This is a genomic window from Gilliamella sp. X-57 (assembly GCF_057063565.1).
Genome location: NZ_JBXSQI010000008.1, coordinates 1 through 57,671, shown reverse-complemented (window position 1 = coordinate 57,671; position 57,671 = coordinate 1). Strand labels below are relative to the sequence as shown.

The 57,671-nt window shown below is 34.4% G+C and carries 52 protein-coding genes, 1 tRNA gene and 2 pseudogenes (1 of these 55 running past the window's edge); 23 read left to right on the top strand and 32 right to left on the bottom strand.

Features of this window, described 5'->3' with window-relative positions:
- On the bottom strand, positions 1-132 hold the 5' portion of the coding sequence (locus ACYIAL_RS05300; protein WP_483751148.1) for a co-chaperone YbbN. Its footprint begins 738 nt before the window's first position; only the first 132 of its 870 coding nucleotides appear in the window; its start codon is at positions 130-132; its stop codon lies beyond the left edge, outside the window.
- Positions 133-158: 26 nt separating this feature from the next.
- A complete protein-coding gene (locus tag ACYIAL_RS05295) occupies positions 159-950 on the bottom strand; it encodes an SDR family oxidoreductase (protein ID WP_483751147.1) in 792 nt (263 codons plus the stop codon).
- Between the two features lie 77 nt (positions 951-1,027).
- On the opposite strand from ACYIAL_RS05295, the gene mtnN reads away from it, so the two are divergent.
- Both mtnN and ACYIAL_RS05285 read left to right on the top strand, forming a co-directional pair.
- Complete coding sequence (gene mtnN / locus ACYIAL_RS05290; protein ID WP_483751146.1) at positions 1,028-1,720, top strand: 5'-methylthioadenosine/S-adenosylhomocysteine nucleosidase; 693 nt, start codon at positions 1,028-1,030, stop codon at positions 1,718-1,720.
- Entirely contained in the window at positions 1,717-2,343 is a 627-nt protein-coding gene (locus tag ACYIAL_RS05285) for a TRIC cation channel family protein (RefSeq protein WP_483558276.1), read from the top strand. Before mtnN ends, ACYIAL_RS05285 begins: the two co-directional genes overlap by 4 nt.
- 32 nt (positions 2,344-2,375) lie before the next feature.
- Here the strand turns inward: ACYIAL_RS05285 and rnd are convergent, their stop codons facing one another.
- Together rnd and ACYIAL_RS05275 are read right to left on the bottom strand one after the other, a co-directional pair.
- On the bottom strand, positions 2,376-3,458 hold the full coding sequence (gene rnd / locus ACYIAL_RS05280; protein ID WP_174797810.1) for a ribonuclease D: 1,083 nt from the start codon (positions 3,456-3,458) through the stop codon (positions 2,376-2,378).
- 24 nt (positions 3,459-3,482) lie between these two features.
- Positions 3,483-4,637, bottom strand: a complete 1,155-nt coding sequence (locus ACYIAL_RS05275) for a metallophosphoesterase (protein WP_483751145.1) — start codon at positions 4,635-4,637, stop codon at positions 3,483-3,485.
- 33 nt (positions 4,638-4,670) lie between these two features.
- On the opposite strand from ACYIAL_RS05275, the gene cmoA reads away from it, so the two are divergent.
- Together cmoA and cmoB are read left to right on the top strand one after the other, a co-directional pair.
- On the top strand, positions 4,671-5,441 hold the full coding sequence (gene cmoA / locus ACYIAL_RS05270; protein WP_174797812.1) for a carboxy-S-adenosyl-L-methionine synthase CmoA: 771 nt from the start codon (positions 4,671-4,673) through the stop codon (positions 5,439-5,441).
- Positions 5,442-5,477: 36 nt separating this feature from the next.
- Positions 5,478-6,446, top strand: coding sequence for a tRNA 5-methoxyuridine(34)/uridine 5-oxyacetic acid(34) synthase CmoB (cmoB, locus tag ACYIAL_RS05265; RefSeq protein WP_483751144.1), 969 nt, complete (start codon positions 5,478-5,480; stop codon positions 6,444-6,446).
- A 414-nt stretch (positions 6,447-6,860) separates the two neighbouring features.
- Here cmoB and ACYIAL_RS05260 read toward each other — a convergent pair whose 3' ends face one another.
- A complete protein-coding gene (locus ACYIAL_RS05260) occupies positions 6,861-7,151 on the bottom strand; it encodes a hypothetical protein (RefSeq protein ID WP_174797814.1) in 291 nt (96 codons plus the stop codon).
- Positions 7,152-7,221: 70 nt separating this feature from the next.
- On the opposite strand from ACYIAL_RS05260, the gene ACYIAL_RS05255 reads away from it, so the two are divergent.
- Positions 7,222-7,461: an alpha-2-macroglobulin family protein gene (locus tag ACYIAL_RS05255; RefSeq protein WP_483751164.1), complete on the top strand. Its 240-nt coding sequence runs from the start codon at positions 7,222-7,224 to the stop codon at positions 7,459-7,461.
- Positions 7,462-7,642: 181 nt separating this feature from the next.
- On the opposite strand, the gene ACYIAL_RS05250 is transcribed toward ACYIAL_RS05255, so the two are convergent.
- The 12 genes from ACYIAL_RS05250 to hemA all read right to left on the bottom strand — a co-directional run bounded on the left by ACYIAL_RS05250 (position 7,643) and on the right by hemA (position 17,572).
- Positions 7,643-8,578 (bottom strand): hypothetical protein, encoded by a 936-nt coding sequence (locus ACYIAL_RS05250; RefSeq protein WP_483751143.1) that lies wholly within the window; start codon positions 8,576-8,578, stop codon positions 7,643-7,645.
- A 698-nt stretch (positions 8,579-9,276) separates the two neighbouring features.
- The gene (locus ACYIAL_RS05245) at positions 9,277-9,774 is read right to left on the bottom strand and encodes a hypothetical protein (RefSeq protein ID WP_483751142.1); all 498 of its coding nucleotides are present in this window, start codon (positions 9,772-9,774) and stop codon (positions 9,277-9,279) included.
- A 29-nt stretch (positions 9,775-9,803) separates the two neighbouring features.
- A complete protein-coding gene (locus tag ACYIAL_RS05240) occupies positions 9,804-10,013 on the bottom strand; it encodes a hypothetical protein (RefSeq protein ID WP_483751141.1) in 210 nt (69 codons plus the stop codon).
- A gap of 73 nt (positions 10,014-10,086) precedes the next feature.
- On the bottom strand, positions 10,087-10,884 hold the full coding sequence (locus tag ACYIAL_RS05235) for a DUF3944 domain-containing protein (RefSeq protein ID WP_483747248.1): 798 nt from the start codon (positions 10,882-10,884) through the stop codon (positions 10,087-10,089).
- A 114-nt stretch (positions 10,885-10,998) separates the two neighbouring features.
- A complete protein-coding gene (locus tag ACYIAL_RS05230) occupies positions 10,999-11,265 on the bottom strand; it encodes a YkgJ family cysteine cluster protein (RefSeq protein WP_483751140.1) in 267 nt (88 codons plus the stop codon).
- Positions 11,262-12,833: a cobalamin adenosyltransferase gene (locus tag ACYIAL_RS05225; RefSeq protein WP_483751139.1), complete on the bottom strand. Its 1,572-nt coding sequence runs from the start codon at positions 12,831-12,833 to the stop codon at positions 11,262-11,264. Before ACYIAL_RS05225 ends, ACYIAL_RS05230 begins: the two co-directional genes overlap by 4 nt.
- Positions 12,834-12,895: 62 nt before the next feature.
- Positions 12,896-13,966, bottom strand: coding sequence for a chemotaxis protein (locus tag ACYIAL_RS05220; RefSeq protein ID WP_483751138.1), 1,071 nt, complete (start codon positions 13,964-13,966; stop codon positions 12,896-12,898).
- Between the two features lie 61 nt (positions 13,967-14,027).
- Positions 14,028-14,969: a WCX domain-containing protein gene (locus tag ACYIAL_RS05215; protein WP_483751137.1), complete on the bottom strand. Its 942-nt coding sequence runs from the start codon at positions 14,967-14,969 to the stop codon at positions 14,028-14,030.
- 490 nt (positions 14,970-15,459) lie between these two features.
- Positions 15,460-15,546: transfer RNA gene (locus tag ACYIAL_RS05210), tRNA-Leu, on the bottom strand.
- 86 nt (positions 15,547-15,632) lie between these two features.
- Complete coding sequence (locus tag ACYIAL_RS05205) at positions 15,633-15,887, bottom strand: zinc ribbon domain-containing protein (protein ID WP_174797823.1); 255 nt, start codon at positions 15,885-15,887, stop codon at positions 15,633-15,635.
- 121 nt (positions 15,888-16,008) lie between these two features.
- Positions 16,009-16,263: a DUF1289 domain-containing protein gene (locus tag ACYIAL_RS05200; protein ID WP_174797824.1), complete on the bottom strand. Its 255-nt coding sequence runs from the start codon at positions 16,261-16,263 to the stop codon at positions 16,009-16,011.
- A 37-nt stretch (positions 16,264-16,300) separates the two neighbouring features.
- Positions 16,301-17,572 (bottom strand): glutamyl-tRNA reductase, encoded by a 1,272-nt coding sequence (gene hemA, locus ACYIAL_RS05195; RefSeq protein ID WP_483751136.1) that lies wholly within the window; start codon positions 17,570-17,572, stop codon positions 16,301-16,303.
- 163 nt (positions 17,573-17,735) lie between these two features.
- On the opposite strand from hemA, the gene lolB reads away from it, so the two are divergent.
- The 6 genes from lolB to ACYIAL_RS05165 all read left to right on the top strand — a co-directional run bounded on the left by lolB (position 17,736) and on the right by ACYIAL_RS05165 (position 23,806).
- Positions 17,736-18,356: a lipoprotein insertase outer membrane protein LolB gene (gene lolB / locus ACYIAL_RS05190; RefSeq protein WP_174797826.1), complete on the top strand. Its 621-nt coding sequence runs from the start codon at positions 17,736-17,738 to the stop codon at positions 18,354-18,356.
- 12 nt (positions 18,357-18,368) lie between these two features.
- The gene (gene ispE, locus ACYIAL_RS05185; protein ID WP_174797827.1) at positions 18,369-19,208 is read left to right on the top strand and encodes a 4-(cytidine 5'-diphospho)-2-C-methyl-D-erythritol kinase; all 840 of its coding nucleotides are present in this window, start codon (positions 18,369-18,371) and stop codon (positions 19,206-19,208) included.
- A gap of 262 nt (positions 19,209-19,470) precedes the next feature.
- Complete coding sequence (locus ACYIAL_RS05180) at positions 19,471-20,532, top strand: bifunctional transcriptional activator/DNA repair enzyme AdaA (protein ID WP_483747256.1); 1,062 nt, start codon at positions 19,471-19,473, stop codon at positions 20,530-20,532.
- Positions 20,533-20,761: 229 nt separating this feature from the next.
- On the top strand, positions 20,762-21,313 hold the full coding sequence (gene apt / locus ACYIAL_RS05175) for an adenine phosphoribosyltransferase (RefSeq protein WP_065587320.1): 552 nt from the start codon (positions 20,762-20,764) through the stop codon (positions 21,311-21,313).
- A gap of 269 nt (positions 21,314-21,582) precedes the next feature.
- Complete coding sequence (gene ddaH, locus ACYIAL_RS05170) at positions 21,583-22,353, top strand: dimethylargininase (protein ID WP_483747257.1); 771 nt, start codon at positions 21,583-21,585, stop codon at positions 22,351-22,353.
- A 52-nt stretch (positions 22,354-22,405) separates the two neighbouring features.
- On the top strand, positions 22,406-23,806 hold the full coding sequence (locus ACYIAL_RS05165; protein ID WP_483751135.1) for a basic amino acid/polyamine antiporter: 1,401 nt from the start codon (positions 22,406-22,408) through the stop codon (positions 23,804-23,806).
- 465 nt (positions 23,807-24,271) lie between these two features.
- Here ACYIAL_RS05165 and ACYIAL_RS05160 read toward each other — a convergent pair whose 3' ends face one another.
- Complete coding sequence (locus tag ACYIAL_RS05160; RefSeq protein ID WP_483747259.1) at positions 24,272-25,018, bottom strand: tRNA1(Val) (adenine(37)-N6)-methyltransferase; 747 nt, start codon at positions 25,016-25,018, stop codon at positions 24,272-24,274.
- The gene (gene nfi, locus ACYIAL_RS05155; RefSeq protein ID WP_483751163.1) at positions 25,008-25,673 is read right to left on the bottom strand and encodes a deoxyribonuclease V; all 666 of its coding nucleotides are present in this window, start codon (positions 25,671-25,673) and stop codon (positions 25,008-25,010) included. The genes ACYIAL_RS05160 and nfi overlap by 11 nt, the downstream gene beginning before the upstream one ends.
- A 60-nt stretch (positions 25,674-25,733) precedes the next feature.
- Here nfi and ACYIAL_RS05150 point away from each other — a divergent pair, with 60 nt between their 5' ends.
- Entirely contained in the window at positions 25,734-26,315 is a 582-nt protein-coding gene (locus tag ACYIAL_RS05150) for an IMPACT family protein (protein ID WP_483747260.1), read from the top strand.
- 1,010 nt (positions 26,316-27,325) lie between these two features.
- Here ACYIAL_RS05150 and ACYIAL_RS05145 read toward each other — a convergent pair.
- The 5 genes from ACYIAL_RS05145 to ubiG form a co-directional block, all read right to left on the bottom strand.
- Entirely contained in the window at positions 27,326-27,604 is a 279-nt protein-coding gene (locus ACYIAL_RS05145; RefSeq protein WP_483747261.1) for a hypothetical protein, read from the bottom strand.
- Between the two features lie 44 nt (positions 27,605-27,648).
- Positions 27,649-27,816 (bottom strand): hypothetical protein, encoded by a 168-nt coding sequence (locus ACYIAL_RS05140; RefSeq protein ID WP_483751134.1) that lies wholly within the window; start codon positions 27,814-27,816, stop codon positions 27,649-27,651.
- A gap of 910 nt (positions 27,817-28,726) precedes the next feature.
- Entirely contained in the window at positions 28,727-30,193 is a 1,467-nt protein-coding gene (gene guaB / locus ACYIAL_RS05135) for an IMP dehydrogenase (protein WP_483747262.1), read from the bottom strand.
- A gap of 211 nt (positions 30,194-30,404) precedes the next feature.
- Positions 30,405-31,745: a gluconate transporter gene (gntT, locus tag ACYIAL_RS05130; protein ID WP_342354070.1), complete on the bottom strand. Its 1,341-nt coding sequence runs from the start codon at positions 31,743-31,745 to the stop codon at positions 30,405-30,407.
- Positions 31,746-31,845: 100 nt separating this feature from the next.
- Positions 31,846-32,550: a bifunctional 2-polyprenyl-6-hydroxyphenol methylase/3-demethylubiquinol 3-O-methyltransferase UbiG gene (gene ubiG, locus ACYIAL_RS05125; RefSeq protein ID WP_174797103.1), complete on the bottom strand. Its 705-nt coding sequence runs from the start codon at positions 32,548-32,550 to the stop codon at positions 31,846-31,848.
- A 306-nt stretch (positions 32,551-32,856) separates the two neighbouring features.
- Here ubiG and ACYIAL_RS05120 point away from each other — a divergent pair, with 306 nt between their 5' ends.
- The 10 genes from ACYIAL_RS05120 to ACYIAL_RS05075 all read left to right on the top strand — a co-directional run bounded on the left by ACYIAL_RS05120 (position 32,857) and on the right by ACYIAL_RS05075 (position 46,167).
- Positions 32,857-34,218 (top strand): sodium-dependent transporter, encoded by a 1,362-nt coding sequence (locus ACYIAL_RS05120; RefSeq protein WP_202984970.1) that lies wholly within the window; start codon positions 32,857-32,859, stop codon positions 34,216-34,218.
- A 307-nt stretch (positions 34,219-34,525) separates the two neighbouring features.
- Entirely contained in the window at positions 34,526-36,400 is a 1,875-nt protein-coding gene (gene htpG, locus ACYIAL_RS05115) for a molecular chaperone HtpG (RefSeq protein ID WP_174797104.1), read from the top strand.
- A 184-nt stretch (positions 36,401-36,584) separates the two neighbouring features.
- Positions 36,585-37,421 (top strand): BglG family transcription antiterminator LicT, encoded by an 837-nt coding sequence (gene licT, locus ACYIAL_RS05110; RefSeq protein ID WP_483751133.1) that lies wholly within the window; start codon positions 36,585-36,587, stop codon positions 37,419-37,421.
- A 195-nt stretch (positions 37,422-37,616) separates the two neighbouring features.
- On the top strand, positions 37,617-39,512 hold the full coding sequence (locus ACYIAL_RS05105) for a beta-glucoside-specific PTS transporter subunit IIABC (protein WP_174797106.1): 1,896 nt from the start codon (positions 37,617-37,619) through the stop codon (positions 39,510-39,512).
- A gap of 3 nt (positions 39,513-39,515) precedes the next feature.
- On the top strand, positions 39,516-40,910 hold the full coding sequence (locus tag ACYIAL_RS05100; RefSeq protein ID WP_174797107.1) for a glycoside hydrolase family 1 protein: 1,395 nt from the start codon (positions 39,516-39,518) through the stop codon (positions 40,908-40,910).
- A gap of 57 nt (positions 40,911-40,967) precedes the next feature.
- Positions 40,968-41,798 carry a histidine phosphatase family protein gene (locus ACYIAL_RS05095; protein WP_174797108.1) on the top strand — a complete coding sequence of 277 codons (831 nt, stop codon included), beginning with the start codon at positions 40,968-40,970 and terminating at the stop codon, positions 41,796-41,798.
- A gap of 162 nt (positions 41,799-41,960) precedes the next feature.
- A complete protein-coding gene (locus tag ACYIAL_RS05090; protein ID WP_174797109.1) occupies positions 41,961-43,289 on the top strand; it encodes an OprD family porin in 1,329 nt (442 codons plus the stop codon).
- 14 nt (positions 43,290-43,303) lie between these two features.
- Positions 43,304-44,068: a histidine phosphatase family protein gene (locus tag ACYIAL_RS05085; RefSeq protein ID WP_483751132.1), complete on the top strand. Its 765-nt coding sequence runs from the start codon at positions 43,304-43,306 to the stop codon at positions 44,066-44,068.
- Positions 44,069-44,208: 140 nt separating this feature from the next.
- On the top strand, positions 44,209-44,748 hold the full coding sequence (locus ACYIAL_RS05080; RefSeq protein WP_174797111.1) for a methylated-DNA--[protein]-cysteine S-methyltransferase: 540 nt from the start codon (positions 44,209-44,211) through the stop codon (positions 44,746-44,748).
- 324 nt (positions 44,749-45,072) lie between these two features.
- Positions 45,073-46,167, top strand: coding sequence for a hypothetical protein (locus ACYIAL_RS05075; protein ID WP_483751131.1), 1,095 nt, complete (start codon positions 45,073-45,075; stop codon positions 46,165-46,167).
- A gap of 759 nt (positions 46,168-46,926) precedes the next feature.
- On the opposite strand, the gene ACYIAL_RS05070 is transcribed toward ACYIAL_RS05075, so the two are convergent.
- The 8 genes and pseudogenes from ACYIAL_RS05070 to ACYIAL_RS05035 all read right to left on the bottom strand — a co-directional run bounded on the left by ACYIAL_RS05070 (position 46,927) and on the right by ACYIAL_RS05035 (position 56,771).
- The gene (locus tag ACYIAL_RS05070) at positions 46,927-47,835 is read right to left on the bottom strand and encodes a LysO family transporter (RefSeq protein ID WP_174797113.1); all 909 of its coding nucleotides are present in this window, start codon (positions 47,833-47,835) and stop codon (positions 46,927-46,929) included.
- A gap of 80 nt (positions 47,836-47,915) precedes the next feature.
- Entirely contained in the window at positions 47,916-48,857 is a 942-nt protein-coding gene (locus ACYIAL_RS05065) for a VirK/YbjX family protein (RefSeq protein WP_174797114.1), read from the bottom strand.
- A gap of 228 nt (positions 48,858-49,085) precedes the next feature.
- Complete coding sequence (gene eno / locus ACYIAL_RS05060; RefSeq protein ID WP_065637674.1) at positions 49,086-50,387, bottom strand: phosphopyruvate hydratase; 1,302 nt, start codon at positions 50,385-50,387, stop codon at positions 49,086-49,088.
- Between the two features lie 47 nt (positions 50,388-50,434).
- Positions 50,435-52,072 (bottom strand): glutamine hydrolyzing CTP synthase, encoded by a 1,638-nt coding sequence (gene pyrG / locus ACYIAL_RS05055; protein WP_483751130.1) that lies wholly within the window; start codon positions 52,070-52,072, stop codon positions 50,435-50,437.
- 667 nt (positions 52,073-52,739) lie between these two features.
- Positions 52,740-54,857: a TonB-dependent receptor gene (locus ACYIAL_RS05050; RefSeq protein WP_483751129.1), complete on the bottom strand. Its 2,118-nt coding sequence runs from the start codon at positions 54,855-54,857 to the stop codon at positions 52,740-52,742.
- Positions 54,858-55,180: 323 nt separating this feature from the next.
- Positions 55,181-55,342 (bottom strand): annotated as a pseudogene (locus tag ACYIAL_RS05045) (MFS transporter TsgA); the annotation flags it as partial.
- 70 nt (positions 55,343-55,412) lie between these two features.
- A pseudogene (deoD, locus tag ACYIAL_RS05040) lies at positions 55,413-56,065 on the bottom strand (purine-nucleoside phosphorylase).
- A 451-nt stretch (positions 56,066-56,516) separates the two neighbouring features.
- Positions 56,517-56,771 carry a hypothetical protein gene (locus ACYIAL_RS05035; RefSeq protein ID WP_483751128.1) on the bottom strand — a complete coding sequence of 85 codons (255 nt, stop codon included), beginning with the start codon at positions 56,769-56,771 and terminating at the stop codon, positions 56,517-56,519.
- 470 nt (positions 56,772-57,241) lie between these two features.
- On the opposite strand from ACYIAL_RS05035, the gene ACYIAL_RS05030 reads away from it, so the two are divergent.
- Positions 57,242-57,671, top strand: a 430-nt coding sequence (locus ACYIAL_RS05030) for an IS5 family transposase (protein ID WP_483751127.1), incomplete at its 3' end; no start/stop codon positions are given.

Below are 57,671 nucleotides of genomic sequence, written 5' to 3'. Positions count from 1 at the left end.
TGTTTGAGTCATTACCTCATAATTTGGACTTCTAGCTGACCAAAAATAAAATAACACTGGGGATGTCGATGATCTTTCAATCACCTCTTGAATATTTTGCTCATTAACATCAAAAATAAATTGATTTTGCATATTATGTCCTAGGGTATAATGATTTATTATTTATTCTTTAAAATTTTATCCATTAATCTATCAGGAAGCAAACGTTTAGCAATAGCTGCTATTGTCGTTATTTTTGTTACCCTGTAACGTATTTTAGGCTTGCTGTGTTCAAGGGCATGGAATAAGTAAGGCAAAACAGCCTCGGGCGGTAAAGTAAATCGTTTAGCTATAGGTGGATTTTTTACCATATTCTTTTGCTCTGTTTGATTTACATTGTTTGAAAAATATGTCTTTAATGGGCCAGGTTCAATTAAACAAACCTTGATATTGGTTTGTGCTAATTCCAGCCTTAACACATCAGACCAAGCTTCTAAGGCATATTTGCTGGCTGAATAAGCACCTCTCCCTGGCGTTGCAACAATACCAACAATTGAACTTGTTTGAATAATACGCCCTTCATTTTGTTCTAGCATGGCTGGAAGCAGTAATTGCGTCAACTGATGGACACCAAAAAAATTGGTGGAAAATTGAGATTCTAACTGCTCCCGACTGATCGTGCTTAATCGACCATAAACACCGTAACCTGCATTGTTAAATAACGCATATAATTTGCCTTCAGACAAAGTGAGAATTTCTTGAGCAGCTTGCTTGACTGATTCAGGATTGTCAAGATCAAGAAGCACAGTTTCAAATCCTTGCTCGATAAGTTTTTGTTGGTCCAATGATTTGCGACACGAAGCAATAACACGATAGCCACGTTTTTTTAAAGCAATGGCCGAGATCAGCCCTATTCCACTTGAGCAGCCTGTAATAAATATTGTTCGCAATTTCAGCTCCGATTGATTCATATATTGTCAAATTTATTTTCTCAAACTATGATAGCACATCTAATTTGAAGTTACCCAAACTAAGCCAAGAGGATCGCATGAAAATTGCTATTATTGCTGCAATGGAAGAAGAAGTAGCCATATTAAAAAGTAAAATCACACATTATCACGTTGAGCGTTATTTAGGTTGTGATTTTCATTTAGGTCAAATTGCTGGTTGTGAAATCGTACTGCTCCAATCTGGTATCGGTAAAGTAGCAGCATCATCAGGTACTACGTTATTATTAAATAATTATAAAGTAGATGCTGTTATCAACACTGGTTCGGCTGGTGGGTTATCGTTCGACCTTAATATTGGTGATATTATTGTTTCAAAGGATGTTTTTTACCACGATGTTGATTTGACTGCTTTTGGTTACAAGCCAGGTCAAATGTCAGGTTGTCCTGTAGCATTTGATGCTGATCAAAAATACCAATCATTAGCAAAAATCTGTATCAAAAAGCACGGAGTTAATGCGATTGAAGGTTCAATTGGTAGTGGAGATGCTTTCATAAATGGTAAAAGTAATTTAGCAAGAATAAAACAAACTTTCCCAAATGCTATTGCTGTTGAAATGGAAGCCGCAGCTATTGGTCATGTTTGCTGGTTATTTAAAGTACCATTTGTGGTTGTTCGAGCTATCTCGGATAATGGAGATAATGAATCTACAGTTGATTTTCAATCCTTTTTAAAATTAGCTGCAACACAATCATCACTCATTGTTGAATCAATGCTAAGTGAGCTTGCGTGAGTTATCTTTTTTGGTTTGACATATTAGGTACTATAGTATTTGCTATTTCTGGTGTATTACTAGCAGCTAAAAAAGAGATGGATCCAATCGGGGCCTTAGTGCTAGCGGTCATCACCGCTATTGGTGGTGGTACAATCCGCGATATTGTTTTAAATCATGGGCCGATCTTTTGGATCACTGATTCCACTGATCTGTATATTGCTATCATCACCTCGTTAGTCACCATGCTCTTATTACGTTACTCATCATCAATTACAGTCCCTAAATGGTTATTTTCTGTATTAGATGCAATCGGCCTTGCTGTATTTGTGGGTATTGGCGTGAACAAAGCGATTTATTCTGACGTAAACAGCTTAGTGGCGGTTTGTATGGGAGTGATGACTGGAGTAGGTGGTGGTATTATTCGAGATGTACTTGCTCGAGATATTCCAATGGTATTTAAAACCGATATCTATGCCACTGCTTGCGTCATCGGCGGAACAATCCATGTTATCGCCTATAATGCATTCAAACTACCTTTGGAATATTCAACATTCATTGGTATTTTGGTTACACTGGTTATTCGATTATTAGCTATCTATCGTAACCTGACTTTGCCTATTGTTGGATTAAAAAATCATTAAATGTACAAACTATGCTTACATTTAACCAATAATCAAAGACAATACTGCTCAAATAAAGGTTTACGCCAACCTATTAATAATTCTGGTACCTTCCCCTTTTTATCGATTTTCCACTTTATGTATTGATTAATTAATCGACGTGAAAGCAATAAATCCTCACTAAGACCTGTTTGTGAAGAAATAGTCAGTGCTGCTTGTTTTAATTCATTAGTAATTTTTTTATAATCTGGATAGCTATTAACTCGGCGAATTGGTTGAATTTCGGGTATGGGAGTAGATAAAAGATCCAAAATTATTTGACCATACAAGCGAATTTCTTTCCCTTTCATACCTAACTTATCAAGTTCTCCTAATGATGTCGGTGAAAAGCGTGCAATTTTCAATAATACTTCTTCATGTACTACAAAATTTATAGCAATATCTTGTTCTTTTGCTAATCTATATCGCCAGCTCGCTAATTTATACAATTGTCCTAAACTTTTCCCTTTCAATTGCCAACTATTTTTAATATTTAGATAAGCATCATTTGGATCCATTAATTCCGATTTACGGACAACCGCCATTTGGCACTCTTGATAAGCTGCTTGTAAATAATGATTAGTACTTAACTGTGATTTTAAAATATTAATTAGTGGGAAAAGATATAACACATCATTAATAGCATATTTACACTGTTTTTCAGTTAATGGACGTTTTAGCCAATCTGTTCGGGTTTCACTCTTATCAAGTTCGACCCCTAAATATTTTTTTACTAAACTAGCATAACCACTACTTAATGGATTATCTAAAAAAGAAGCTAATATTTGGCTATCGACAATCGGTGTTGGAACACAGCCAAAATGATAAGAAAAGACCTCAATATCTTCACTACATGAATGAAAATATTTTTCAATAGTTGGATTATTTAATATAGCCAAAAAAGCCTGCCAATCAGTAATACTAATTGGATCAATTAATGCTGCATGTTCACCATTAAATACCTGCAGTAAACCCAAATGAGGATAAAAGGTTCGGGTTCGAACAAATTCAGTATCTAAAGCCAAAGCCGAGCTATTTTCGATTTTTGAACAATAATCAGCTAACTGATCATTACTAATAATAAGTTGATAAGACAAAATTAAATTCCTGTTCAAATATATTTATTCATTGTGTGTATTTTTGTCAAAAACGATATCCATTACCACGATCTCGGAACGAGTCATTAAACGAATTGGTGGTCCCCAAAATCCATATCCACTACTCACAATGCTGCTAAAATGATGATCTTCGTTTCTATATAATCCATAAGTATTTTTATACATTAATTTTTCAATAATATTAATAGGAAATATTTGCCCAGCATGAGTATGTCCAGAAATCATCAAATCAACCCCCAGTTTTTCTGGCTCATTAAGGTCTTTTGGTTGATGATCTAATAAAATAATTGGCGAATCAGTATTAGTAAACATAATAAGATCTGCCAGTGAAGCCCTATTTACATTATAACGAAATGAAGAAAAATCATCTCGGCCCACTAATGTAATCCCTATATCATCGAAATAAATGATATCATCCTTTAGTACTTTCATACCTGCTTGCCTAAAAGCATTAGCAATATCTTCTTCGCGGTTATTTTCTTGGTTAGTGGCTAAGTATTCATGATTACCAAAAATAATATAAGTACCATATTTTGATCTTAATTGTTGAAATTGCTTATCAAAACCATTTTGTGTAAAAGGTTTTAAACGTTTATCTAATGTATCCCCCGTAATCACAATAAAATCAGCATTAAGCTTATTCACTTCATCAACCATTTGTTGAATAAATCGATGTGTCGTTTGTTCATTAAGATGAATATCGGAAAGTTGAACAATACGTAAATGCTCAACATTTGCAGGTTTATCAATTTTAACTTGGTAATGCACAATCTTGGGATTAATTGCCATTTCATGACCAAAACAAAACAATAATACCGAGGCAATAATATAAACAATTTTAAGCCATAAATTGGGTTTAACCTTTTTTTTACTAAGCCAACGTACAATGTCAAAAATAAGCGAGGTAAAAACGCAGCAAATCATCAAACCAGTAATGACATTACAGCATAATGGTAGCCAATAAGTTGATATATTATTAAATATTTTAGAAAAGGTTAGCGATAATCCAGCTATAAAAACAACGATCCAATAAATAAATTGATGATAGCCGATAAAATTAAAATCAAACCAAAATAGCCATCGTTTTCCAAGATAGATAGTTATTAAAACACTAACAACAATCGCTATAACAATAGTAATAAAATCGACAAAACCCATAATTATCCGAGCAATTAAATATAAAAAAATGATATGATAACAGAATTAATTTCTATAGTACCAATTAGTTTTATGGATACCAAAAAAGACCAGCTATTCTCGACACCAATAGATAAATTAGGCGATTGGACATTTGATGAAAAAGTCGCTGAAGTTTTTCCTGATATGGTGCAGCGTTCCGTACCTGGTTATTCTAATATCATCTCAATGATCGGCATGTTAGCAGAAAGATTTGTACAGCCTAATTCAACGATTTATGATTTAGGCTGTTCCTTAGGTGCTGCCACATTATCTATTCGTCGTCATGTTAATCACGAAAACTGCCATATTGTTGCGGTAGATAATTCCCAGCCCATGGTTGATCGCTGTAAAAGGCACCTTGAATCATATAAAGCAAATACACCAGTGGATGTAATTTGTGATGATATTTGTAACCTCAATATGCAAAACGCGTCAATGGTAGTACTTAATTTTACTTTGCAGTTTTTGACGCCAGCAAATCGCCAACGTATCTTAAATAACATTTATAGCGCATTAAATCCTAATGGTATTTTAGTGCTGTCTGAAAAATTTAGTTTTAGTGATTCAACTATCGACGAATTGTTATTTAATATGCACCATGATTTTAAACGTGCTAACGGCTACAGTGAACTAGAAATCAGCCAAAAACGTAATATGTTAGAAAATGTCATGCTAACAGACACCATTGAAACTCATAAACAGCGACTGTCTGAAGCTGGTTTTAAACATATAGATACATGGTTTCAATGTTTTAATTTTGGCTCTATCATTGCCATAAAATAACTGATTGATTTAAGCTTAATTGATAAGGAAAACAGAATGATTGACTTTGGTGATTTTTACCAGATTATCGCAAAAAGTAAACTGAGCCACTGGCTAGAAGTCTTACCAGCACAACTGGCAAACTGGCAAAATCAAAATATTGATAACCGTTTTAATCAATGGCTCAATAGTATTAAACACTTACCAACTATCACCCCTTATCAAATTGATTTACTGCATAGTGTAACAGTCAATAGTGAACAATCTATCTCGATTGGTGAACAGCAACGAATTACTCAACTACTAAAAAACATGATGCCATGGCGCAAAGGCCCTTTTCACTTATATGGTATTGATGTTGATACAGAATGGCGTTCAGATTGGAAGTGGGAACGCTTAATTAAGCATATTGATAATTTAGAAGGTAAGATTGTTTTAGACGTGGGTTGTAATAGTGGTTACCATTTATGGCGCATGATTGGCGCTGGAACAAAACTTGCTGTAGGAATCGATCCTATGGCACTTTATCTATGCCAATTTGAGGCTATTCGTAAATTATTGGGTAACGATCAAAGAGCGCATTTATTACCACTTGGTATTGAGCAGTTACCCAAACTTGGCGCTTTTGATACAGTCTTCTCAATGGGCGTTTTATATCATCGTAGGTCGCCACTTGATCATTTATTTCAATTAAAAGATCAACTCGTTGAAAATGGTCAATTAGTACTCGAAACATTAGTCATTGATGGTGCTGAACATACAGCACTCATGCCGGGTGAACGCTATGCTCAAATGCGGAATGTTTATTTTATTCCATCAGTTCCAACAATGATTAATTGGTTAGAAAAATGTGGATTTTCTGATGCAAAACTGGTTGATATATCACTCACCAGTTTGGATGAACAACGTAAAACAGAATGGATGACATCGGATTCACTCGCGGACTTTTTAGATCCAACCGACTTAACAAAAACCATTGAAGGCTATCCTGCTCCAATGCGGGCGGTTTTTATTGCTAAAAAATAAGAAGAAATTGGCTAAATATTGTGTTTATTCATTAATATTAGTAGTGAATTCTACTTTAACCAATTGAACTTAATGAATATCGACTATTAGTCATAATGATTATTGTCAATGGCCACCGGCTAGCCAATAATTTGAAATGATTATAATAACTCAAATTTAGGACTAAACTAAAGTATATTGTTGTCACTACACTAGTACGTAGAAAATCAATTGCATTCAGATAGATATACATTATTTTTTAACAAGATAATCATAAACAGTATACTTTTAATGATATGCAGGTTGGTTATTGCAACGGATTAATCTATCTATATTCTTGTGGTGATAACATTAACTGTTTATATTTCTGCTTTAATATTGCCAATTGCTGCTCTATTGATAATTTATCTGTAACTAATTAATTTTATTATCATTTCACAATAAAATCTTTTCAATATACCCATTTATTCTCGAATTTATACCTGATATATAAGCTAGCTCATCACCTTGATAATAATTTAAAGCTCCTTCTAAATTATCATGTAGTACCAAAAGACTATAAGCAAGCTGCTTGGGAATATCAGATTGTTGCGTATAATTAACTGCAGTTTGATCAAGTAAATCATAGAGATAATTAACGCTATTTTGGTCTAATTTTTCTGCAAACCTTAATTTTTCAACTATAGTTATAATGAAATCATTAATATCAATATTTGAGTTATGCATATTAACTCACCTTTACTTAACTTAACTCTGTAATATATAGTAATTTATTGCTTATTTTTATTCTATCTAAATTGTTATAAAAACAGACAAACATACTTGTTATCCGGAATATACAGATGTTCGTGAAGATCGTGTTATTATCTATGGTTCAACCTATAATGATAAAATACAGAAATTTACTTATCAAATCAAAGCAACTAATGTAGGAACCTACAGCATTCCACCTGCATTTGGTGAAACTATGTATGATCGTGATATTCAAGCTGTATCAACAAGTGGACAAAAGATAAGCATCATCTCACAGCAATAGTTGTTTACAACTAACCAATCACTAAAACGGGCTTATGCCCGTTTTTTCAATAAAATAACCATCATACATGACAATAAAAAAGCCATGTCCTGAAACATAGCTCTTTTATGCTCACACTCGTTTTATGCTTATACAGCTAAAATGCTAAATAACAATTTTCCTGATACTAAAAGCATTTTATTTACTGAGTAACAAAAAAATTGATTTGTTTGGTTTCATCGAAAGCTTCCTCAAGTTGTCTTGTCGCTGATTGATAACTTTGATTCATATCTCCTTCCGATGTACATTCTTTTATAATGGCATGTTTTTTCTGAAAAGTTTCATTCGATGTTAACTGTTTATATAACGATGCTAAGTCTTTACCTGTCGAGGTAAAAAACTTATTCCAATCATTTAATTGAGTTTCCACAAATTCACGGCCTTTTTTACAGGCAATCGCATCTAACTGAATATTTGGAATCGTATATTTCTTGATCTCAGAAAATGTAGGATGTTGATTTATGAAGTTTACTTTTTCATTAAGTCCTTCTGATTTCAAAGATTCAATAAAACTGTCTTCGCGAAATAATTTAATTTTTTGAGATTGGAATTGCCCCTTTCCTCGCAAAGTCACTTCATCTGGATAAGGTTCATCAACGGAATAATCCCAAAAATCCTTTCGACGCTCAATGAAAACATCATTAATAACTTTAACCGGCAGTTCAAGCTCTTGCTGTTCATCGTTAATAATTACAGGAACTGAATTTAAATGTTTAGCTATCAACTTATCATAAGTTTCATCACTCACATTCGAAGTTGTATAGAAAGTAGTTAACAAATAATAGTTACTTTGAGTAGGATTAATTAATCCAGAACTATCAGTTGTTGAAGGTTTAGCTATAAAATTTAACGATTGATCACCATAAGACAATGTATGCTTACCGTAATCAAATGTATAATTCACACTTGATTTCGCTGGAATGGTTAATTCTTTTCCATCCACAATAACTTTTATTTCGTTTGGAGTTGGATTGTCAATCATACGATCAACTGAGCTAGAAGAAGAGGTATCAGAACCAAAACAACCGACCAATGTTATATTGCAAACTAGCAACAAAGAATATTTTACTTTTTTCATCGCATTAATTTTTTTGTAAAGGTTTTAAAAGAAACCAAATATTATCATAAATTTGATAAAACAACTATTTTAGTTATTATTTTTAATATTATTTGTAGTAATACCATAAATTCAAAATCCTGTAGGAAAACATCAGGCAGTTTACACTTCATGATAAAAATAATCTTCCAAAAATTTATACAGCGTTTTGCCAGAAATCACTTAAATTTTTGTTTTTTATCTTTTGAATCGTGAACTATTAGCTGATTATGCTACATCTTTATTAAAGTACAAATCACGTTTTCAACTTACCTATTCATTTAATAGCTAGCCGATTTCGTGAATTTTTAATTGATACGATAGAGATTACTGGGATACCACCAAGTCTCAATCAATCACCAAACGGTATAGAATCCTGAATATTTTTTACAAAAAATAGAGCCTAAAAAACGACATCTGTGTAAATACCCATAGTGAGCACACTGCTCACCTAGAAAATGATACTAATTGTTTTTATGTTTTATATTCTATGAGAGTTATGTTATTTAATGTTTAATGAGCTCTTTCGGTGCTATAAATGGTTAGACGCCTGACCATAAAAAGTTTAGCTAAATCGGTGACGGGAATTTTTTTATGATATAGGCGTTAGTTTTATGTATATTCATCACTGTCGTTTCTTAAATTACTATAAACAACGCGAGTAATTCCTACACTATATTTTATTCATAACCCATAACATCAGTTTGCCAAATTACGTAAGGTAACAATCCATCATAATCAGTTTCATCGATACCAGCATAATTAGAAAGATCACCTAACTGAGGTATACTCATTATACCTGTTGTGCGTAACTTATCTTTATCAAGAAATTCAATATCCCAAACGTTTTGTTTGTTATTAATGTTATCGACAAATACATTTAACAAATCGCCATATATTGGAACTCTCCAACAATCATCTGTTTCATCTACACAAAAACGCACGCTTACAGCCTGATATTTTTTTAACTTATCAGATATAACAGGTACAGCAGTTTCTTTTTTCGTGTCAACAAAAAATGAAAAACTAAATGTTTCATTGAGTTGAGATTTATATTCAATCAACTTTCCATTACTACCTTCAACTGGATATTTTTTAAATAAATATTTACTTATATTTGCAACAGAGTTACCACATAAAACACCATATAAAAAAATTAATGTAATAAATTTTTTCATAATATCTTTCATCCTATTATTTATAATATCTAATTAAAAACACGATTAATAAGCTTATTCACAACTCCACCAACAATAACCGATGTTACAAAACTAGCTAATACCCGTCCTTCTGTTTTAATTGACTTAAGCTCTTCATCTTCTTCACATGCTTTTGCTATTTTATCTTGCGCAGTATATACAGCAGCTGTTGTTAAAAGAAGCCCAGAACCCACACTAATTAATTTAAAAATTGACATATATACTCCTTATTGTTTTGTTTTATAACTAAATAGATAAACACTTCCCTAATTGGAGGAATAAAAGCTATTGTTAAAGATTTTTTCCCATAATTTTTTTAAGATCTATATTATTTTTTAGGACCTGATTTGTTATATTGGCATCAATATATTTTTTCCTTAATACAGCTATATATAAACAAGCAGGGATTGTGACGCGATAAGCTGGACCTGTAATATTAAAGAGTAACCATAAATGGTTTATTGCTAAACAAATAGAAGATACTAGTTGCAGAGTGTTTTTAGGATAAGGTTCTGGGAATGTCGTTTTGATTAAATTTCCGACTTTAAATCCAAAATTTTCTAAAATGCTAAATGTCAAATAGCTCGACATTAAATAGGATGAAGTTATAAAATTCTGAAGACTCATCATTACTATGGCTGGAGTAACTTTGGAATTGACTTTACCTAATTCTGCCGCTATTTTTTTAAGATCGTTTTGGCTTATATTTTCTAATGATTGCTTAAGGAGCGAACTCAATAAAGCATCTTCAATTTTTTCAATAAAAAAAGAGGATGGCTCATTTAAAGTTGTATTAGTTTGATTACACACATCTATTAATATTTCGCGGTAACAAACCCCTTTTCCCTGCCTTAATAGGTTCATTCCAGAATTTGCGCCAAATGTTTGAAGTTCTGCAGCAATAGATTTCCAATATAATTGATGATTAGGATAATGGCGTTTATAGCTTGTATCACTCGTTAATGTTTCAGTAAATCGAGTGACATTATCATTAGGATCAACAGTTAATATTGAAATCAATAGTTCCAAATCTTCGTTAGTGCATTGTTTTAAAAATACTAGATCTGAATCATCTCTATAAATAGCCATTAATACTCTCCTTATTAATTATTAATATCACAACACTATAACAATAAGAGTTTCCTTAATACGGAATTAGAAAAAATATTTTCAGATCTAATTTTGTTATTACTAATTCATTTGTTATTTCGAATTCAATATTTTACATGCAATAGTATTTATCTCGATAAACTCTGCCCAACTATATTTATCTTTATAATTGAGCTGATATTGTTTATCTACACGACAAATTTCAGGTCTTGTATCATAGATGGTGCATAATTTAGTTTTATAGTCATAATAACGACATACCCCATTACCACTATCAAGAAATTGCGTTTCTTGCGAGCGATTAACATTGCAACAACAAGCTCCACATTGATAACAAGGAAATGGGGAGGTATGACTCATAATGATTTTACCCATGAATGCACTGATTCTAAATTGCCAGCTTCAAATGGTAATTTAATTCCTCGGCGAGTTACTTCTTCTTTTAACAGAAAGCTGCGTTCTAGTTCATTATTGGTCGTGGTAAGATGCAATGTAAACGACGCTAATTGTTGTGTATCCATATTGAACTCTAGCCTTGCCAATTCTTTTAAATAATTATCTAACTCAACATTTAAAGCTCTAAAAAAATCGAGTGTTCTTTCGTATTTATCCTTAAATTTATCCAAAAATGCCCAAATTTTTTGAGGAAGAGCCCCTTTATCTAGATAGTGATTAAATGCTAATGTTAAAATACCAGTCGCTAGTGCGCTACAAAATGCAGATAACTCAGTGCCAAATGGAAAAGCAAATAATTGTGAACATATGCTATAAATAGCAGTACCACAAACAACGGAAACTCCAGCACTAATAATTTTACTTACTTCTTTGACTAATTGACCTAAAGGCAATGAATCAGGATTGCAAAAGATTAATTTTATAGCTGCCGTAATATGCCCCCACATTTCCCGAATCATTTTTCCAAGCATTTTTTGCGTAGTGAAAAATATATTGGTAACAGTAGTGGTTACACTCGATAGCGCACCACTAACAGCGCCATCTTTGAAAGAATTAAAAAAATCTTTAAATTTTAATTTTATTCGTTCCCATATAGCATTAAATACATCGCTAATATCATTTAAAAAATTTTTTATAGAAAAGTTATATTTATTATTTACATAAATAGAAGGGAATTGATCGCGTAGTTCAAACCATGCTTCGGCAAGGATAAGCCCTAGCATCTGTCTTGTTCCCATTTTAAAACCAGAAAGTGTTGATTGATAAGCGACATCTTTAGCAAACTTACTGCTAGTATAATAGGCTATATTGACAGTTCTCTCGTATTTAGCCCGTGCTTTTTTGTCTATTTCAAGCATCTTATTGAAGTTTGCTTTTTCTTTATTTTCTAACTTTTCTAATGACTTTTTTTCTTGATCTGTTAACGATTTTTTCTGTTTTAATATAGCTATTTCTTGACGGGTTTGGGTAAGTTCATTTTGAAGTTTGCTGACAAAGTCAGACATTGAACTTGCTTTCTTAGATTTATTTAATGTTTCATTGGTGAAATATAAATTACTACTGTCATTAGCAAGGTCAGTTCCTGATAATTCTGCTAATATTCGGCCTTGATCGTGATGTATTTCATTTGCAGCAATAACATGATCTAAATTTTTTTTATCATGTTGAGCAAATATTTCCCCTGTGTAAGCATCTTTTAAAGTATTTGCTTGATGAGCGATTTTTCCTTGTCGATTTGTCTCAATATAATTGGCATGAGAATGATATTCATGTGAATCATATTTTGGTTGTTGCTCTTTTCTTATTCTTTCTCTATCAGTTGCGTAAATGTTTTGCCGTGCATTATGAACAGTATCAACATCTCCACCTACATTATCCTTAAATAATAAAAAATCTAACCCAAATGAAGTCACCAAAGATTTGACAACAGTATTATGTAACTCTTCGCTCCAATTAATTTCCTGTTTCATCATTATTTTTATTCCTCGTTAATATAATCAATAAAACAAAAGCCAAGTATTCTTGGCTTTTATCATTACATTTCCTGAGTAAAATCTTTATATTCTTTTTCTTTGTTAATTAATACATTATCTAATTCTTCTTGATTAAGAATATTGAATCCATCATTATCTTTTTCGACTTCAATAATACTATCTTCGGATACTGTTTTAATTTTAAAAAGTGGGGTTGTAATAATATCGGTCATAATAGCTGCTAATAAATAACCGTTATTAATAATTCTTAAGCTCTTTTCCGAATTATCGCTAATATCTTCTCCCCAACCAAGAACCACTATCTTTTGATGCAACTCTTTTAATGCAGAAAAGTAATCATTAAAGGTCTGATTGATTTTTTCCAACGATGTATAAATTTTATCTACATAGTTATTTGTATTAGATAAATGTTTATCAATTAAATCCATTTTTGTTATTGCTGTGTCAGCTTCAGATCTTGATTTTTTTGCATTTTCTAATGCTTTTTCAGCATGGTTTGCATACGCAAAACCAGCAATAGCAATAATTGGCGCAATGGCTGCAGCACCTAAAACCATTGCTCCACCAGCCATTCCCCAACCTCCAGCAGCAAGTGATCCACCGCCAATAGCGGCCATAGTGGCATTATATGCAGCTACGCCAGATAAAGCGGCAATAGGTGTTCCTGTTGAAGCAGCTGCAAAAGCCATCACTCCGCTATATACAGCAAAACTTGCAGCTGCTCCCGCTGCACCAGACGCTGCAACCGTACCTAAAAACTCCACTGTAGAAAAAGAATATTCTTCAATTTTATCTATCTTAACTTTAGGAATAGATAACTTAAGATCTTTATTGTCTTTTCGTTTTAATTGTTTTAATAATTCGTCAGAAATTTTTTTAAATTCACCAAATGATTTACCAATATTAAGTTCTAATGTACCTAATCGCTCTAATTTCTGTTCTGAAACTTTGTTTAATACATCCAGTTCATCTTTTCGCTTGTTATATCGGCTTTTGGTTCTTTCTAAGATTTCATCAGCTTCTGATTTTAGTTGATAACCATCGTATGCTTTTTTGCCACCAACTGCTGCAGCGACTGCAGCTGCACCTGCAATAATAAAAGGTAATGCCATTGTTATTTCCTCGTTAAATTTATGTTAATTAAAAATATATTATGTTTGTGTTACAACAAACTTAAGATGTGATCATTTTTGCTTGCTCTCCAAACCCCCTAACCCATGCGTTTAACTCACGTTCACTAGATGTGGTGATAGTAAGAATAATTTCGCCATTTTCGATTTCTTCGATTTTCTGTTCATCGCACCAAATTCTTTCTTTGACATAACCAGCCGCTGATTTGGTAAATTGAATTGAAAAAGTACGAGGTTCATGTTCCGGTAAACCAAACGTAGTTTTATTTTGAATGTGATCTGGTACTGATATAGCAACTTTTTGGTTAATAAAATCTAATTTTTTTATTCGGTGGATTGCCAAACAAGTACTGTGTTTTAATTCTGTCGCAACGTTATTTGAAATTGCGCCATAAACATATAAGGCATGATTCATTGCAATTACTTTTTGCGGAATAAAATAGTGGTTTTTTCCTTGTTGATTACCACTAGCAATATAATGAATGTGGCAAAAAGTCTTATTTTCAATACACGCTAATAAGTCCTCAATAATGCTAACTTTCTCTGAATAATCAATCTTCCCTTTACTAAAAAAAGCAATAGGTTTACTTAGTGAAAAGTGTTCTCTTGTATCTAACTCTAATAACAACATAGAAAGATGCAATAATGTTTGATCAATACGTTCACCAATCTCTGGTGGAATAAAGGGTTTGGACAGTTCACGGCACAAACTTAGATATCGTAATTCCTGATAATTTAAACCTAGTGTATTTTTATGATTGATCTGCAGACTATACCAACGACGATTTTTTTCCTTGCCAGAACAGAAACATTCAGGGAAAGATAACTCGATCTGTTCAGCTAGCCGTATGACTGTTTGAGCAGAACAGTTCAGTATTTCGGCTAAATCTGATTGGTAATGAGGTTTATGATCAGATAGCAAAATGTGATACATTTTCAACAGTTTTTGTCCGGCACTAACATTTGAATCTTTCTTTCTGCCCATCGTCTATTTACCTATTATAATCCTTTCCCAAAATAGAAATGTTGCGTTATTTTTAATCAGTCAATTCTTATAAAGTAATATGATTTTTCGTAAATATAGTATTAACTAAATTCACAAATAGAACTTTATGCTTTATCTGAACAAAAATCCGATAGCTTGTACGCCAACCCGTTATATTTTAATTATGCGTTAAATTATCAAATTGTTTTTCCAATCTACGGAACAAGAAATAAAAAAGAATTATTATTTTTATTTAATTATTAATGAATAGAGGGATATTGTCATATCGATCTTTTCGATCAATTAATACTTATTGATCGTTTATTTCGATCAATGATTGCGCTATCACATTCAGTTTCGTGATCGATTTGGGTCAATTGGGATTGATTTCGGTAGAGTCAGTTAACACACTAAATATTGTAGAATCGTGTCTTGATGAGATTTTGGACATAAAAAAACCAGCTTTTAGCTGGTGTTCTTTTTTTGGACTTGGTGCCAGTGGTCGGACTCGAACCGACACGCTTTTAAGGGCGGCGGATTTTGAATCCGCTGCGTCTACCAATTTCGCCACACTGGCATTAAACGTGTAAATAAGTAAACGTTAGCATTATACTTAGCTTTGCAATATCTGCAACAAGTATTCTCGTAAAGTGCTTTGTATGCCTAAAAAACAAGCTGCCATCTAGATTTCCATGCGGGTAATTTTTTAAGGATTATATAAGCCGTTTGCTTAGCTGCAGCATTATCAATATTGTGATTTTTAGCATATTGTAATGTGACTTCATGCCATTTTTCGTTAAATGTTTTCATTGTGCCATCTTTACGGGCACAATGTTTACAATAGCTTTTAGACATATCAAGCAATGGATAATCAGCAATAGCTATCATTGGCATGCCACAAGCAATACACATTTTCATATTCTAAATTCCAATAAAATTAAAAAAGGTGACTCAATAATTGCCATCTTTATATGTACAAAAAATCCTACTCTTAGTTAAACAAGATTACAATATACAGTTAAAAATAGATAAATAGATTTCAGAAATTAAGATCAAATTGTGATGTGATTTGATTCAATTGTGGTTGTCGTTGTTGCTGTAAAACTAGATAACGGCGCCTCAACGCCCGTTGTTTACATAAACGTAAGACTTCTTGCTTTTGGCTATCACTCAAGGTTAACCAGTTAAATCTTTCTTCTCTTGAGCGATAACAGGTAATACAATAGCCTTGCTTATCGGTTTCGCAAACCCGTTTACAAGGACTTGGGATTTCAAAAAATTCAATCTGATCCAATTTATTCCTCGTCTTTTTAGGCAAAGCAATTGATTTACTAATGTTCTTTTAAGCCTAAACCTTTACTAAGCACTTTAAAACAGTCAGTACAATCATGTGTAGCAGCATGAAGTAATGTTTGAGTCGGTGCGTGAATTAATTTATTGGTTAAACGATGGGAAAATTCAGTAAAAACATCGTCAATATTAGCGCCTTGCTTAATGGCATTTAAGGCTTTTATTTGTAACTCACGCTTAATACGTTCCGCATTACTACGATACTGCTTAACATAAGTAACGGCATGCCTAGTCTTAAGCCAATCAATAAAATGTTCAGCTTGTTCTTGAATAAGATATTGTGCTTCTTTAGCAGCAATAGCGCGTTGCTCTAAATTACTTTCAACCGTTTTTTGTAAGTCATCAATAGTATAAAGATGCACATTATCAAGCTGATTAACCTCTTCCTCGACATCGCGGGGAACAGCTAAATCAATAAACAGCATTTTGCGATAATTTCTAGCTCGTAAGGTGCGTTCAACCATACCTTTACCTATGATGGGTAAAGGGCTCGCTGTTGAACTAATCACAATATCAACATCTTTAAGTCGATTAGCGATATCAGGCAATGAAATGATTTCTGCATCGATACCTACCGCAAGTTTTAATGCCTTTTCACGGGTGCGATTAGCAATAATCACTTGATTAAACCCATGCGGTTTTAAGTAGCGCGAGATAAGTTCTATTGTTTCCCCTGCTCCAACAAGCATAATATTTAAGCTAGACGTATCAACAAAAAGATGGCGAGCAACTAAACAAGCGGCATAAGCAACAGATGCCGTATTAGCACCAATATTAGTTTCACTGCGAACAATTTTTGCCACATGAAATACTGTTTGAAATAGTTTTTTTAATTGGACAGATAAGCAGTTTTGTTTTTGAGCAAAACTATATGCCTGCTTAACTTGTCCTAAAATTTGTGGCTCACCAATGATCATTGAGTCTAAACCGCTAGCAACCGACATCAAATGCTCGATAGCTTGTTGACCGTCATGCCAATAAAGTGAGTCTTTATATAGCTCAATATCAAGATGATGAAATTGCCCCAACCAACTTTCTACCGACTGTTTTAATCTTAGATAGTCGGTTTGATGCTCATAACTCAAATAAATTTCTGTTCGATTACAGGTAGACAAAATCACACACCCTTCAACCAAAGGATGTTGGTATAAGCTATATAGCGCTTTATCGACAATCTCAGTAGGAAAAGCAAGCCTTTCCCTTAAAGCGACTGGCGCAGTTTTATGATTAACACCAAAAATTGTAATGGACATTGCATCGCTTCTTTTTTGCAGGTTATATTAGATATAATTATTTTATTCAACATTCTTAAACCCCATATTATACATAAAAAACAATAAAAGGTTCTTTTTCTTATTCAGCAAATTATCAGTTATAATACTGCCTTCGTTGACAAAAACAACTAAGAGTTATTCCATGTCTAAAATCAAATATGCTTTTATTATCATGATACCGTTACTTATCACAGCTTGCCAAACAACGAAATCACAAAACAATGCATCGGTTGCGCAACAATGGCAAGTTCATCAACAAAATCTAAAACAAATAAACGCTTTTCAAGTAAAAGGTAGTATCGCTTATATAAGTGATAAATCGCGTAGTTATGGACGATTTTTGATAACTCAACAATCAACCGATAATTACCAAGTCAAATTAACCTCACCCATTGGTACCAACATTTTAACTTTAAAAGCTGAACCTAATAATGCTCAATTGATTGATAAACATGGTGAAAGTTACCAAGATATCAATGTTGAAAATCTCATGAAAAAAATATCTAACGTAAATATCCCACTGAATTCTTTACACAATTGGCTAAAAGGATTTTCAGACAATATCAATACTGACAAATTAGACAATTCAGGCCGATTAATATCAACAATATTTGTGCAAAATAATAACAAATGGACATTAAAAATTCCAAGTTACGCAACTTATACCTATAAAAATCAAAAAATTGATTTACCAGCTACTATCGAACTTACGCATGATGACGAAGTTGTCCGTTTAAAAATTAGTGACTGGATTTTACGATAACGGGAAATAGTGATGAAACAGTGGTTATCTCCTGCTAAATTAAATTTATTTTTATATATTACTGGTCGTCGTGCTGATAATTATCATAATTTACAAACGTTGTTTCAGTTTATTGACTATTGTGACACCGTAACGTTTAGCGCACGCAAAGATAACAAGATTAACTTATTAACCGATTTTGCAAACATACCGGCTAATAAAAACTTAATTGTCATTGCCGCTGACCAATTAAAAAATTATACCAATTGCAATGATCTCGGTGTAGATATCACAATTGATAAAAAGATCCCTATGGGGGGCGGATTGGGAGGCGCATCGTCCAATGCAGCGACGGTATTAGTGGCACTTAATCAGTTATGGCAACTTAACTTATCAACTGAAACATTAATGGACATAGGTCGAAAAATTGGTGCCGATGTCCCTATTTTTATTTATGGACACGCTGCTTTCGCCGAAGGAATTGGCGATCAATTTCAGTCTGTAGATATACCAGAATATTGGTATCTAGTCACTTATCCTAATATTGAAATATCTACAGTTAAAATTTTTAATGATCTTGAACTAACTCGTAACACGCCAGTCCAAAATATTACTGATTTGCTTTCATTGCCGTTTAACGAATTAAAAAACGATTGTGAAAGCGTTGTTCGAAAACGTTACCCTAAAGTAGACAGTATCATTGCTTATCTTTCACAATATGGTACCACTCGGTTAACTGGAACTGGTGCATGTGTTTTTACACAATGTGAATCAAAACAGCAAGCTTTAACCATTCAAGACAAACTTAAAACACTCTCAATCCATAGTGTTGTGGCTAAAGCATTAAACTCTTCACCTTTATACGCAAATTAAAAAAAACCTTAATCAAAAAATTTTATTAAGTGGTTAAGGTTTTTTATAAATAATGCCAATGGTTAAATATTAAATAAACTACATTTGTGCAAAGCGCTAATCTTGCGATCACCAATAATATTTAGGCCCAAATCAGACTAAACAACAAAATAAAAAATAGTTGTCTTTTTTTCGGTTGCAACGCTTCGTGTTTATTTAATATGCTACCGGATTGTTAATTCCTCAGTTATTAAACTAACTAAAATTGAGACTTTTAAAAATTATGCTTATTACTAATGTCGACAAAATAAAACAATATTATCAAGCTTTACTGGCAAAGGATGCGCACTATATCGGGATATTTTACGCTGGCGTTAAAACAACATCGATATTTTGTATTGCGACTTGCCGAGCAAAGAAACCAAAATTTGAAAATGTAGAATTTTTTAGTACTTTTAAAGAAGCCCTTGATGCAGGGTATCGTCCTTGTAAAATTTGTAAACCAACAGAAAACGCAAATGAAGCACCACCAGAAGTTGTTAAAGCTATTACATTAATTACACAAAATCCCAAAACAAAAATATCGGATACACAATTAAAAGAACATAAAATAAGTCCCGAAACAGTCAGACGCTGGTTCAAAAAACACTATGGTATCACTTTCCAATCCTACCAAAGAATGTATCGAATTAATCACGCTTTTCAAGAGCTTAAAGTCGGCAAAAATGTCATCAATACCGCTTATGATACAGGGTATGAATCTTTAAGTGGCTTTGGATATACCTATAAAAAAATCACCAAAAATACCCCATTAATAAGCATTAACCAAGACATTATCCTAATTAATCGCTTAACAACGCCATTAGGCCCTATGTTTATATGTTCCACTAATCAAGGGATCTGCTTATTAGAATTTGTCGACAGACGAATGTTAGAAACCGAATTCGAACAGCTGCAAAAACAGTTAAAATTGCAAATAATTTTTGGGGATAACAAGCACATAAAACAAGCAAAAGAAGAAATTGATGAGTACTTTCAAGGGAAAAGACAACATTTTAATGTCAATTTGCATACCCCAGGAACAGATTTTCAGCAAACAGTTTGGGACTGTTTAAAACAAATCCCTTATGGAAAACTAACTACCTATAAAGCACAAGCAGAAAACATTAATAATCCACATGCTATACGTGCAGTTGCAAACGCAAATGGATTTAATCGAGTCGCAATTATCATACCTTGTCACAGGGTCATTGGATCAAATGGTGAATTAATGGGATATGGCGGAGGATTAGAAAGAAAACGCTGGTTAATTGAACATGAAAAAAATCACTCAAATCAAAATTAAATGTATTTGTAAAAATTTAAAAAAAATATAAAGTGTTTAAAAAGAATTTTTTACGGCATGGTATTATTTAATGATTAATCACAATTTTACTAATGACACAAATATACTAATTGATAAGTATTGCTAGATTTTAGCATGATATTACGGTTTCTTTATTGCAACTAAAAAGTTTACAGGTATATAATGAAAAATTAGCAACTCTTATAGAAAAGACTTAGAGAGCATTTAAATGAATCAGTTACAAGAAAAACTTGCATTAATTAAAGACAGCATTCTTACCATTCCCAATTACCCAAAAGAAGGGGTTTTGTTTCGTGATATCACCAGTTTACTTGCTGATCCTATTGCATTTAAAACCACTGTTGAATTATTAATTGAACATTATCGTAATAAAAAAATTGACAAAGTAGTAGGTACAGAAGCTCGAGGCTTTATTTTTGCAGCGCCAATTGCATTAGCATTGGGTGTAGGTTTTATTCCTGTTCGTAAACCTAATAAATTACCTCGTCACGTATTTAAAGAAGAATATCAACTTGAATACGGTACAGACACATTAGAAATTCACACAGATGCAATTAAACCGGGTGAACGAGTATTAATTATTGATGATTTACTTGCTACTGGTGGAACGATCGCCGCAACAGCTAATTTAATTCGTAAAGCTGGTGGTATTGCCGAAAATGCCGCATTTGTGATCAACTTACCAGATTTAGGTGGCAAATCCAAGTTAACGGATATGGGGATTGATTGCTTTACTTTAGTTAATTTTGACGGTGAATAATGATTATTATTAAGGGCACGCTTGGTGCCCTTTTTTCATTTTAAGTACCTTTAATTTCTTTTCCTTTCTGAAAAAACGTAAGTTATTTTTATTGCATACAAAAAATAGATATGCACGCCTCACTGCATCTAAATTCAGATGTACAGATCAAAATAAGAAATCAACAAAAAACCAACCAAAATGAATAAAAATACACTTTACATCTTGATTAAGCATTAAATGTGAATTATTATTCAACATTAAAGCATAATTATCTAAGAGAGGATGAGATGAAAAAATTTAACCATATTATTGCAAGAATGCCCGCCAAATCACTAATTAACGGTTTAACATCAGCCAACTTGGGCAAACCTGATTATCAAAAAGCCTTAGATCAGCACAACAATTACATCCGAGCATTACAACAATGCGATGTCGATATCACAATTTTACCCGCTGACGAACGTTTTCCAGATTCGGTATTTGTTGAAGATGCCGTACTTTGCACGCCATATTGTGCCATTATTACAAGGCCTGGAGCCGAAAGCCGCAGGGAAGAAACTGAAATTATCGCTGACACCATCGAAAGATTTTATCCAAATAAAGTAGAAAGAATTAACGCACCTGGTACAGTTGAAGCGGGCGATATAATGATGGTTGAAAACCACTACTACATTGGCTTATCGGCTCGAACCAATCAAACTGGCGCAAACCAAATGATAGCTATTTTAGAAAAGTATGGATTAACTGGTTCAGTGGTTAAGCTCGAAAAAGTGTTACATCTAAAAACAGGTCTAGCTTATTTAGAGAATAACAACTTATTAGCGGCAGGCGAATTTATCACTAAACCCGAATTTCAACACCTTAATATTATTGAAATTCCTGAGCAAGAAAGTTATGCAGCTAACTGTATATGGGTTAATGACCGCGTTATTATGCCAGCAGGCTATCCAATAACAAAAGGCAAAATCGCAGAGCTTGGTTACCAAGTTATCGAAGTGGATACCTCTGAATATCAAAAAATAGATGGTGGTGTAAGTTGCATGTCGTTACGATTTTAATCGATCGATATTAATTATTAATCATACTAAACTGCATAAATAAGACAACAAGATGAATACACCAGTAAGAAAAAAACTCGGCATTCTGCCGCTCACACTGTTGGTGGTTGGCAGTATTGTCGGAAGTGGAATTTTTAGCCTGCCACAAAACATGGCCGAAGGGTCAGGAACTGGGGGAATTTTAATTGCATGGACAATAACCCTTTTAGGCATGTTAATGCTAACACGGATATTTCAGTATTTATCGATCCGATTTTACAAAATCAATGATGGATTATACGGCTATGTACGAGAAGGATTTGGCGATTATATCGGCTTTAATGCAGCATGGGGATACTGGATATCAGCATGGATGTCGTGTACTAGCTACTTAGTTATTTTATTTAGCGCATTAGGATCTTTTGATAGCTTAAGCTTCTTTGGTCATGGCACCACATTACCGGCGGTTATTGCGGCTATTTTATTGTTATGGATAGTACATTATTTTGTATTGAAAGGAATATATCGCGCCTTTTTATTAAATTGTTTAGTGACATTAGCTAAAATTGTGCCTATCGGTTTATTTATTGTTTGTGTTAGCCTCGCCTTTAAAATCTCTACATTTAAGATCGACTTTTGGGGCACACCGCAATTAGGATCAATTATTGATCAAGTTGAAAACACCATGCTTTATACCGTTTGGGTTTATTTAGGAATTGAAAGCGCAACGGTTTATGCAACGAGGGCCAAAAATATCATCAGTATTAGCCGTGCCACCTTTTTTGGCTTTGCTATTACTAGTTTATTACTTGTTTGCGTATCTGTGTTATCACTTGGCATTGTACCGCAACAAGAACTGGCGCAAATGAAAAACCCATCAATGGCCTTAGTCATTGAACGTATCATTGGTAGCTGGGGTGCGATCTTGATCAACATCGGCTTAATCGTATCGGTCAGTGGCGGATTATTATCGTGGCTAATGCTAGCCGCCGAAATGCTATTTTTAAGCGGTCAAGGCAAACAGCACACGGTGCCAAGTTGCTTTGGTAAACTCAACAAAGCAGGTACACCTTCCAACGCATTATGGTTAACAACAAGCTTAATAACGGTATTAATTATCCTTGCTCATTTCTATCAATCGGGCTATAACACCTTAATCCAGTTATCAACCTCAATGGTGCTAATCCCCTACTTGCTTTCGGCACTTTTTGTTTTCAAATTGGCGATTCAACAAGGCAAAGCCTATTTAATTATAATTGGCGCTTTAGGATCGATTTATGGAGTATGGTTGATTTATGCTGGTGGTACAACTTATTTATTACTTTCCATGATACTCTACAGTATGGGACTATGTTTTTACCTCTATGCCAGAAAAGAACGATCTTTACCAGCATTTAGTTACTTTCACGACAAAGTGTATGCTATTGCAATTATCCTATTAGCTATCATTGCTATTTTATACTTCTTAAGCTGATAATAGTTTAGTCGAGGCTTTTTAACAATCTCAAAAAGCCTCATATGCGCAAAAAATTCGAATATATAAAAGGCATGCAAGCAGTTCAAATAATAAATTATATTTGTATATAACATTACTTTTATGCTTTTACTTGTGATAATAAGTATTTCTTTTATCAAGATTTATTACTTGCTATTAAATAATTTTGATTCACTATGAAATTAAAAATAATAAAATATAACAAAAAATATGCTCTGGATATCTGTAAATTATTTTACAATTCCATAAATCAAACTTAAGCAGATGTTTGCTTAATGGTGTTAAAAATCACAGCTCCAAAAAAAATTATAAAAAAACAGTAGTGCCCAGCAAGGTACAAAAACCGTGGACAAAAGACAACAAGCACTCAATCTATCACAATTACCATGAATTGTTTTATTGTGAGATTAAGTTGCTGTGCTTGTATTGCTCACCATTTAGGCTTTATTTTCGAAACAGATAAAAATCAGCTAATAACGTTCTAAATGCTTGTGAATAGCGCCCATCATTATCTCGCATACACAATTGCTGCTGATCAACCTTATTAGGTTGGATAAATGAAAAAACCATCAACGACAACGAAAAATCTTTGTCTGCACTATATCTAACATTCATCAGTTGGTGTAAATATAACTGATTAGATTCACATAATAACCTAAACTGATTGGATAAATGATAAGGCAAAACTAAACAAAATTGACCTGCGGGATTTAATAAACGCGTAACCGTGCCAATAAGCTGTTGAAAGTTTAAACTTTCGGTATAGCGTGCTAATTGCCTTTGCGGATTACGACAATCAACGGCGGATTCAAAATAAGGGGGATTGGTCACAATCAAATCATAGCCCATGGCATGACTTGACTCAAATTGATTAATGTCGATATGAATCGCATTAACTGTAGTAAACCCAGCTTGCTGGATATTTTGCTGACATTGTGCCACTGCCTGCACATCAATATCAATCGCATCAATTTGACAATTATTATGTTCTAATCGCTGGGCTAACATCAACGCAATTACGCCACAACCACAGCCAATATCTAGTATTTTTTGCGGAACAGAACGAATGGGCGCCCATGCGCCTAACAAACAGCTATCGGTTGTTACTTTCATTGGACTTTTGTCGTGCCCAACAAAAAAACGTTTAAAGGTAAAACCACCTTTTTTTAATGGTAATGGATTATTGTGCATGTTTAAACTTCTTAAACAAAGGTTTATTTGACGCAATCGCATCAGCCCAGCGCGTTGGTTCAGGCAAGCGATAGCCACGTAAACATAAATTAACCCATTTTAAAGCACTATCTTGACTCACTCGGTGACCGGTCGAAATAAATAAAGGATTGCAATTATTTTTACTACATAGCACCCAACCAATCTGCTCTTGCTTATCTTGCAAAGGCGTGACACTACCTGCTTGTTTTGGCAATGGTTTATACTGACCGCACAACTTTTTTTTAGCTACACCAATCGTTGGCATATCTAGTAACAAGCCTAAATGGCTGGCAATACCTAAACGCCGAGGGTGAGCAACCCCTTGCCCATCAACGAACAATAAATCAGGTTTCTGAGTTACCTGCTGCCATGCCTCGATCAGTGCTGGATACTCACGAAAAGATAAATAACCGGGAATATAAGGAAACTGCGTTTTTATTCTAGCAATATGGTATTCAACAACTTTAAAATCAGGATAAGTAAGAACAACAATTGCAGCTCTAGTCACATGTCCATCATCCTCAAAGCCTACATCGGTTCCACCAATAAATTTAACCGACTGACAAAACGCATCGGATAATGTAATTTGCTTCGCTAACGTCTGTTGTGTTTGCTTTAATTGCGCTAAATTAATAGACATTTTGATTCTGTTCAGTATTATTATCCACAATAAATTGATTTTACCAGAATTAGCATGCCATATACATTAGCAAATCCCGTTGAACTAACAGAAGAAATAAAAAAAAGTCGCTTTATTGTCAATGCTGCGCCAGTTACATCAGTCGAACAAGCCACCGACTTTATTAACCAAATAAGCGATCCCAACGCCACTCACAACTGCTGGGCATGGAAGATTGGACAACAATATCGATTTAACGACGACGGCGAGCCCACCAGCACTGCCGGTCGCCCTATTCTTTCGGCCATTGAAGGGCAAGATTGCGATCAAGTGGTTGTAGTTGTAACTCGCTACTTTGGCGGTATAAAACTGGGTACTGGCGGGTTAATTCGTGCTTATGGTGGTTCGGCTAGCCACTGCTTGCGACAAGCAGAGCGTATCGAACTTATTGCCCGCATGACGCTACAATTTCACTGTTATTATAACGAATGGCCAATTATCGAAAATCGCCTAAAAGAACTTGATGCCATTATTGAAAATCAAGAGTTTGATGCTGAAGGTGTCAACGTCATAACAGGTATCACACAAGATAAATCCCAATTACTGCAAAAAAATATCAGCGACATCACCCGTGGACGCATTATTATTGAGTTATAAAAAATTCTCGGGTAGACCATTTATTTCATTAAAAATTTTTTGATTTATTTTTTGTTTAAAATCAATGTGTTATAATGTTATTTTGCGTATTTTTGGGAGATGAGTGTGAATCATTGGCGACCTTTCTTGTGCAAGGTACTAACCTCATTTGTCGCTCTTTTTCTATTCCCCAACCTGATCGATAAACCTATCGCATACAGTGTGCACTGGCTCTTGAATAAATGCACTATCAATCATTGGCGGATATTTATTGGACCGCCATGACGATAAAAAGAATAACTGCTGTAATGCTCTGGTTTTGTTAGCATTATTTGTCACCATGTCACTTATTGGCTGAGTCAGTTAAAATGGAAGTTGCGGGGGATTGTTTTTTTATTTTTCCTATTTTTGAATAATTGACACTACTGTTGATACAAAACTTCATAACCACTTAAATCATAATCATCTATTAACTCATAACCGTAAATAGTAAGGACCGCGTTCGGGATAACGTTTATTAGCCGGAAAACCACCATACACAATGATTTGGTCGAGTTTTTAATATGTTAGATTATCAACCTTAAATTAAATTCTACTAATTGATTCATAACATAAAATAACTGATTATAGACTATTAAAAAGCTCTCTCAAAAATGAATTGGATTTTCACTTAATGCTAATTTTTGTTCAATTTCCATTATTACGCCTAATTAGTGATTTTTATGATTCCGTCTGGTCAAGCTGCCAATCACACCTTTGGTGTCCTCGGTCGGGAGGAGAGGCACTTTTTTTGACTTTTAGTTATTAAAGCACACAGTCCTTGCCTCCTCGACACTCCAATTACGCAAGGCCTGCTCTTTACTAGGATTGTCTTTTATTTACACCATAAGCGCGATTCACGACCTAAGGATTAACAAATAAAGACTAAGGAGTAGCGCAAACAATATTTCTATAGTTGCCTTTCCAAATTCTAGACATAGCACCCCACCAGCCAAGTTCACATCGTACGCATAGTCCCTATCCCCCGCCAATCACTTTGTCCAAAGCCAGCTAGCGGGAAAAGCTTGAGCATTATAATGCCTCGGGTATCCCCACTCTGTTAATAATCCACCCCCTATTCGAAACTGGATAAGATTATTAGGTGACGACGGCATGCCACCGACCATACGACCTCGACAATGAGAGCAGTCGTCATAATCCTTACCATCACCCCGTTCAGTACAGACTGCGTTGGTCAGGTCTTCGAGCTGTGTCAAACGATACCCAAAACCAGAACACCAAACTTCTTGCTCTTGAAAGGTACCCCCCACTCTTTCCTCGGATCATATGTATAATCTCCCGCACGGGGCACAAACTACTTCTGCGGGACTAACCAATATTTAATAACCTCGTTTCCCTCACTATCTATACCTATTATCTCAAAGGTCTGCGGTAACCTTGGAACAGCAATTCGACGTGGGTAAGGATTACGCCATTGAAAGTTTACCTCTGGACCTTTTAGCGTAATCTTAAGAAAAACCATTCTATTATTTATATCATTACACACTCTCTTGCTGATCTTGTGGCTGGCTCCCATGTCAATTCATCGGCCTATCCCCTTATGAGAAAGCCCATCAGCTCCCGTAGTTGGAAAATTGAGCTCATATGATACCGGATTGATTGGACTAGGGCTCCATAATCTGGATCCCATATACTAGGTATGGTAAACTCGGATGATCTGTAGTGATCAAGAACAGGTCTTACATACATGATCTCTCCCCATTGTGGCCGTGGTGACGGTGGTAGTATTATAGCATCACTACGATTATCCCCTTGACCATTTTGACCCGCTAATGCCGGAAAATGCCATAAACATAACAATAATAACAATGCCAACAGGACTTTTCGAAATAATTTTGATAGTGATTTGAGAAATAACTTCGAGAATATAAACGAGGCAAGAGAAAAAACTCGTCTGATGCGTCTATTTGATAAATTTAAGGCATAGGATTGCTAGTGTCTAAAATGATAATGCATTACGGTTTACCTGTCAATTAAACTTATGTTTTATCTATATTTTTATATACATTTACTTATTAAATAAGCTAGCTTTTGAAACTGGTGAAAGTATAACCGTTTTAAAAAGCTTAGCTAGTTTTTTGGGGGATTTTTAGTAAAATTAATTAGGCGTGACTTTGATTAAGTTTTATGAAAAAATTTAAAAGATTGAAATATTTAATTTTTATTAAAAAACAAATAAAATCAATGATCTATCTGAATATTTTTGATGATTTAGGGCCTGGGTGGCGATGTTTAGCTATAATTTGAGTGGTTGGGTTTCGGGCGTTGTCATTGTTGTGATTTATTCCACTAAAAGCTCAAAATATCTAAAAGCTAACCGAACCACAAGTTATAAAAATATAAAATAAAAAGAGGGAGGAAGCCCTCCTTTTTTATGCACCAGCTCTATAATTAGGTGGCTCTTTGGTAATTAGTACATCATGTACATGGCTTTCCTTCATTCCTGCACCTGTAATACGATAGAATTTGGACTTAGTTCTTAATTCATCAATTGTTGCACAGCCGGTCAATCCCATACAAGATCTTAATCCACCCATTTGTTGGTGAACTATCTCTTTCAATGGCCCTTTATAGGCAATGCGCCCTTCTATGCCTTCGGGCACAAGCTTGTCGGCAGCGTTGTCAGTTTGGAAGTAGCGATCAGAAGATCCTTTTGCCATTGCACCAAGCGATCCCATTCCACGATATGATTTATACGCTCTACCTTGGAATAGTTCAATTTCGCCTGGGGCTTCTTCGGTGCCGGCAAACATTGATCCAACCATCACACAAGAAGCACCTGCTGAGATGGCTTTAGCAATATCGCCTGAATAGCGAATGCCACCATCTGCAATAACAGGGATATTGTGTTTTTGTGCCACTTCAACAGCGTCCATAATAGCACTAATTTGCGGTACACCAACGCCAGTAACAATGCGTGTTGTGCAAATTGAGCCAGGACCAATCCCCACTTTAACAGCGCTAACGCCTGCATCAATAAGTGCTTTAGCACCTTCACTAGTGGCTACATTACCGCCAATTATTTGTAAATCAGGATAAGCCTTTCTTGCTTGGCGAATACGTTCAAGCACACCTTCTGAATGACCGTGTGATGAATCAATTAATAATACATCAACACCAGCTTCAACTAATGCAGCAATGCGTTCTTCGTTCCCTGCTGCTGCGCCAACAGCGGCACCCACGCGCAAGCGTCCTTTATCGTCTTTACAAGCGTTAGGCTTTTGTTCCGCTTTATTGTAATCTTTAACCGTGATCATGCCTTTTAGGTGGAATCGAGCATCAACGACGAGGACTTTTTCAACACGATGTTCATGCATTTTTTGCAGTACGATTTCACGTTGTTCGCCTTCATTTACAGTCACTAAACGTTCTTTTGGTGTCATCACAGCTGTAACAGGTAAAGATAAGTCGGTTGCAAATCGGACATCGCGTGCGGTAATAATACCAACTAGTTCTTGAGTTTCAGTCACAACTGGAAAACCAGCAAAGCCATACTCTTTAGCTAGATCGGTAACTTGCTGTATGGTTGCGGTTGGTAAGACTGATACCGGATTTTGCACTATACCACTTTCGTGTTTTTTAACGCGCCTTACATGATTGGCTTGGTTTTCAATTGACATATTTTTGTGGATAAAACCAATGCCACCCTCTTGCGCTAGTGCAATTGCTAATTCAGATTCGGTCACTGTATCCATTGCGGCTGACAACATTGGAATATTCAATTTAATTGTTTGAGTAAGTTGAGTACTAATATCAGCTGTATTAGGTAATACAGTTGAGTGAGCTGGGACTAATAACACGTCGTCAAACGTGAGAGCTTCTTTAACTATACGAGACATGACAATATTCACCACTGGTTGGATTGTTGATAAAATATTGCCGAGGAATTCTACTTACTTTTAACTCAAAAGGCTAGTGGAATTTCTTTTTTATTGGAATAAAAAGAAAGTAAAAAATCAAATGAATTCGGATTAAATAAAGATAAGCTGAGAATACCTCATCAATTGAATAAGCACTGATGAGGCAAAGTAGTAAATTATTATATTTTTATTAGATAAACATATTAATAGCTAAGCATCCTACTAATCCACAAACTGAAATCACTGTTTCTAATAGTGACCATGATTTCATGGTTTCAGTAATACTTAAGTTGAAGTATTCTTTAAACAACCAAAAGCCAGGATCATTAACGTGTGAAAACACAACACTACCAGCACCTGTTGCAATCACCATAAGTTCAGGGCTTACACCTGTTGAAGCAATTAAAGGGAACACTATGCCACCTGCTGTCAATGCTGCAACAGTTGCAGAACCAAGCGCTAAACGCAATAATGCAGCAATTAACCACGCCATGACAATCGGCGATACATTCGACGAATGCATCATCTGTTCAATGTAAACCTTGACACCACTATCGACAAGCACTTGCTTAAATGCTCCACCACCACCAATAATTAATAGCATCATAGAAATAATTTTGATTGAATCAACCAAAGTTGAATTAACTTCAGCCATGGAACGACCGCGTAAAATCCCAAAGGTAAATACTGCAACTAACACTGAAATTAAAGTTGCAATGACCGGATCACCCAAAAATTCCACATAAGGAAATACTACATGTCCTTTATCTAAAGTCATATCGCAAACTGCACGAATCGACATTAAAATAACAGGAATTAAGGCAGTAAAGACACTCACCGCAAAACTTGGCATTTGATCATCAGTGAATTTTTTAGAGTTATATAAACCCTCTTCAATTGGATGGTTAATTACACGAATAAACGGTAGTCTTGCTAATACTGGTCCAGCTAAAATCACCGTTGGAATAGCGATGATTGTACCGTAGAGTAAAGTTCGCCCCATATCAGCTTGAAAAATTTCAGCAATTGCGGTTGGACCAGGATGCGGGGGTAAAAAACCATGGGTCACCGATAAAGCTGCTGCCATTGGAATACCAATATATAATGGCGATATTCGTAACGTGGCTGCAATGGTTAAGACTAATGGCAATAAAAGAACAAAGCCAACTTCATAAAAAAGTGCAAAGCCAACAATAAAACCAGTCAGTGTGACTGCCCATTGAATTTTTTTATCACCAAATGTTTCAATTAGCGTTGTTGCGATGCGTTGCGCCCCACCACAATCGGCCAGTAGTTTACCTAACATTGCCCCAAACCCCATAATTAAGGCCAAACTACCAAGCGTGCCACCAACCCCATTTTTAATTGACTTGACTACATCCATTACTGGCATACCTTCCATTACACCCACACTGAGTGCAACTAGAATCAAAGCAATGAAGCCATTGACTCGAAGGGGTAACATTAAAATAAGTAGCAACGCTACACCAATAGCAATTATTATTAACGGCATAAATAGTTCCTCTAAAATAAAATAATCCGTGTTATCGGTAACATGTCAAATTATAGAGGATTTTTTAAAAAATACAGTGAAAAATATCCAAATTGAGAATTAGATCACATTTTTAAAACTAATCTGCTTTTTGTGCCGTGATGATATAATTAACATCAACATTGGTTCCTAATTTGAATTCATTTTTAAATAAATGATATTCCATACCAATAATGTCTTTAACATTCAATCGAGCAAGTTCAATCCAGCTCATTAATTCTGACGGGCGAATAAAGCGATTAAAGTCGTGTGTGCCTTTAGGCACTAATCGTGCAATATATTCTGCCCCATAAATCAACAATAACTTGGCTTTATGATTACGATTGATGGTTGATAAAAACAGTTTACCGCCGGGTTTAAGTAATCTTTCGCAGGCTTGAATGATTGAAAATGGATCTGGCACATGCTCTAACAATTCCATACACGTTATGACATCATATTGCGCAGGATTTTGCTCGGCATGTTGCTCAACTGTCTGTTTTTTATAGTTAATTGATAAATTACTTTTCGCTGCATGGAGTTTTGCCACTGCTAATGATTCATCAGCAAGATCTATGGCTGTCACATTCGCACCAAGCTTCGTTAAACTTTCTGATAAAATGCCACCACCGCATCCCACATCTAATATCGCTTTTTGATCTAATAGCCCACACTGTTGTTGCACATAATTCACACGCAATGGATTGATAATATGCAAAGGTTTACATTTTCCATTAGGATCCCACCACTGATCAGCTAATTGCGAAAATTTATTTATTTCATTAAAATCAATGTTTTGCGACATGGCGATTTTTCCATAACCTAAATTGTAAACTAAATTGATAAGCAATCATTTTAAGCCATCACCACTATCAATAAAAGGGGAAAATATAAATTTATCTATACACAAATAATGAATAGGTAGTCAAAAATTTAATTCAAAACATTATAAAATTTAACAGCTAACTTGCTATTTATATTTATAGTTTTAATGATTCCTTGTTTCCATACGCATTTCATGGCATGATTTAGAGCTTTATTCATCTAATAAAAAATTTTAGGCATTTGCTTACACTAAAATTAAACAATTAAGAGTCAAGGAAAAATATTCATGAGTACAGGAACTATGAAAAAAAGCCACTCTCAGTGGAGCTCGCGCATGGGGTTTATGCTTGCCGCAGCTGGTTCTGCTGTTGGGTTAGGTAACATTTGGAAATTCCCATATATGGCAGGTGAAATGGGCGGTTCAGCGTTTGTGCTTACCTATTTGCTATTTATGTTTGTGATTGGTCTACCAATTTTAGTTTTAGAATGGTTAATTGGCCGTCGTGGGCAAAAAAATCCAATTCATACAATGGAAGATGTGGCTATTTCAGAAGGTCGTTCTAAATCATGGCATTGGGTTGGTATTATCGGTGTAGTGGGTTCTTTTTTAATCTTATCATTTTATAGTGTTATTGGTGGTTGGGCGACAGATTACATTGTTTTATCCGCTCAAGGTACTTTCGAAGGTGCTCATGGTGAAGTTACAGGTCAAATTTTTGATAACTTTCTTGGTAACGTAAACCATTTATTAACTTGGCACACCGTATTTATGTTTGCCACTGCATCTATCGTTGCAATGGGCGTGGGCGCTGGTTTAGAGCGAGCCTGCAAAATTATGATGCCAGGTTTAGGGGTATTGCTATTAGTATTAGTTGGATATGCAGCTTATGTGAGTGGTCCATCTTTTGGTAAAGCGTTTAGTTTTTTATTTACACCTGACTGGTCTGCCATTAATGGTACCGCTATGTTAGCAGCGTTAGGTCATGCGTTCTTTAGTCTATCTTTAGGTATGGGTATTATGATGGCATATGGTTCGTACCTTGGAAAAGATGTTAATCTACTATCTACTGCGCGCACTGTGGTCATCTTAGATGTCATTGTAGCAATGCTATCTGGTATGGCTATATTTCCTCTTGTGTTCGCCAATGGTTTACAACCTGGTGAAGGTCCTGGTCTTATTTTTGTTACTTTACCTATTGCCTTTGGTAATATGGCTGGTGGCACTGTTTTAGGTGTTTTATTCTTTATATTCCTAACTTTTGCGGCGTTGACATCTTCAATTTCATTACTTGAACCAACTGTCGAGTTATTAGAAGAAAAAACGCCATTGGGTAGAAAATCAGCAACGATTTTAAGTAGTTTAGTTATTTGGGCTTTAGGTATTGCTTGTTTATTAGCATTTAATGAATGGGCTGATGTCAAACTATTTGGTAAAAATATTTTTGATTTACTTGATTACCTGACCAGTAAAATCATGTTACCACTTACAGGATTAGGCACTGTGGTATTTGGTGCTTGGATGATGAATCAAAAACGCATCCGCGAAGAATTAAATTTAAATGATTTCTGGTTTAGCGTTTGGAGCGTGCTAACTCGTTACATTGTTCCTGTTGCGGTTATCATAATTTTGATTTATGGATTTTTATAAAAGCCATTACAAATTTAGTGTTCAGTTAAAAGCCTTGACCCATCAAGGCTTTATCCTTTTTTTAATGTTATATAACAAAAAACAATCAAACAATAAATAAATTTGTTAACTCCTATTGAAATCTGCTTTTTTAATCCCATATAGCAATACATCAATAAATCAAACCATTAAGTTAATTTTATTCAGTTAATGCTAACAGGCAATGCTCCATTATTTGATGAGCAAAATGCTAAGAGTTTGTTAATAACAAATTCATTTTACAGTTAGGATTAATTGAAATGACTAAATATAATAGAGGAACTAGTCAATGAGTAAGCAAGGCACTGAAACTCGTGGATTTCAATCCGAAGTTAAACAAATTCTGCATTTAATGATTCACTCTTTATATTCAAATAAAGAGATTTTTTTAAGAGAGCTTATTTCTAACGCATCTGATGCGGCCGATAAACTTCGTTTTAAAGCACTTGAAAATCCAGATCTATATGCTGGCGATGGTGAACTTGGTGTGCGTATTTCAACCAATAAAGAAGCTGGTACTTTAACGATTGCTGATAATGGTATTGGTATGACTCGTGATGAAGTGATTGAAAACTTAGGTACTATTGCTAAATCCGGCACTAAAGCGTTTTTAGAGTCTATTGGTAGTGATCAGGCTAAAGATAGTCAATTAATTGGTCAGTTTGGCGTAGGTTTTTATTCTGCTTTTATTGTTGCCGATAAAGTTACTGTTAGAACACGCGCAGCCACAGCAAAAGCTGACGAAGCGGTTATGTGGGAATCAGCAGGTGAAGGTGAATATACAATATCTGACGATAATAAAGAAACTCGTGGTACCGAAATCACTTTACACTTAAAAGAAGACGAAAAAGAGTTTTTAGACGATTGGCGTTTGCGTTCTATTATTAGCAAATATTCTGATCACATTTCACTCCCTGTTGAAGTGCAAACCACTGACGAAGAAAGCAAAGAAGTTAAATGGGAAAAAGTCAACAAAGCCCAAGCACTATGGACGCGTAGTAAATCTGAAGTGACCAACGATGAATATAAAGAATTTTATAAGCATATTTCGCACGACTTTGCCGATCCATTAAGTTGGAGCCACAACCGTGTCGAAGGTAAACAAGAATATACTAGTTTACTTTATATCCCATCAAAAGCGCCTTGGGATATGTGGAATCGCGATAATAAACATGGTTTAAAATTGTATGTACAACGTGTATTTATTATGGATGATGCAGAACAATTTATGCCAAACTATTTACGTTTTGTTAAAGGTTTAATTGATTCCAATGATCTACCATTAAATGTATCGCGCGAAATTTTACAAGATAACAAAATCACCCAAAACTTGCGTAATGCATGTACTAAGCGTGTGTTACAAATGCTTGAAAAACTTGCCAAAGACGATAAAGAACAGTATCAACAATTCTGGAGTGAGTTTGGTTTAGTACTAAAAGAAGGTACTGGCGAAGACTTTGCCAACCGTGAAGCAATTGCTAAATTACTTCGTTTTGCGTCAACTCACACCGATAGTGATGCACAAACTGTTTCGTTAGATGATTACATTAGCCGTATGCAAGAAGGTCAAGAAAAGATCTACTATATTACCGCTGATAGCTATGGTGCAGCTAAAAATAGTCCTCATCTTGAGCTATTCCGTAAGAAAGGCATTGAAGTATTATTGTTGTCCGATCGTATTGATGAGTGGATGATGAGCAACTTAACTGAGTTTGATGGCAAACAGTTCCAATCTATTAGCAAATCAGACGAATCAATCGAAAAGCTTGCCGATCAAAACAGTGAAGAGCAAAAACAAGTTGAAAAAGAACTTGAACCATTTATTGAACGAGTCAAAACCGCTTTGGGCGATAAGGTGAAAGACGTTAAATTAACTCATCGGTTAACTGATACACCAGCAATTGTCACCACAGCCGCTGATGAAATGAGTACACAAATGGCTAAATTGTTTGCAGCAGCAGGTCAGAAAGCGCCGGAAATCAAATACACGTTTGAAATCAATCCAGATCATAAACTGGTTAAACGTATTGCCGATACGCAAGATGAAAGCGCATTTAACGATTGGGTTGAACTATTGCTTGATCAGGCTTTGCTTGCTGAAAAAGGTTCGCTTAGCGATCCAAGTAAATTTATTCAAACCATGAATAAATTATTAGCGCAATAGTAAAATAATATCCACTAACCACAGCCCTGATAGGTTAATACTATCGGGGCTTTTTTATACTAACAAAAAAGGTCAACTATATTTTTTCAAATAGTATGATGTTTATCACATTTTTTTATTTTTTTGCTTCCGATTTTTTTCTAGCGATTCATAATGGGTAGATATAAAGAATTGATCAAACTCAATGAAAATTTATAAAATATTAAATAACAATGTTATTGTTACCCTTGATGCGAAAGGCGATGAATTAATTGTCACCGGTCGTGGAATTGGCTTTAAAAAGCATAAGGGTGATTTAATCGATACGAGTCTTATAGAAAAGCAGTTTTCTTTGGATAATAAAGAAACATACCCAAAATTTGAAGAATTGCTTTCAAAGATTCCCTTTGAAGTATTAACCACATCCGAAGTTATTATTAATCATGCCAAACAATGTATAGATGGTAAATTACAAGACAGCATTTATATTTCACTGACTGATCATATCCATTTTGCCATTGAGCGTCATAAACAAGGGTTTGACATTCCAAATGGATTTTTGTGGGAGATCAAAAAATTTTACCTTAAAGAGTTTCAGATCGGTTTATATGCTTTAACCATAATAAAAGAGCGATTATCCATTGAATTACCTGAAGACGAAGCCGTTTTTATTACTTTTCATATCGTCAATGCACAATTAAATGACACGATGCCCAATATCGTCAATATGACTAAAATTATGCGTGAAATTCTCAATATTGTGAAATATTATTTTAACTTTGAATATGACGAAAACAGCCTGTCTTATCAGCGTTTTGTTACTCATTTAAAATTTTTTGCTCACCGTATTCTAAGTCACAGCAAACAAACACAACAAGATAACTCCTTGTATGAATTAGTTCGGCAAAAATATGAACTCGCCTATCTTTGTACTAAACAGATAGATTTACATTTAATACAACAATATCAACATCCCCTTTCTGATGACGAAAGCCTATATTTAACGATTCATATTCAAAAACTACGCACTGAACTTAAATAGCATAATGTGAAGTAAATCACACTTTAGCCATTATTATTGTATAAATCTTAACTAGTTTTAAAATTTGTGTTAGTCTAAACTAATCATTAATTGGATTGTTATTGCAAAGTTAACACGGCTTACTTTGCAAGCAAAACCTAGATCCCAAAAACATCTTGGGATCTAGGTTTTTTGTTATAAAAATAAGGATAAAGTATGAAAAACAAAGAGCTTGCCGAATCAATCATTCAGCATGTTGGAGGAAAGGACAATGTTATCAGCTTAGTGCATTGTGCTACTCGCTTAAGATTTGTATTAAAAGATGATAGCAAAGCTGATGCAGATACATTAAAAAAACAAGTTGGTGTGATTACTGTTGTACAAAGTGGAGGACAATTTCAGGTCGTTATCGGTAATAATGTTGCAGACGTATTTAGTGATATTATGCAATTAACCAACCTTAATGAAAATGCTAGCTTGGAGTCTAAATCGGACAAAAAATTAGGTGTTCTATCTAAATTGATTGATTTAGTTTCTGGTATTTTTATTCCTGCTCTAGCTATTCTTGTTGCAGGGGGAATTTTAAAAGGCTTGGTATCTTTGTTACAAATACTTGATATTATTGCTCCTGAAACATCAACTTATAACTTCCTATTTGCCATTGCTGATGCACCTTTTTATTACCTCCCTATCATCTTGGGTTTTTCTGCCGTGAAAAAATTTGGTGGCAATCCTTATGTAGGTATGGCACTGGGTGGTGCTTTAGTTCACCCCAATATAGTCGGTATGATGAAAGGAACTCTAGAATTACAAACCGAATTTTTCTCTATTCCAATTAATCTTATTCCCTATGCTTCATCAGTATTCCCGATTATTTTGGCGAGCTGGTTCTATTCAGTATTAGAACGAAACTTTAATAAAATATTGCATGATTCGTTTAAAAAATTTATTTCTCCATTGCTTGGGGTCTTAATTACAGTACCTTTAACTTTTGCGGTTATTGGTCCTATTGTATCTATTTTAAGTGATGGAGTTGCCTCGGGCATTATCTATATCTATCAACTTAATTCCGTTATTGCTTCAATGATTTTAGCCGCTGTTTGGCAAATCATGGTGATCTTTGGTGTTCATTGGGGATTAGTGCCATTTGCCATGAATAACATAGCGCTTTATCAAGAAGATTTTATGTTGCCAATTCTGTTCCCTGCTGTCTTTGCTCAAACTGGTGCTGCATTAGCTGTGATGTTACGATCTAAAGATAAACAATTTAAAGGTTTAGCTAGTTCTTCGGTATTGTCTGGCATTTTTGGCGTAACTGAGCCTGCAATCTACGGGGTTAATTTACCATTAAAAAGACCATTTGTGATTGGTTGTTTATCTGCTGCTATTGGCGGTGCTATTGTCGGTTATTATCACACCGTAACCTATTCATTTGGCTTTATTAGTATATTTGCATTTTTACAATTAATCCCACCAGAAGGGATAGATGCAAGATTTTATGCTGTTGTCGTTGCTTCAATTCTTTCATTTACCATTGCGACATTAGCTACTTACTTTTTTGGTATGCCTAAAGATAAATCTCAAACTAATGAAAGCGATACTTCATCATCGAATAATATTACTAATGAAAACATTGATAACCCGAATAATACTACGATTTACAGCCCAATGTCAGGAAAAGTCATTGCGTTAAGTGAGGTTAAAGACCCAACATTTGCTAGTGAGTTAATGGGTAAAGGTATCGCAATCATCCCAACAGTTGGGCAAGCTGTAGCGCCTGATAATGGTGAGGTCGTGTCACTATTTAGAACCAAGCATGCTATCGGTTTTCAAACTGATGGCGGTGCTGAAATATTGATCCACATAGGCATTGATACCGTTAAACTAGACGGTCAATATTTCGAGGCTCATATCGAAGCTGGTAGCAAAGTAAAAAAAGGCGATCTATTAGTTAGCTTTGACATTGACGCTATTAAGCAAGCTGGTTTTGAAGTGACCACTCCAATTATCATTACTAACAGTGATAGTTATCAAGATATACAATGTCTCGTTGAAGATAATAATATTCAAAGTGGAGAGGCTTTATTAGCGTTATCCCAAAATAAGGAGTAAAACATGTCAACAAAATTTCCTAATGATTTTCTTTGGGGCGGTGCCATTGCTGCCAATCAAGTTGAAGGTGCTTACCGTACAGATGGTAAAGGTTTATCCACATCAGATTGCACACCAAATGGTTTATTTGGTGACATCATTGATCGAAATGAAAGCAATATTACAAGCATAAAAGACAATGCCATTGATTTTTACCATCGCTATCCAGAAGATATAGCTCTATTTGCTGAAATGGGTTTTACCTGTTTACGTACATCAATTGCTTGGACACGTATATTCCCAAATGGAGATGAAGAACAACCTAATGAAGCTGGGCTAGCCTTTTATGACAAATTATTTGACGAAATGGCAACACACAACATCACACCATTAGTCACTTTATCGCATTATGAGATGCCCTATTATCTTGTTACTCAATATGGCGGTTGGGGCAATCGCAAAGTGATCGAATGTTTTACTCGTTATGCTAAAACCGTTTTTGCACGTTATAAAGATAAAGTTAAATATTGGTTAACTTTCAATGAAATCAATATGTCATTGCATGAACCGTTTACGGGTGTAGGCTTGGATAGAAACAGCACCAAACAACAAATTTACCAAGCTATCCATCATCAATTAGTTGCCAGTAGCCGAGCGGTTAAACTTTGTCATCAAATGATCCCTGATGCCAAAATTGGCAATATGCTATTAGGTGCAGTGGCTTACCCGCTTACCCCAAAACCCGAAGATGTTTGGGCAACTCATCAAGAAAATCATGGTTGGTTATTTTTTGGTGATGTGCAAGTTCGTGGTCATTATCCAACTTATATGAATCGCTTTTTTAAAGAAAATAATATTAAACTTGAGATCACCGAACAAGATAAACAAGATCTAAAAGAAACCGTCGATTTTGTTTCATTTAGTTATTACATGAGCTGTTGTGCAACATCCGATGTGTCTAAAAAAACCAAAGGTAATATTTTAGATATGGTGCCTAATCCTTATCTTAAAGCATCCGAATGGGGGTGGCAGATCGATCCAACAGGGATTCGTTATCTCCTTAATTTACTTTATGAACGTTATCAAAAACCACTATTTATTGTCGAAAATGGCTTGGGTGCCAAAGATAAATTAGAAGCAGACAACACTATCAATGATGATTATCGAATTAATTATATGAATGATCATTTAGTGCAAATTCGTGAAGCCATTAACGATGGAGTTGAAGTCATGGGCTATACCAGTTGGGGGCCAATAGACCTTATTAGCGCATCAAAAGCCGAAGTGACTAAACGTTATGGCTTTATCTATGTTGATTTAAATCAAGATGGCACAGGTACGTTAAATCGGTATAAAAAGAAAAGTTTTTATTGGTATCAGTCCGTGATTTCATCGAAAGGTGAAAATTTAAAAGAATAAAATGATTTAAGGGGATTATCGTGATTAATCCCCTATTATTTATCCAAAGGATAGCGCATGAAAAAACCAACAACAAAACTTTTATTAACCAACAGTTTTATTATTGTAACTTTACTGACAAGTTGCGCACAACATCCATCTATAGCAACAGATAATAATATTGATGATGACGTCACAATCTATTTTGCCCGTCATGGAAAAACTCTATTTAATACTTATGATTTAGTACAAGGCTGGGCCGACACACCATTGACGGATCAAGGCATTAAACTTGCTCGCTACCTTGGTGAAGGATTTAAAAACATACAATTTGATGCTTATTATACAAGTGATGCAGGACGACAACGTGAAACAATGCAAATGCTTCTTGAACAAAAAGGAGTTAAAGATTATAAAATTCGTGAACTTAAAGGTTTACGTGAAGTTTTTTTTGGTGGTTTTGAAGGTAGACCAAATACTAAAATGGTCTATTCAAGTATGAAACTATCTGGATACAACTCTGTTGATGCCTTTTATAAAGGGTATCAAGCCGGCAATCTTCCTATAGATGTGATGATAGATTCAATTGCAAAAACAGATCCAAGACACCAAGCCGAAAATTACCAACAGGTTAAAACAAGAACACAAGCAGCGTTACAAACTATAGTACAAAACGCACATAACAACCATGAAAAAACAATTCTTGCTATTTCTTCAGGAATGTCAATGCAGGCTATGATTTCAGATTTAACTGACAATAAAGATAAAAATAAACCACTAGCAAATGCAACTGTCATCAAAATTATTTATAAAAATGGTCAATATACTGTAAGTGAAATTGGCAATATGGAATATGTTAATAAAGGTAAAGCGGCACTAAATCAGCAAAAAATGAAACTAACCGAATAATTATTAATTTCATAATGGCATTAACTTAATAAAAACTTAACTTTAAATTATTGGATTGTTACTGTTTGTTACAGGCAAAACCTAAATGTTAATTAGAGAGTTGTTCTCTGATTTAGTATTTAGGTTTTTTTTTAATATAAAAAACGATTAGGAAAAATAACAATGAAAATAAAATATCTCGCAATGATGCTGCTGGGGATATCAAGCTCTTTGGCATCGGCAAATGAAATAACCAATAATTCAGTCTTAGATGACCTATTTTTTAAAAATTCTAAGTTTGAATTTTCTACTCGTAATCATTGGAAGTATTTAAAAGAAAATGCATCCCAGCCCAAAGAAGTACACAGTGCATGGGGACAAGTCTTTACTTTTGATTTAAAGTCAGGCTATTTATTCAACACTATTGGCTTTGATATCACCTACGACAATGTCATAAAATTAGGCGCTAGTGATTATTTTGCAACACGTAATTTACTTTACAATGATGGTAAAAGCTACAACAAACATCATGCGCATGGCTTTAATAAAATTACTCAACGTTATGCAAAAATTAAATTAGGTAATGATGTCATTAATTTCAATGGTAAAGCGGGTTGGCATAGTTTGAAAGATTTTGGTGTAATAAGTTCATCAAAACATCTTACGCGAAATAGTTATTTGGGTTATAGTGGTATTCTAAAATATGATAATGTCTACTTTTCATTAGCCTATATCGATAGTACCCTCCCTCGAGAATCTGCTAAAAAATTACATTTTTTAACAGCCGATCGTAAAAAAGTCATTGATAATATTTCAACTGCTGAAATCGCTTATAAAGATAAAGAGCTTACGGTGGATTATTCTTATGGGGTTGCAAAAGATTATTTAAGACGCCATGTGATTGAATTATCATATAAACCAATGCAAAAATTAATTTTAGGCGGACAATTTTATGGTAGTTATGCGCTTGATAATTATAATGCCATGAAACAAAACAAAAAAGAGTTTGAAGATCATGCCTGGCATTATGCAACTGATGTCGAATGGAAAGAAGATGACTGGAGTGTTAAAGTTGGTTTAGCTTACACGGATGCCAACAAACACAACGCTATCGGGTATTATAATCGACATTTAGGTAAAAATACCCGTGCTCGTTTTAATGGTTTAGCTGCTGCGGGCGCAGACTATTTACGAGATGGCGAGCTGGTGCTAACCACAGTAATGAGCTATGATTTTGTTAAAGATAATAGTACAGGTCTCTATATGAATTATGGCCAATTTAACTACAAACACAATAAATTAAAAAATGGCGAAATAAACCTTTTTGATATATGGAAACCAACTAGCGGTGTGTTTAAAAATCTCTCTATTTTATCAAAAGTTGGTTATGGCTGGTCTTATAAAACAGTAAGTGCTTCAGATCTTACTCCAAAACTTAGACACGGAAAATACCAACGCTCACCTACACTTTCGGCAGAAACCATTATAGATTATCGATTTAATTTATTATAAATGAGGACAACAAAATGAAAAAAATGACTATATTAATCAGTGCATTAACTATTTTAATATTAAGCATATCACAAGCTTTTGCTGATGATACTTACCTATATGTGACTCGACATGGCAAAACCATGTTTAATAACGTACATCGTGCTCAAGGCTGGTCTGATACGCCACTAACCAAACCAGGGGTTGAAGTAGCCGAGCAGCTAGGACGCGGTCTAAAAGATGTTAAATTTATTTCGGCTTATTCTAGTGATTTAGGTCGAGCACGACAAACTGCCCGCATTGTTTTAGAAACTAAAGGTGACAAAGTTCAAATTAATGAAATGGAAGGATTGCGTGAAACCTGTTTTGGTGATTATGAAGGTGATCTTGATCCTAATATGTGGAATCCTGCTGCAAAATATTTAGGTTATGAATCTGATAAAGATCTAATGGATGACATGGCTAAAGGTAAAGTTACCCTAAAAAAAATGATGAATGCTATTGCCGCAGTTGAAAAATCAGGCGAAGCCGAAGACTACAATAAAGTAAAAACGCGTATGCAAGCATCATTAAAAACCATTGCGGAATCAGCCAAAGCGCAAGGTGGAGGTAATGTTTTAGTGGTATCTCATGGCATGGCAATTATGGCTATGGTTGAAGAATGGCTAGATACACCAATCACAACAGGATTAGGCAATGCCAGTGTCACTAAAATTCGCTATACCGACGATGGTAAATTTATTGTCGAAAGCCTTGGCGATATGAGCTACGTTGAAAAAGGCAAAAATCAAGCTAAATAACCTTGAAATATATGGCTCGCTAATGAGCCATTTGCCATTTGCCATTTAAGGATAATATTAATCAATAAATTTGTAGTATTTATCACCCTAAACAAGCATAATTTGACATCATTTTTATTAAACATAACTAAAAGGTCAACATGTTTTATTTATGCAATTATTCGTCTCAAATAGGATTAATTACCCTAGCCAGCCAGCAAAATAAGTTAGTCGGAGCTTGGATTGAAGGAGAAAAATATTTTGGTCATATACTCAACACACAAACCGAAGAAAAACCTAATTTACCCATTTTTAACTCAACAAAAAAATGGCTTGATGATTATTTTTTAGGAAAGAAACCGGATCTATCTCAACTCGAACTTGCACCAAATGGCACACCTTTTCGACACCTAGTATGGGAAATTTTATGTGAGATTCCATATGGCAAGGTCACAACTTATGGCGATATCGCGAAACAGATCGCGCTTAAAACAAACAAAGCCAGCATGTCTAGTCAAGCTGTAGGCGGTGCGGTTGGACATAATCCCATATCAATCATTATTCCTTGCCACCGTGTTATTGGCACAAAGGGTAATTTAACTGGTTATGCGGGTGGAATAGATAAAAAGATTGCCTTGCTCAAACTTGAAGGTATAGATACGTCTCAATTTATGATTCCAACCAAAGGAACAGCACTTTAGAATGCAAAAGGCTTGATACACAGCTATGCATTAATGCTAAACAAGCTATAAAAGACAAACAGAAATTTTAGGTTTAAATATTTTTTAAATTTTTTTGTTTATTGATTCTAATCTTGGGTAAAGCAACTATTAGGAGGTAGGATTGGGCTATTTTCCAGATAAAGCTTTAATCATTATCTATAAACAATGAATTATTGTGCATTAACAATTGCTTGTTTTTATACTAGAATATTACAATTAATATGCTAGGCTTAAGTTTTTTACCCCTTTTCAATCTATATAAAATAAGTTACAACATCACATTCAAATAAGAAATTTAAAACAATGAAAACAATACTATTTGCTTTGCTTCTAATACTCTCCTTTCCTGTACTGAGTTTTACTTACGCTTACAAAGGTCATATTGAGGATAAAGAAATAACGTTATATTTGAGCACAGTAAAAGCTTTTTGGGTCGATAAAGATGATCACAAACAAATACAACATGTTTTATCCTATGATTGTCTGCTAATGGACTCATGCGATGAAGTTAGCCAGCAAACCAGTTTAAAACTTTATGATGATAAAGATATTTATTTTGATAACAATGATAATCGCCCAAAAATGAAAAACTCAATTAGTTATTTCAAATTTAATCATAGTGGGCAAACACTATTTAATCAGACATTAATTGGTTATTGGTTTGATGGTAAAAAAAATCAACAATACCCAGTAAAATTGCAAAAACAATTTGAAATAAGTGATGAAGCTGATGATGAATTTGATCGCCTTGAATTATTACAGGCAGATTCATTAGATAAACTCTACTTTACTGCGGTATTATCAAAACAGAAAAAAGAAAAAGTTAAACTGGTTGGTATTAATGTTTATGCCAAAAGTAACCACCAATTATTGCAAAAAATACAGAATTTGAATTATAGCTACAACCAATTTAACAGTATTTATCTAGAAGATATCAATTTTGACGGAAAACTTGATTTAGCCATTAAGAAATATGCTTCAAGTGCCAGAATAGGAGCAAATTATGACTACTATATCAATGACAAAGGAAAATTTATTGCCACAAACTTGTGGGGGAGCGATATCTATTTTAACCCAAAAGACAAATCGGCCACAGGTCAAAAAAATTGTTATGATTATAATGAAAAACAGCAAAGAGTCTTGACTACAATACAAAGCATTTATCATTACCAAAAATACAAATATATCAATATAAAAAATAGTTGTCAGTTTAAAAACATGGATACTCAAGAATACAGAAAATGTAATGACAATGAATATAACGCTTGTTTGTTAAACCGAAATAATATTATTCGAGAAAACCCGCATGTGATTGGTGAAGATAATATATTGTATAAAAATATGGTATGGTACAAAGGTAAATTCATTGATGGCGTTGTAGATGATGAAGAATTATGATGCGGTTTTAGCTAGCGATAGTCTTATATAATCGTTATTTAGTATAATAATATAGTTAGTTAAGTGTAAGAAAACAGCAGGTTATTTACATTTCATGATTAAAATAATCCTCTAAAAACTCATAAAGCCTTTTACTAGAAATCGCTTTATTCGGTTTAACCGTTATAGGAATTACTCTCGTTATTTACAATAATTCAAGAAATGGCACTGTAATGAATATACATAACGCCGTATCCCAGACAAGAGATATGGTGCCCATTCATAATGAAAAATAACCGTCACTGATTTGACTAAATGTTTTATAGTTAGCCGTCCAACCAGATATAATACTAAATGATCTCATGAGGCTAAATAGCATGACTACCATTGTATATAAAACACGAAACAAACAGCATAATTTTTTGTGAGGTGAGTGCTCAATATGAGCATTTACCCAATTTAGATTATATTTTGTAAAAAATATTCAGGATTCTATACCGTTTGGTAATTAATTAAGACTTCGCCGACTTTCATTTATTAAAATGTGTGCACACCATTGTATGAACTAAAATTTCACTAAACCAGCCGCCCACAAATGAATGGGTGATCCGAAAGCGTGATTCGTACTTTAATAGAGAAAGAACATAATCAGCAAATAGTAACAATTTAAAAGATAAAAACAAAAGCTTGAGCGATTTACAACCAATCGCCTTATGAGTTTTTTAGAAGATTATTTTAATTATAAAGTGTAAACAACCCGATGTTTTTCTGTACATTAAGCTAGAAACCACCATAATTAAATAACGTGATAATTATCGGCATAATCAGTGTCAATAAAAAGCCTTGAGCAATAGCTGCCGGCACAATGGCTATCCCCCCACCTTTTTGTAGCATCGGTAGCGTAAAATCCATTGATGTTGCACCACATAGTCCTAATGTTGTTAATTGATAACGCTTAATCAATGTAGGAATTAAAATAATCGCACACAATTCTCGTAATATATCATTTAAAAACGTAGCACTACCAATAACAGGTCCATGCGCTTCTGTCATTAAAATACCCGATAATGAATACCATCCAAAGCCAGATGACATGGCAAGACCAACGCGAACAGGCAAGTTTAAAATAAACGAGGCAACAATCCCGCCCAATAAAACGCTCATCACAACCAATATGGATGTGGTCATCCCAACTTTATTGAGTAAAATTTGTTTAATAGAAATATTATTACTGCGTAATTGAATTCCGACTAAAAATAATAAAAAAACCAGTACAATTTGAGTAACATTTTCAGCATATTGCCAAATAAATAATGGCAATAACCCACAAATAAACCCAACAATTAATGCAATACACACACGTAATGATTCAAGGATCATCTTAAAATGTGACGTATAAATTTGATTTACATTATCATTTTTGGAGGTAGAAAAAAAATCCAGCATCATTAAAACAACAAAATTCCCGCCAAACGTGCAAATAAAAAGAACAATTGCATAATATAAAATAACTTGCAAATTAGTGGCTAAATTATCTAAATGTGCCAGTTCAGCTCCCATAATGAACAAAATAAGGTAAATCATCCAACTCAAAGTTAGATTAATTTTGGACATCCAGCAGTTGTTTTTAATTTTAATTAAATAGCCTAAACCCAACGGTACTAGCGCAATAAGAATACCAAAATACATATTTTATTCCTTAACTATTCCTTGCTTTTATTGTTAAATTATGGGGTCAATTATATGTTTTAATATATTACCACTTATCATTATAATGATGCTAAAGTTTGCTCAATATTAAGTTGAAGCTGATCCAATAACGCATAACGATTACGATATTCTGAGCGTTTTTTACTGGCAATTTCTTCAATTGATTTTCGATTAATTTGATTTGGTAGTATAAATAAACCATTAGTATCTTGTTTTCCATCAAGGGTAAACCAAAAATCGTCATAATCAGACAAAATGCGTTCTTGACGGCTGTTATAGCGCCAATTGTTATAGATATGAGTTTTGTTACCAACAGCGACAATTTGCGTTAATTGATAGTAACGCGCAACGGTTAATGCGGCTTCAACTGCAACACGTTTAGGAAATAGCCCATAGCAGGCTTTAGTTGCTTTTTGTACACGAGTACGTGCGTCATCGTGTCCTGTGCCTTGTAATCCAGCAATAAAGAGTGTTGGTTTGCCTTGATATTCAACAATTGAAAACGTTAATGTGGTTAAATCAATCCCATCACTATCATAAAAATAAAGACTTACCTCACCTTCTCTGGCAAATTTGTTACGAGCTTGAACGGCAATTTGGATATTCGTTTCATTTTTAGCAATAACATTCGCCAAGACAAAAGGCGAAACTGGATTATAAAAGGCTTTAGTTACGCTATCGGGTTGTTTTGCTAAAAAGTCATAATGATAGGCTAAAGCGTCATAGCGTGCTTTTTGGCTTAAGCAAGATGCCAAATAAGGTCGTTGTAATTTACAGGGTAAATTAGTTTGGCATGAAAAATAATAGCCCAGTAGTGGATACTGTCTTAATTTATCAAGCCATTTTAAAGTAATTGGGCTTAAGAACAATGTCCTTAAAAAAAACTTATAACGATAGGTCGGGTTAAGCCATAATTCGTTTAGCGGTAATTTACCGGTATAGAGCCAGTTAAAGAGTTGCCATTTGCTTTTTGGCTGAGACATATTCGTAATATTATTCATAAGTAGAACTTTAAATCGAGTTAGTTATTTTAACAATTATAGGGTGACTAAATTAATCAATACGCATTAGTTATTAATAAGTCATAAAAAAATCAAACAATAAGAGTACAACACAACTTTAGTCGGTGCAACTATTCCTACATAAAGTAGGTTTAAATTATATGAAAATAAAAAACGGTGAACTAGTCACCGTTTTTTTAAGTGATAATTTAGTCTATAAAAAACTAATTATTGACCTTTAACTTCTTTTAAACCATTGAATGGTGCTTTTGAACCTAATGCTTCTTCAATACGGATTAATTGGTTATATTTAGCAACACGATCAGAACGGCTCATTGAACCAGTTTTGATTTGACCAGCAGCTAAACCAACTGCTAAATCAGCGATTGTTGAATCTTCGGTTTCACCACTACGGTGAGAAATAACAGCAGTATAACCAGCATCTTTTGCCATTTTAACTGCAGCGATAGATTCAGTTAATGTACCGATTTGGTTTACTTTAATTAAAATAGAGTTAGCAATACCTTTTTCAATACCTTGTTTGAAGATTTTTGTATTGGTTACAAATAGATCGTCGCCCACTAATTGAATTTTGTGACCTAATGCTTTAGTTTGGTATGCCCAACCTTCCCAATCGCTTTCATCTAAACCATCTTCGATTGATACGATTGGATATTGTTCTGTTAAACCTTCTAAATAATGAGTAAATTCTTGCGCAGTGAATTCTTTATTTCCTTCACCTTTTAATACATATTTACCTGTTTCTTTGTTATAGAACTCAGAAGCGGCACAGTCCATCGCTAAAGTAATATCTTTACCTAATACATAACCTGCTTTTTCAACAGCTTCTTTAATGCAAGCTAATGCCTCAGCATTTGAACCTAAGTTAGGCGCAAAACCACCTTCATCACCCACTGCTGTATTCATACCTTTAGCATGTAATACTTTAGCTAAGTTGTGGAATACTTCAGAACCCATGCGAATTGCTTCGCGTACTGTTTTAGCACCAACTGGTTGAATCATAAATTCTTGTAAGTCGATGTTGTTATCCGCATGTTCACCACCGTTGATGATGTTCATCATTGGTAATGGCATTGAGTATTGACCTGGAGTACCGTTAAGATCTGCAATATGTTGATAAAGTGGAACACCTTTAGCAGCAGCTGCTGCTTTAGCGGTTGCTAAAGATACAGCAAGAATTGAGTTTGCACCTAAGTTAGATTTGAAATCAGTGCCATCTAAGTCAAGCATGATTTGGTCGATAGCAGCTTGATCTAATGCATCTTTACCAACAACAGCTTTAGCGATTGGTCCATTTACGTTTTCTACCGCTTTTAATACGCCTTTACCTAAAAAGCGAGATTTGTCACCATCACGAAGTTCTAACGCTTCACGTGAACCCGTTGATGCCCCTGATGGAACGATTGCAAGGCCAACAAAACCACCTTCTAAATGAACTTCGGCTTCAACAGTTGGATTACCACGAGAGTCGATGACTTCACGACCATGTACTTTAACGATTTTTGCCATGTTATTTTCCTCTATATGACAGATATATTACAAATGTTAATTCAAAACTATTTTTGTTGCTGCTCTTGATAATCTTTGGCAGCTTTAATAAAACTACTAAATAGTGGGTGCCCATCACGCGGTGTTGATGTGAATTCCGGATGGAACTGACACGCAACAAACCATGGGTGATCTGGAATTTCGATAATTTCGACCAGCTTTCTATCCGTTGAAAGACCTGTCACTTTTAACCCAGCTTTAACCACTTCAGGTAATAAATTGTTGTTTACTTCGTAACGATGCCGATGACGCTCAGTAATCGATTCATTTTTATACATACCGTATACTAATGAATTTGGTTCTAAATGGCAAACTTGCGAACCTAAACGCATTGTGCCACCTAAATCACTATTTTCATTACGTTGTACCACATTGCCGGATTCATCACTCCATTCTGTGATTAAAGCAATGATTGGGCTGGCACAGTCTTTAACAAATTCGGTTGAGTTAGCATCTTTAATACCTGCAACATTACGCGCATATTCAATCATAGCTACTTGTAAGCCAAGGCAAATACCTAAATATGGGATTTTGTTTTCGCGCGCATAGCGAGCTGCCATAATTTTACCTTCAACACCACGATAACCAAATCCACCTGGAATTAAGATCGCATCTAAGCCTTGAAGTAATTCTGTGCCACGCGATTCAAGATCTTCTGAATCAATATAACGAATGTGCACTGTTAAACGATTTTTTAATCCCCCGTGTTTTAACGCTTCATTCACCGATTTATAAGCATCGGGTAAAGCAATATATTTACCCACCATACCAATGGTTACTTCACCCACTGGGTTGGCTTCTTCATAAATCACTTGTTCCCATTGCGATAAATCGGCTTCTTTACATTCAAGATTAAATCGTTTGCAAACGAAGGTATCTAAGTTTTGCGATTTTAATAACGCAGGTATTTTGTAAATAGAATCGACATCTTTAAGCGAAATAACTGCACGCTCAGACACATTACAAAATAGCGCAATTTTGGCACGTTCATGAGCAGGAATAATGCGATCAGAACGGCAGATTAAGACATCAGGTTGAATACCAATTGACAGTAACTCTTTTACTGAATGCTGTGTTGGTTTTGTTTTCACTTCACCAGCAGACGCTAAATAAGGTACTAGCGTTAAATGCATAAATAACGTGTGCTCACGACCCACATCCACGGCTAATTGACGGATCGCTTCTAAAAATGGAAGAGATTCAATATCACCTACTGTACCACCAATTTCAACAATGGCAACATCAAAACCTTTTGCCCCATCAATCACGCGTGATTTAATTGCATTAGTGATATGAGGAATAACTTGAACCGTTGCCCCTAAATAATCGCCACGGCGTTCTTTGCGTAACACATCAGAATAGATGCGACCTGTAGTGAAATTATTTTTTCGCGTCATTTTTGTGCGAATGAAACGTTCATAATGACCCAAATCAAGATCGGTTTCAGCACCATCTTCAGTCACAAACACTTCACCATGTTGAATAGGACTCATTGTGCCCGGATCGACATTAATGTAGGGATCAAGCTTGAGCATGGTGACTTTTAAATTGCGGGCTTCTAAAATTGCAGCAAGAGATGCTGCGGCAATGCCTTTACCAAGAGAAGAAACGACACCGCCTGTAACAAAAATATAATTCGTGACCATTAATACCAGACCATTATTAATTTATTAGAACAATATTGCACCGATTTTCAAGCATAAAAACCAATACAACATACAAGAATCAGACGGGAATGTAGTATAGCAGAATCTGCCTTGTCTCACAATTGAATAATTAGCTTTAACTAATTCTTTTAAAAGAATGTCACCAAATTTATTCTTATTTTTTAAAACGTGACTTTTTAATAAGGCACGTAGAATTTTGTTATATCCATCTAAATCGACTTATTCTTTTTAATCAATCTTACTTATTATATCGGTGACAACTTGTTAAACTTTTGAGTTAAATTCTACATCTGCCTTTGCTTTTTTTGTATTTTATGTCATCTTAAAAGACCGATTGCTTTAATATTAAATAATTAAATAAGTTTTATTACTAAAACAGCATTAAAAGCAGCAAAAATAAAATTAGCATCAAATACGATGTTGAATTCACTCAAATCTCTTACATAGCAATTTAACTGCTTGATTATCATCGTCAACATTCGATATTAAATTCTCAGTCTCTCAACTAATATAAAAAAACTCTATAAACTTATTTTTTAAGATTAAAACACCTGAATTTATTAACAAAATGCTGAATAAATAAGCTAGATTAGCTTGCCAATCATGACTTACCCTTAATTCATTCAGCATTTGTCTTTATATCACCTTACAGTTTATAACTAGCGGTCAACAAAAAGGCTCTAGGTGTACCCGGCATACTACTTGAACGCCAATACTCTTTACCTAGTAAATTAGTAAATGCTAAAGTTACATCAAAATAGCGAGATTGATAACCAACCGCAGCATTCCATACAGTATAACCTGGGCGTTTAATTTGGTTCTTATCATCGTTATACATCGATCCTTTATAATTAAGTTCCACTTCAGTAAACCAATTATCGTAAGGTAAATAACGAACGCTTAAATAACCACTATGCTTAGCTGTATTAGGTAAATATTTGTCCTGATTGGCCGGCGTTTTTTTATCTTTATGGACTTTGGCTTGTTGATAACCAATACCACTATTAATGTACCATTTTGATGCCAGCTGACCAATAGCGCTTAACTCAATGCCTTGGCTACGATCACTCCCTTTTACCTGCCAATTATAAGGATCATTAACTGCATCCGGCTGGTAACGAACATTGTATAGTTCAAGATCATAAAGGGCGATTTGAGAGGAAAGCTTATCATCTAGCCAATCACTTTTAATTCCAACTTCATATTGACGCGAATATTGCGGTTTATCATCATAAACTGTTTTTGAGTCAGTCGAAATTGTAATAAGGCCTCGTCCTCCATAAGGTGCAAAATTTTTACTATAAGAAGCATAAAAGCTCTGCGATTCCACAGGTTGCCAAATTAAACCAACTCGAGGACTTAACGAGTGCCCATCATATGAACGGTTTTGATGTTTTAATTTGTCATTTGATGCAAAATTATAATTATCGTAACGTAATCCTGCTAATAATTTCCATTGTGCTGTAAAACTAATTAAGTCTTGCCAATAAAATCCTTTTGATGTGGCTTTATGATTAGTTTTAGTATTCAATTTACTATAATGAGGCTTTTTGGAATGCCAATGCGGATAAAACGGATCAACCACTTCTGGATAAACGCTAGTTAAGGCTAATCTTGGTTGGCGCTTTTCAATGTTATATTCAATACCAATAAGCATATCATGAACAATACTTGCAGTATTAAATTTACCCATTAAATCAGCTGTGTTACTATATGTCTTATTAGCAGTTTCTTGCCAAGCTCGGCGAAATTGTAATTTACCTTGATGATGACAATCTTTACCATTATTCAGTTTGCCATTTAAATGACAATAATTACCTGCATAAATATGATCAAAATTTTGAGACGCTTGACGGTATTGATTGGTTAATTTGATAGACCAGTCATGGTTGAATTCATATCCCATTACAGAACGTAATGAACGATAATTATCTTTCACATAATCATCAGGATGAGCATAGGCCGTTTTAATCGATACGCCTTTAGGTAAATCATAATAAGCCGGTGCTCTATCAGGCTTACGCCACAAATTATCATGAGTATATTGAACTAACCAATTAAATCCATCTAAATTATCATAAAGTATACTTGGTGAGACCATTGTATCCCTTTGTTTAATGCCTTTACGAAAACTTCTATCTAATTGATGATCAACAGTCATTCGCATCGCAAGTTTATCATGTAAAACCTGATTGATATCCACCATACCACCATACTTATCCCACGAACCGCTACGTAAGCTTAAAATCGAAGGCGAATCAAAATTAGCTTGTTTACTAATCATATTAATGATTCCACCACCCGATCCACGTCCATAAAGCACAGATGCAGGGCCTTTTAACACTTCAATCCGCTCTATGTTTGCGGTACTTTGTCTAACTTGCCCACTTGCACGGGCACCATCACGATAAATATCACCAGAACTTGCTGAAAAACCACGGAGTTTTATACCCTCATCTCGCATGTCATAAGTTGTATCAACGCCTGGCAATTTATTGACTATCACATTGAGATCATTTTGCCCGTAAATTTTTTGTTGCTCAAGGTTAACAGAATTAATCGTTTGAGGAATATCTTTTATATCAAAAGGCATTTTTGTTGCTGTTGATGATTTTTTTATCCGCTGATCATTATTATCCTTAATGTTAGCAAAAACTTTCATCGTCTCGATATTAGTATCCTCATTAAATTTTTCTTGTGCACCAACAATAGCCGATGTTGTGCTCAATACCCCTAATATAGCTAATTGATTCACTAATTTCATTATTTGTTCACCCTATCGTTTATTATTTTACTTTATTAATTAAAACAAAAATAACAACATAATGATAATGATTATCATTTACATAATCAACCTATATTATATTTTTTGACCATATTGCGCGAAAAACTCGCAGCATTTACAGTAAATTAAGCAACAACAGTAATAGATAGGGATAAAAAAACTAATACTTTATCACTGGCAAGAGAAATAACCCTAAATCATAAAGAAAAAATACTCTCACCAAGTTGGCTACACGTTTTGTGGTCAGTCGTCTGACCATGCATAACAAGCTAAAGAAGTCAGATTGCCCCGCCTTAATCAGTAGCACCACCATTAAGTAAAGAAAAGATAAATGCAACTTTATTGACATCAGCATTAAAACATTGTGCAATCGGTTTTATTAACATACCAAATTGGCTGGTAAAACCAGCTATAATAAAATTAGCCAGAAAGCTAATTAATGTGAGTGATAGCTTATTTTTCATAATATTATCCTGAAAAATGATTTAGCATGATATTTTATGATTTTATGGCAACCTGTATGTTAAATGTTAGTTATCTCTCTTCAGCAGAGGTTTCTTTACCAGTTAGGCAGTGGTTAGAAACAGTTAAAATGGCTAAAGACTCAATATTGAATTGTTGAGCAATACCATATAAACCAGCCACCTCTATATCGATGCCTAAAACACCTGATCTTTCTAAATTGCTAATTAACGATTCATCAGGATCATAATTAAGCTCATCATTAAAGACATTGCCATCTTTAACAGGAATATTCATAATTTTGGTAGTTTCATAATCATTGTGTAATAAAGAAAAACTAGCAGGAGTAGCAATGTTATAACCATTTGCTCTTTTTTGATTAGTCATTGAATCAGTACCAGCAGCAACCGCTAAAATAACATCACGCATTTTTACGCTGTGCTGTGTTGCACCTAAACCACCGATACGAATAATACGCTTTACATTAAAGTCATTGATTAATTGATGCTCATAAAGCGTAATTGACGGAATCCCCATTCCGTGCCCCATGACTGAAACTGGAATACCGTTATATATTCCAGTATAACCTAACATGTTACGTACATTACAAATTTGCTTTGCATCTGTTAAATAAGTTTCGGAAATAAATTTGTTCGCAAAGGATCACCTGGCATAATAACGGTTTGTGCAAAATCATTTTTCTTTGCATTAATATATGCTGTCATAATATTTCCTAAGCAATTGAAGAATTGACCATAATTATAGTAATGATTTTTCTCTTTTTACTATGACACATAAATCCGAAGCTCATGTTCTATGCCACATTTTTATAAAATTGTTTGATGGCTAAATCGTTGGATGAATTAAACTAGGTGTGGTGATTTTTGGACGTTTTTACTTTGGTGATAATATAGCTACAGTTACCTTAAACAAATTGGTGTGTTTTTAGTAAATAAAAAAAATAAAATAAAATCAATAATCTTTCTGACTGTTTTTGGATGTGAATTTGTTTCTATAACCTAATTGCTTATGCACTAAAAGCAATAAATAGCATATAAAACCGAAATTCTTACGGCTTTATCAAATAACATAGCCTAAATCAATCCTATACAAATGGTTTAGTTATCATTCTTCGATAAAGCCTTCGTTTTGCTGTAAATAAGTTACAAATAGTCATTATATTATTCGATTTTTATATATACCTAAAATTTTATTCTTGCGTCGATGATTAGCCAACAATTTGTAACAAATTGCAACGCCATTTAAAATCGAGACTAAAGCCATAATCATAACAACAGCAAGACTAACAAAAATTGGTGATACGAATGGAGCGGCAATTTTTAGATCATAATCATTGATTTTAACCACAAATGCATATTTCTCGGTAAAAACGACTTCTGCAACGTTAAAATCTGAAATATGGAGGTACATGTTATAAGGGAAAAGAGTTCAATCCCATCAATCTCATAATAAAAAGAGGTTTCTTCAGTATTCGTATATAAACTATGACGGACACTGTTTCCTGCTATCTTTGATACCTCTAAATCAATTAATAATGATTAATATTTACACGGAAATACTAACCGTTTATTATTCAGATAAGGTTTTAAAAGATCAAATTCGTTTTCGGTTAATTTTCTTATTGATATGCGATCATTAATGACTTCCTTTAAATTTTGCTTATTTGTATGTCTTTTTGAGCTATAACTAACCCAAGAAAATATAGCAAAGCCTATCAAAAAAATCTTAATTAACCAATAAAACTCCATTTTACTATTTTTCCTTATATTATTTTTTTCTACTATTTTTAATAGGGCGTGTTGATCTCTAGTGGTTATTTTTTAGACGGCATGATGTGAGTTATAATAATTCTGCAAAAAACAATCATAACGCGATTCATCATGCCAAGAACAATGCTAACAGATAAACGGTGGGAAAAGCTACTACAAATAATGAAAAATACCGGCCGAGTTTATAATAAATCCGAGCATCGGATGACGTTTGAAGGGAGCCTTTTCCGAATGAGAACCGGTATTCCTTGGCGAGATTTGCCAGAAGAGTTTGGTGGATGGAGCACCATCTATAGGCGATTTAATTTGTGGTCTAAAAAAGGAATATTAGTTGATATTTTCAAACATTTATCACAACTAGCGGATTTTGAATGGGTGTTCCTAGATGGCTCGATTATCAGGGCTCATCAACATAGTACAGGCGCTGCAACGGAGCATTCCGAGCAAATAGGTCAGAGCTGTGGTGGTCATTCAACTAAAATTCATCTTGCGGTTGATAGTGGTGGTTTGCCTATTTGTTTTGAGCTTTCTGAAGGACAAC

Coding starts and splice junctions, on each gene's coding strand:
- ACYIAL_RS05295 (WP_483751147.1), bottom strand. CDS start 950: ATGAATCAATCGGAGCTGAAATTGCGAACAATATTTATTACAGGCTGC.
- mtnN (WP_483751146.1), top strand. CDS start 1,028: ATGAAAATTGCTATTATTGCTGCAATGGAAGAAGAAGTAGCCATATTA.
- ACYIAL_RS05275 (WP_483751145.1), bottom strand. CDS start 4,637: ATGGGTTTTGTCGATTTTATTACTATTGTTATAGCGATTGTTGTTAGT.
- cmoA (WP_174797812.1), top strand. CDS start 4,671: ATGATAACAGAATTAATTTCTATAGTACCAATTAGTTTTATGGATACC.
- cmoB (WP_483751144.1), top strand. CDS start 5,478: ATGATTGACTTTGGTGATTTTTACCAGATTATCGCAAAAAGTAAACTG.
- ACYIAL_RS05260 (WP_174797814.1), bottom strand. CDS start 7,151: ATGCATAACTCAAATATTGATATTAATGATTTCATTATAACTATAGTT.
- ACYIAL_RS05250 (WP_483751143.1), bottom strand. CDS start 8,578: ATGAAAAAAGTAAAATATTCTTTGTTGCTAGTTTGCAATATAACATTG.
- ACYIAL_RS05245 (WP_483751142.1), bottom strand. CDS start 9,774: ATGAAAAAATTTATTACATTAATTTTTTTATATGGTGTTTTATGTGGT.
- ACYIAL_RS05240 (WP_483751141.1), bottom strand. CDS start 10,013: ATGTCAATTTTTAAATTAATTAGTGTGGGTTCTGGGCTTCTTTTAACA.
- ACYIAL_RS05235 (WP_483747248.1), bottom strand. CDS start 10,884: ATGGCTATTTATAGAGATGATTCAGATCTAGTATTTTTAAAACAATGC.
- ACYIAL_RS05230 (WP_483751140.1), bottom strand. CDS start 11,265: ATGAGTCATACCTCCCCATTTCCTTGTTATCAATGTGGAGCTTGTTGT.
- ACYIAL_RS05225 (WP_483751139.1), bottom strand. CDS start 12,833: ATGATGAAACAGGAAATTAATTGGAGCGAAGAGTTACATAATACTGTT.
- ACYIAL_RS05220 (WP_483751138.1), bottom strand. CDS start 13,966: ATGGCATTACCTTTTATTATTGCAGGTGCAGCTGCAGTCGCTGCAGCA.
- ACYIAL_RS05215 (WP_483751137.1), bottom strand. CDS start 14,969: ATGGGCAGAAAGAAAGATTCAAATGTTAGTGCCGGACAAAAACTGTTG.
- ACYIAL_RS05205 (WP_174797823.1), bottom strand. CDS start 15,887: ATGAAAATGTGTATTGCTTGTGGCATGCCAATGATAGCTATTGCTGAT.
- hemA (WP_483751136.1), bottom strand. CDS start 17,572: ATGTCCATTACAATTTTTGGTGTTAATCATAAAACTGCGCCAGTCGCT.
- lolB (WP_174797826.1), top strand. CDS start 17,736: ATGTCTAAAATCAAATATGCTTTTATTATCATGATACCGTTACTTATC.
- ispE (WP_174797827.1), top strand. CDS start 18,369: ATGAAACAGTGGTTATCTCCTGCTAAATTAAATTTATTTTTATATATT.
- ACYIAL_RS05180 (WP_483747256.1), top strand. CDS start 19,471: ATGCTTATTACTAATGTCGACAAAATAAAACAATATTATCAAGCTTTA.
- apt (WP_065587320.1), top strand. CDS start 20,762: ATGAATCAGTTACAAGAAAAACTTGCATTAATTAAAGACAGCATTCTT.
- ddaH (WP_483747257.1), top strand. CDS start 21,583: ATGAAAAAATTTAACCATATTATTGCAAGAATGCCCGCCAAATCACTA.
- ACYIAL_RS05165 (WP_483751135.1), top strand. CDS start 22,406: ATGAATACACCAGTAAGAAAAAAACTCGGCATTCTGCCGCTCACACTG.
- ACYIAL_RS05160 (WP_483747259.1), bottom strand. CDS start 25,018: ATGCACAATAATCCATTACCATTAAAAAAAGGTGGTTTTACCTTTAAA.
- ACYIAL_RS05150 (WP_483747260.1), top strand. CDS start 25,734: ATGCCATATACATTAGCAAATCCCGTTGAACTAACAGAAGAAATAAAA.
- ACYIAL_RS05140 (WP_483751134.1), bottom strand. CDS start 27,816: ATGGTTTTTCTTAAGATTACGCTAAAAGGTCCAGAGGTAAACTTTCAA.
- guaB (WP_483747262.1), bottom strand. CDS start 30,193: ATGTCTCGTATAGTTAAAGAAGCTCTCACGTTTGACGACGTGTTATTA.
- ubiG (WP_174797103.1), bottom strand. CDS start 32,550: ATGTCGCAAAACATTGATTTTAATGAAATAAATAAATTTTCGCAATTA.
- ACYIAL_RS05120 (WP_202984970.1), top strand. CDS start 32,857: ATGAGTACAGGAACTATGAAAAAAAGCCACTCTCAGTGGAGCTCGCGC.
- htpG (WP_174797104.1), top strand. CDS start 34,526: ATGAGTAAGCAAGGCACTGAAACTCGTGGATTTCAATCCGAAGTTAAA.
- licT (WP_483751133.1), top strand. CDS start 36,585: ATGAAAATTTATAAAATATTAAATAACAATGTTATTGTTACCCTTGAT.
- ACYIAL_RS05105 (WP_174797106.1), top strand. CDS start 37,617: ATGAAAAACAAAGAGCTTGCCGAATCAATCATTCAGCATGTTGGAGGA.
- ACYIAL_RS05100 (WP_174797107.1), top strand. CDS start 39,516: ATGTCAACAAAATTTCCTAATGATTTTCTTTGGGGCGGTGCCATTGCT.
- ACYIAL_RS05095 (WP_174797108.1), top strand. CDS start 40,968: ATGAAAAAACCAACAACAAAACTTTTATTAACCAACAGTTTTATTATT.
- ACYIAL_RS05090 (WP_174797109.1), top strand. CDS start 41,961: ATGAAAATAAAATATCTCGCAATGATGCTGCTGGGGATATCAAGCTCT.
- ACYIAL_RS05085 (WP_483751132.1), top strand. CDS start 43,304: ATGAAAAAAATGACTATATTAATCAGTGCATTAACTATTTTAATATTA.
- ACYIAL_RS05080 (WP_174797111.1), top strand. CDS start 44,209: ATGTTTTATTTATGCAATTATTCGTCTCAAATAGGATTAATTACCCTA.
- ACYIAL_RS05075 (WP_483751131.1), top strand. CDS start 45,073: ATGAAAACAATACTATTTGCTTTGCTTCTAATACTCTCCTTTCCTGTA.
- ACYIAL_RS05070 (WP_174797113.1), bottom strand. CDS start 47,835: ATGTATTTTGGTATTCTTATTGCGCTAGTACCGTTGGGTTTAGGCTAT.
- ACYIAL_RS05065 (WP_174797114.1), bottom strand. CDS start 48,857: ATGAATAATATTACGAATATGTCTCAGCCAAAAAGCAAATGGCAACTC.
- eno (WP_065637674.1), bottom strand. CDS start 50,387: ATGGCAAAAATCGTTAAAGTACATGGTCGTGAAGTCATCGACTCTCGT.
- pyrG (WP_483751130.1), bottom strand. CDS start 52,072: ATGGTCACGAATTATATTTTTGTTACAGGCGGTGTCGTTTCTTCTCTT.
- ACYIAL_RS05050 (WP_483751129.1), bottom strand. CDS start 54,857: ATGAAATTAGTGAATCAATTAGCTATATTAGGGGTATTGAGCACAACA.
- ACYIAL_RS05035 (WP_483751128.1), bottom strand. CDS start 56,771: ATGTACCTCCATATTTCAGATTTTAACGTTGCAGAAGTCGTTTTTACC.